The sequence below is a fragment of the Streptomyces sp. NPDC002853 genome (assembly GCF_053591915.1).
On record NZ_JBSFUS010000005.1, the window covers coordinates 535070 to 592740 of the forward strand.

A 57671-nucleotide genomic window follows, 5' to 3' on the forward strand; every position below is an offset into this window, starting at 1 on the left:
CATCAGGTGTCCCGGGGCCGCACCAGCGGCTGTATCGGCGACCATCACGCACCTCCGGTGATTGCGGGGCCGGCCGGACGATGCCCCTCCTGGTCCGGCCCTCTCACCACACTCCGCTGTTCCCGCACCTGCCACCACTCGGGTGGTGACGCAAAGTGACGGGTCGGACCGACCGGGTGTCTCTCTGGCCTCATGGATTCCTCGGCTGCTCGGGGCTCGCTCCCGCGACTGTCGATCTCCCAGGTGCCCTGCGCAGCGGGGCGCACACGTGAGGGCCGCCGGGAGCCGCCGGACAGGGGAGTCGAGTGCCGTCGTGGCGAGGGGGCCGAGATTGCGCCACTGCGACCTGGGTACGCGGCCACCCCAGCCACTCAGCGGAACAGCCGCTGGCACCCGGGCACACAGAAAGGGCGCCATGCCGCTCAATATCTTCGTACTCGGCCTCGATGAGGCCAATCTGCCGATGCTGCGCGCGGTCCCCGACGCGCAGGACTACGTCTTCCACCCCCTCCTGACAGTGGACGAGCTGCAGAGCGGTGAGGTGTCCGTTCCCGCGTTGCTGGACAAGGCGGAGCGGATACTTGACGCGTTCGACGGCCACATCGACGCGATCGTCGGCTACTGGGACTTCCCCGTCAGCACGCTCGTGCCGATTCTCAGCGAGCGCTACGGGACGCGGAGCACCAGTCTGGATTCCGTGGTCAAGTGCGAGCACAAGTACTGGAGCCGCCTGGAACAGCAGCGGGTCACCGACGCGCATCCGCCGTTCGGGCGGGTCGACATGGACAGCGACGACCCCAAGCCCCCCGAGGGCATGGTCTTCCCGATGTGGCTCAAGCCCGCGCTGTCCTACTCCTCGGAGCTGGCCTACGGCGTCGGCGACCAGGCCGAGTTCACCGAGGCGGCCGACCGCATCCGTCAGGGGATGGGGCGCATCGGCCGTCCGTTCGAGGACATACTCGCCCGCGTCGAGCTGCCCCCGGAGATGGCCGACGTGGGCGGCCAGGTATGTCTCGCCGAAGGTGCGCTGAACGGCATCCAGGTCGCGGTCGAGGGCTACGTCCATGAGGGCGAGGTCACCATCTACGGCATCCTCGACTCGATCCAGTACCCCGACTCCTCGTGCTTCCTGCGCCACCAGTACCCCTCCGCTCTTCCCGAGCCCGTCCTCGAACAGCTTCGGGACGTGTCGGAGCGGGTGATGCGGCAGATCGGCATGGAGGCGGCGACCTTCAGCATCGAGTACTTCTACGACCCGCGGACCGACGCGATCAACCTCCTGGAGATCAACCCGCGGCACTCCCAGTCGCACGCGGAGATGTTCGAGTACGTCGATGGCGTGCCCAACCATCACTGCATGCTGAGCCTCGCCCTCGGCAAGGACCCCCAACTGCCGTACCGCAAGGGGAAGTACGCCACGGCCGCCAAGTGGTACTACCGCTGGTTCGCCGACGCCACCGTGCACAACGTCCCCTCCCGCAAGGACATCGAGAGCATCGAGCGCCGCATCCCGGGCGTGCGCGTCGACGTGGTGGTCGAGGAGGGGCAACGGCTGTCCGACGCGTCCGAACAGGACAGCTACAGCTACGAGTTGGCGCACATCTTCACGGGCGGGGAGAGCGAGGAGGACATGCGGGCCAAGTACGACCAGTGCGTGGCGGCCCTCGGCCTGACCTTCGACGAGGCGGAGCCCGGCGGCCGCGACACGAAGAACGACTGAACGGCGAACACCCCCCCGCAACACGAAGGAGTGTCTCGGCTTGCGCTATGTGAGCAACCTTCCGTACGAGACCAAGGAAGAGGAGCACGTCACCATCCCCGTGGCGGACGGAACCCGCCTCGCGGCCCGCATCTGGCGGCCGACGTCCTCCGACCAGGACCCCGTCCCCGCGGTCCTGGAGTACATCCCCTACCGGCAGCGCGATCTGACCGCCGAGCGGGACTCCATCCATCACCCCTACATCGCCGGGCACGGTTATGCCTGCGTCCGCGTGGACCTGCGCGGCACCGGCGACTCCGAAGGGGTGCTCAAGGACGAGTACCTGGAACAGGAACAGGCCGACGCCGAGGACATCCTGGCCTGGCTCGCCGACCAGCCCTGGTGCGACGGCACCACCGGCATGATGGGGATCTCCTGGGGTGCCTTCGCCGCGCTCCAGGTCGCGGCGCGGCAGCCGGAGAGCCTGCGCGCCATCGTCATCGCGTCCTTCACCGACGACCGGTACGCCGACGACATGCACTACATGGGCGGCGCCCTTCTGTCGGACAACCTCGCCGAGGCGGGCACCATGTTCGCCTACGGCACCATGCCCCCGGACCCGGCGACGGTGGGGGACCGGTGGCGCGACATGTGGCACGAGCGGATGGAGGGCACCCGCCCCTGGGTGCTCGAATGGCTCAAGCACCAGCGCCGCGACGACTACTGGCGGCACGCCTCGGTCTGCGAGGACTACCAGGCCGTACGCTGTCCCGTCCTCGCGTCGAGCGGCTGGGCGGACGGCTACTCGAACGCGGTGACGCGTCTGCTCGGCAACCTGGACGTGCCGCGCAAGGGGCTGATCGGCCCCTGGTCCCACAAGTTCCCGCACCTCGGTGAGCCCGGCCCCGCCATCGGCTACCTCCAGGAAGTGGTGCGCTGGTGGGACCACTGGCTGAAGGGCGTCGACAACGGCGTCATGGAAGGGCCGATGCTGCGGACCTGGATGCAGGACAGCGTGCCGCCCTCCACGTCGTACGAGGAACGTCCGGGACGCTGGGTGGGCGAGCCGTCCTGGCCCTCCCCGCACGTCACTCCCGTCGTGCGGCGCCTTACCCGCCACGGTCTCTCCGATCCGGTCTCCGGGACCGCCGCGTCGCGCGATTCGCCCGATGAGGAGCGGCCGGGTGCGGACGAGGGCCTTTCCGTCCAATCACCGCTGTCCGTAGGCCAGTTCGGCGGGAAGTGGGCCTCTTACAACGCGCCCCCCGACCTGCCCTACGACCAGCGTGAGGAGGACGGCGGCTCGCTGGTCTTCGAGACCGACCCGCTGACCGAGCGCACGGAAATCCTCGGCTCGCCCACCGTGGAACTCGACCTCAGCGTCAACCAACCGGTGGCCATGGTCGCGGTCCGGCTGTCCGACGTGGCGCCCGACGGCAGCGCCACCCGTGTCAGCTACGGCCTGCTCAACCTCACCCGCAGCGAGGCCCACGGCGATCCGCGTCCCCTCGAACCCGGGCGCCGATACCGCGCGGCCATTCCGCTCAACGGCGTCGCCCAGGCCTTCCCGCCAGGTCACCGCATTCGTGTGTCGCTGTCCACCTCGTACTGGCCGCTGGCCTGGCCGCCGCCCAGGCCGGTGCTCCTGACCGTGTACGAGACGTCGAGCACCCTGACGCTCCCGGTCCGCCCGGTGTCGGAGCCCGATGCCTTGGCGGAGCAGCCCTTCGGTGAACCGGAAGGCACGCAGCCGAGGTCTCCCGTCCAGTTGGTCGCCCCCGAGGAGCGCTGGCAGGTCAAGCGTGACCTGGTCGACTACTCCGCGGAGCTGGAGATCGTCAAGGACCGGGGGACGATGCGCCTCGAGGACATCGGTCTGGACGTGGGCCGCCGGGCCTACGAGCGCTACACCTCCAAGGCCGAGGACTTTACCTCCGCGGCCGGCGAGTCGGCCTGGACGATGTCCTTCCGGCGCGACGACTGGGACGTACGGGTGGAGACCCGCACGGTCCTCAGCTGCGACGAGGACCATTTCCGGGTGGACGCCACCCTGGACGGTTACGAGGGTGACCGGAGGGTTTTCTCGCGTACCTGGAATGAAACCGTGCCACGCGACTTGCTGTGACACCACGCTGTTGTGGCGCCGCGGCGGAATGAGCTGCGGTGAGACGGCCGGAAGTTTCTGTTTGGCTGCTGAATGGCAGGGCACCCGGTGCGTTGGAGGTTGATCATCTCCTCCCGCTATGTGAATCCCTGCGTTTCAGGGAAAACGAATTGAGGAGTTCTCGATGAGCAACGAAATCTGGAGCTACGCTCCCACCGCCGGGCACGGCCCGGACGCCGATCTGACCGGTTACAAGGTCGAGGCGGCCGACGGCCACATCGGCAAGGTCGACAAGCACTCGAACGAGGTCGCCAACCAGTACATCGTGGTCGACACCGGAGTGTGGATCTTCGGCAAGGAGGTGCTGCTGCCCGCGAGCACCGTCACCGCCATCGACCACGAGGCGCGGAAGATTCTCGTCTCGCGTACCAAGGAGCAGATCAAGGACGCTCCCGAGTTCGACAAGGAAAAGCACCTGGGCGACCCCGCCTACCGCGACCAGCTCGGCGGATATTACGGCGGCCTCGGCCCGGGTCACTGACCCTCGCGGTGGCGTGAACATTCCGCCCCATTGACACCGATGGCGTCCGAGGCAGCACATGCCTCGGACGCCATCAGGCGTTTATACGGGTGTTCGGGGAGGGGCGGGCCCGGCGGAATTCAGGTCCGCGTGTTTTCGCTCATCCGCATGTTTTCGCTCAACGGACGCGGGTGGCGATCGTCCGGGCGCATTCCAGGGATTCGGTGTGCGTCGTGTCTACTTCCATGTCGTAGAGCACGCCGTCGTGGACCAATTCGGCCTGGGACGCGGCCATTCCGGCGACCCGGTCGCCCCGTGCCGTCTCCCGGCCGGCGGCGACCGTGCTGTCGCAGCGGACGCCGACCCACAGCACCTCCACGTCACCGAGGGCTTTTCGCCACCGCTCCTGGGACGCCGGACCGCCGAGGAAAACCTCGTCGACGATGACCCGGGCTCCGGCGCGGGCCATCGACGCGATCCCCTCGATCCAGGCCGCCTCCAGCGTCCGGAACGCGGGGCCGACGTCCACCTTGCCGTCGTCGGCGAACTCGATCCCCTCCGTACCGGTCCGCAGGGACGCGGGCATGGCGTCGACCAGCGTGTCGCAGCCGAAGGCCAGCCACGGATCCGGCAGCACCGCCTGCAGACACCGCGCGATGCCGGACTTGCCGGAGCTGGAACCGCCGTTGAGAACGATCACTCGAGTGTTCACCGCGCCAGGGTAAGAGCCGCACCGCGGCACCGGAAACGGATTTCACCGGCCCCGTCCCGGGTGCCGTCCGCGACCCGTCCGGTCAGCTTGTGCTGTCGTACGGGCTGACGCGTCGGTAGGCGGCCCGCGCGTGAAGCACCCGGCCCGCCGTCGTGCCGACCAGCGCCGCGGCCAGCAGACACGTGATCCACTCGGGGTCCCGGTGGCCGGCCCAGGAGATCTCACCGATGGGATGCGCGGCGAAGAAGTTCAGGAGCAGCCAGCACAACAGGGCCGTCCCCGGCGCCGCGACGAAACGGCCCCGCACCCCGAGGAGCGCGGCCAGCACCGAGAGAGCCGCGAGCGCGATCCCCGTCCGGTCGAGCGCACCGAGCAGATCGAGCACCGTCACCAGCACGAAGGCGCCCGCATAGGCTCCCGTCCAGATGAAGGGCGTGGCCACGGGTTCGGGAACGACCCGCACGCCTTTGGCGATGTACCGCCACTCCACCACCATCGTTTCCTCCCCACCGCCGGCCCGCCGGGGCGCCGCTGCCCCGGGGACGTCCGTGACCGGCGCCTCCCGCTTCGGGACGACGCACCGGAGATCGGGCACGGGCGTGGTCCCGGGCAGATTGTCGCACCACATCCGATGGCCGCCGCCCGGACGGACACCTCCCCGATGGTCTCGCGCTCGTCGTGTCCGCGTCATAATTCCCGGATGAACCTCGCCCCGGCTCCCGAGCCCTCCGCGCCCCGACGGCGTGCCCGCATCGTCGTCGTGGGAGCCGGACCGGCGGGCCTCACCGTCGCCAACATCCTCCGTGCCGCCTCCGTCGACTGCGTGGTCCTGGAGACGGAGAGCAGGGAGTTCATCGAACAGCGGCCGCGCGCGGGCTTCATCGAGGAATGGGCCGTGCGCGCCCTGGAACAGCGGGGTCTTGCCGACCGTCTCCTGTCCCAGGCACAGACGCACGGCGAATGCGAGTTCCGCTGGGCGGGGGAGCGCCACCGGTTCGCGTACGGAGAGCTCTCCGGTCACCGCCACTTCGTCTACCCCCAGCCCCTGTTGGTGACGGACCTGGTGGGCGCCTACGCCGACCGGGCGGGCGGCGACATCCGCTTCGGTGTACGCGACGTCGTTCTGCACGGCATCGACACGGACCGCCCCTCGGTGTCGTACACCGACCCGGAGACGGGCGAACGCACCCGCATCGAGTGCGACGCCATCGCGGGCTGCGACGGCGCGCGCGGCGTGACGCGCACCTACGCCGCGGCGGAGAAGGCCACCGTCGCCCGGCACGACTACGGCATCGGCTGGCTCGCCCTCCTCGCCCAGGCCCCGCCGTCATCGGACTGCGTCGTCTTCGGCCTCCATCCGCGCGGCTTCGCGGCCCACATGGCGCGAAGCCCCCAGGTCACCCGCTACTACCTGGAGTGCCCGCCCGGCGACGCCCCCGAGAACTGGCCGGACGAGCGCGTCTGGTCCGAACTGCACGCCCGCCTCGCGGTGGCGGGCGCGCCGCCGCTCACCGAGGGGCCACTGATCGAGAAGCGCGTCCTCGACATGCACAACTACGTGGTGGAACCCATGTCGTACGGGCGGCTCCACCTGGCGGGCGACGCCGCGCACCTCGCCGCCCCGATCGCGGCGAAGGGCATGAACCTGGCCCTCCACGACGCCCTGTTGCTCGGGGACGCACTCGTCGCCTACTGCGCGGAAGGTGACGAGAGCGGTCTGAGCGCCTACTCGGAGTCCTGCCTGCCCAAGGTGTGGCAGTACCAGGAGTTCTCCCGGTGGCTCTCGGAGCTGCTGCACGGGGCGTCGTCGGGTGACCCGTTCCAGGCGGGCATCGCGACCGCCCGGTTGCGCAGAATCCTCGGTTCTCCGGCGGCCGCGGCCGCGTTCGCCGAGCTCTACATCGGCAAGAGCGCCGACAGCTGAGGCTCGGATATCTGGCCGTGTTCGCTGCCCGGTTAGGGTAGGGAGCCCCCCGCCGTGTCGCAGCCGTCGAGAGCAGCGCTCCCGGCCCCTTTTTTCGCACGCCCAGGGTGATGCCAGGCGCTGCCCGAGCATGACAGGTACCTCTCTTGTCCACGTCCGCACCGTCCCCGGCCGCCCGGCTGCGTGGGCTGCGTCCCGACTGGCTGTCCGACCCGAAGGTGTGGCGCACCGAGGTGCTCGCCGGTCTGGTGGTCGCGCTCGCGCTGATCCCCGAGGCGATCTCGTTCTCCGTGATCGCCGGGGTGGATCCCGCGATCGGTCTCTTCGCCTCCTGCACCATGGCCGTGACCATCTCGATCGTCGGCGGACGCCGCGCGATGATCTCCGCCGCGACCGGTGCGGTGGCCCTGGTCATCGCCCCGCTCAACCGTGAGCACGGTCTCGGTCATCTGGTCGCGGCCGTCATCCTGGCCGGTGTCTTCCAGATCGCCCTCGGCGCGCTCGGTGTCGCCAAGCTGATGCGTTTCGTGCCCCGCAGCGTGATGGTCGGCTTCGTCAACTCCCTCGCCATCCTCATCTTCATGGCGCAGGTCCCCGAGATGCACGACGTGCCCTGGCCCGTCTACCCGCTGATCGCGGGCGGGCTCGCCCTCATGGTGTTCTTCCCGAAGGTCACCAAGGTGATCCCGGCACCACTCGCGTCCATCGTGATCCTCACGGTCATCACGGTCGGCGCCGGCATCGCGGTGCCGACCGTCGGCGACAAGGGCGAGCTGCCGTCCTCCCTGCCGGTGCCGGGCCTGCCCGATGTGCCGTTCACGATGGACACGTTGACGACCGTCGCGCCCTACGCGTTCGCCATGGCGCTGGTGGGCCTGATGGAGTCCTTGATGACCGCCAAGCTCGTCGACGACATCACCGACACGCATTCCTCCAAGACCCGTGAATCCATCGGCCAGGGCATCGCCAACATCGTCACCGGCTTCTTCGGCGGCATGGGCGGCTGCGCCATGATCGGCCAGACGATGATCAACGTGAAGGTGTCCGGGGCCCGCACGCGGCTGTCCACCTTCCTCGCGGGTGCCTTCCTGATGGTCCTGTGCATCGTCTTCGGGCCCGTCGTCTCCGACATTCCCATGGCCGCGCTGGTCGCCGTGATGGTGATGGTCTGCTTCGCGACCTTCGACTGGCACTCCGTCGCCCCCAAGACGCTCAAGCGGATGCCGGCCGGTGAAATCGCGGTCATGGTCGTCACCGTGGTCTGCGTCGTCGCCACGCACAACCTCGCCGTCGGCGTGGTCGCGGGATCGGTCACCGCGATGGTCATCTTCGCCAAGCGCGTCGCCCACCTCGCCGAGGTCACCGCCTCCACCGACCCGGACGGCGGCCGGGTGACCTATGCCGTCACCGGCGAGCTGTTCTTCGCCTCCTCCAACGACATCGTCGGACAGTTCGATTACGCGGGCGATCCCGACAAGGTCGTCATCGACCTGACGGCCGCCCACATCTGGGACGCCTCCTCCGTGGCCGCCCTGGACGCGATCGAGAACAAGTACGCCCAGCGCGGCAAGACCGTGGAGATCATCGGCCTCAACAAGCCGAGCGCCCAGATCCACGAGAAGCTCACCGGCGAACTCACCGGCGGCCACTGACCCTCCGCCGCGGGACATTTGTACCGGGGGACCGGCGACATCCGGATCTGTCCCGCGCCCCGCCCGGCAGGCACGCTGAAGGGAGTACCGCGGGGTGCCCGAACCACCGCGGACGGCAGCAGAGGGAGGCGCCGAAGCCATGGACCTGACGGGCCCGACAGAGCAGAGCGTGCCGAGGAGCGGTACGTACGAGATCGACGCGGCGGCTTCGACGGTGCGCTTCCGGACGCGCACGGTCTTCGGCCTCTTCCCGGTCCGGGGCACCTTCGGCATCAGCCGGGGGCAGATCACCGTGGCCGACCCCGCCGACGCGTCCTCGGTGGACGTCACGGTGGGGGCGGCATCCTTCGACTCCGGCCTGGAGCGCCGCGACCGGCATGTCACGTCCGCCGACTACCTCGACGCGGCCAGGCACCCGGAGATCGAGTTCCGCAGCCGTCAGGTGACGCGGTCCGCGACAGGCACGGCAGTGCTCCAGGGGGAACTGACGGTACGAGGCGTCACGCGGCCCGTGGCCGTCACGGTCGGGGCGGTCGAGCTGAACGGACGACGCCTGACCGTCGAGGGCACGGCCACCGTCGACCGGTACGCGTTCGGCGTGACCACGGCCAAGGGCATGACCGGCCGCCGCCTGAACATCCACCTCGTGGTCGAAGCGGTCGCCGGCTGATCAGCCGGTCCCGGTCAGCCCGCGAGGCAGGCGCGGGGGCGCATCCAGGCGGGGCGTCCGTTGATACGGGTGCGGCGCGTGATGGACTCGGAACATGGCTGCAGAGGCTCTCATCGTCATCGACATGATCAACACGTACGACCACCCCGATGCGGAAATCCTCCGGAAGTCGGTCGAGGAAGTCCTGCCCAACGTCCGCAGACTGATCGAACGGGCACGGCAGGACGACATCGCGGTGATCTACGCCAACGACAACTTCGGTCTGTGGCGCTCGCAGCACGACGAGCTGCTCGACATCGCCCTGAGCGGCCCGCACGCCGATCTGGTCGCTCCGATCCGTCCCGACGGCGACTCGCTCTTCGTGGTGAAGGCCCGGCACTCGATCTTCTACGACACCCCTCTGGAGTACCTGCTCCGCCAGCGCGGCATCGACTCCGTGCTCCTGTGCGGTCAGGTGACCGAGCAGTGCGTCCTCTACTCGGCGCTCGACGCGCACATCAGGCACCTGGACGTCGTCGTCGCCGAGGATGCCTGCGCGAGCATCCACGGTGACCTCGCCACTGCCGCGCTGCAGATGATGGAACGGAACATGCAGGCGCGCCTGGTCCGCTCCACCGACGACGCGCTGTTCGGGTCCGCATGAACCCGCTGGACGAACTGGACGCGCGTGTGGCGGGGTGCTTCGCCTGCCCCCGCCTCGTCGAGTGGCGCGAAGAGGTGGGGCGGGTCAAACGGGCCGCCTTCATGGACTGGACGTACTGGGCCCGGCCGGTGCCCGGGTTCGGGCCGCCCGATGCGTCCATGCTCGTCATCGGGCTCGCACCCGCGGCGCACGGCGGGAACCGGACGGGCCGGATGTTCACGGGCGACCGCTCCGGAGACGTCCTCTACCGGGCGATGTACGAGCTGGGCCTCGCGTCGAGCCCCCATGCGGTGTCCATGGACGACGGCCTGACGCTGCGCGGAGTGCGGGTGACATCTCCGGTGCACTGTGCCCCGCCCGAGAACAAGCCGACCCCCGGCGAGCGCGACACGTGCAGGCCATGGCTCGTACGGGAGATGGAGTTGCTGGGGCCCCGGCTGCGCTCAGCGGTGATCCTGGGGGCGTTCGGCTGGCAGGCCGCCCTGCCGGCGTTCGCGGCGGCGGGCTGGCGCGTGCCGAAGCCCCGGCCGCGCTTCGCGCACGGGGCGCGGGTGACGCTGGAACGTGAGGACGCGGAGGAACCCGGAGGGCGCGCGGCGGCTGTCGCGCCCGGGGAAGCCAGGCCGGGCCCCGTCACCCTGCACGGCTGCTTCCACGTCAGCCAGCGGAACACGTTCACCGGCCGGTTGACCCCGGACATGCTCAAGGACGTCCTGCGCGAGGCGGCGGGCGAGGCGGGCATCGCGCCGTACGCACAAAGGGACGGGCCGGACTGACCGGCGAGGCCGCCGCCCCCGAGGGCCTCAGCCGCCCTCGACCCCGGTCGAGTCATGGGCCGAGCCGACCGGCTTCGACTCCGGTGAGCCGCGTTGACGCAGGTACACCGAGAAGATGGCCATCGACCCGACGGCCAGGAGTTCGGACTGCCAGTTCTGCAGCGTGCGGCTCCAGAAGTCCGCGGCGCCCAAGTACTGCAACCAGCCGATGGGCGCCTGTAGTTCCCGCAGATGCTCCTCGTTGTACGCGGCCACGCCGGTGACGGACTGCGCCAGCCAGGAGAACAGGAACAACGTGCACATGAGGGTGCCCAGGGACCGGGAGTACCAGGCCTGCCGTGCGCCCCCGGCGGCTGCCCAGCGCGGCGAGTCGGCCTTCGCGTACCGCCCGACCTTCTGGTCCTTGTCCGCTTCGGGGCCCGCCTTGCCGAGCTCCTTGGACTCGGGCGAGCCACGCTGGAGCAGCCAGACCGTGCCGAAGATGTAGAGGAAGAACTGCAGATACTCCGACTGCCAGTTCTCCGTCACGTCCACGGCGAAGTCGGAGGTGAGGAGATAGCCGCCGAAGCTGACCGGCCGCAGCTGCTCGGCGACGAGATGGTTGTTGAAGTCGGCGTGCCCCGCGACCGCCTGGCCGGCCAGGGTGAGGACGAATCCGGTGCCGAACACCAGGGTCAGCCCGTTGTCGCGCAGGAAGCGCCCTGCCCGCGTCACCGCTGCATCAGCCCCAGCGTGATGCAGTAGACGAGGCCTCCGGTGACCGTCAGGAGATACAGCGTGAACAACGCCCGCACCCGTCAACCGCCCTTGATCAGACACTGATACGGCATCTCCGGGCGCTCGGTGCAGCCGGCCGCCGTGATCTTCCACCCGCCGGGGAAGGACGACAGGAAGAGCGTGTCGCGGTTCGTCACGACACGGGCCTGACGCCCGTACACATCGACGACGCGCACCTCGTCCGCCGTGCCGGCCTTGGGCAGCCCCGCGTCGGACAGCGCGCGGACGCACGGCAGTTCGGCGTTCTGCTCCAGCTCGTCGCGGGTCCCGGGGGCCAGCGCCGCGCAGCCGCGCGCGGTGTCCGTCATCCGCAGGTGCTCCTGGAAGCGGAGCACCACCGCCGACGCGGAGTCCTCGCGCTCCTGGACGCTGCCGCAGCCGCTCAGGGCGGCGGCGAGCAGCACTGCCACGAGCGCACCCGCTCTCGCTCCCCGCACACCGCGCACCAGATCTGCTCTCCTTCACGGACCGCCGCTTGCGGGCGACGATGCCGCACACCCTCCGGGCGGGCGGACCCCGCGCGCCCGACACGCTGTGGTGAGCGGAACGATTCATCTCGGCGGCCTAGAGACAACGGGGAAGACGCCGGGGAGACGGTCGGGAGACCACCGGGAACGGCAAAAGCCCCCGCACGGGAGTGGGCGGGGGCTTCTGCGGAAGTCTGGTCAGGCGTCGCGGCGCTTCATGGAGTCGCGCGCTTCCTCGGCGCGGTTGCGGGCGTCACCCATGGACTTCTTGGCCTCGCCCTTCGCCTGGTCCATCTTGCCCTCGGCCTGCTTGCCGCGGTCGCCCGTGACCTTGCCGGTCATCTCCTTGGCCTTGCCCTTCATCTTGTCCATGCCGCCCTTGTCAGCCATGACCACTCCTTTGTCGATACAGCGCCCCACCGGTGTCACACACGGTGTGGGCCTCTGCGTTCAACGTAAGCGGGACACGGAGACCTCGCCCGTCAAGCCGTCACACAGCGTGACGGCGGGGCTCAGTCCAGGCAGAACTCGTTGCCCTCGGGGTCGGTCATCACGATGTATCCGGCGCTCATCGGGGGAGCGGGTTCGTCGCGACGCACGCGCTTCGCCCCCAGTGCGACCAGGCGGGCGCACTCGGCCTCGAGTGCCGCCATGCGGTCCTCGCCCTCAAGCCCTGGGGCCGCACGGACGTCGAGGTGCACGCGGTTCTTGGCGGTCTTGCCCTCCGGGACCTGCTGGAAGAACACCCGGGGCCCCTGTCCCTCCGGGTCCTCGATGGCCGACTTCGCGTTGCGCTGATGCTCCGGCACGCCGATCCGCGCCAGGAACTCGTCCCACGCCGCGAGCGCGTCGGCGCCCTCGGGCAGGTCGACCCCGGGCGGGCCGGGGTGGACGTAGCCCAACGCGTCGCGCCAGAAGGAGGACAGCGCCCGGGGGTCGTGGGCGTCGAAGGTGATCTGGATGTGACGGCTCATCGGCTTGCTCCGTTCGTGGCGGGATCCATGAGGGTCACCCTGCCAGGGATGGCGGACAGGATCGGTCCGCCATCCCTGGCAGGGTGACCCTCATGGACGAGGCACTCGACGACGAACTGGGTACGACCGAGCGCGTGCTCACCCTGCTCGGGCTGCTGCAGCAACGCCAGGTATGGACCGGCCCCGAGCTCGCCGGCCGGCTCGGGGTCACGACGCGCACCGTACGGCGTGATGTGGAGCGGCTGCGCACACTCGGCTATCCGGTGTACGCGGGCCAGGGCGTGGGTGGCGGCTACCGGCTCGGCCCGGGGCGGGAACTGCCGCCGCTGCTACTGGACGACCAGGAGGCGATCGCCACCGCGGTCTCCCTGCTCGCGGGGGCGGGCGGCGCGGTCGCCGGGGCCGGTGACGCCGCGCTGCGGGCCATGTCGAAGCTCGACCAGGTGCTGCCCGCGCGGCTGCGGCATGAAGTGCGCGCGCTCTCCGGCGCGGTGGAGTTCTTCGGGGGAGGCCGCGCGCCCGTCGATCCCGGGGTGCTCATGACGCTGGCCAGGGCGTGCCGCGACGAGGTCGAGGCCGGCTTCGACTACCCGTCCAAGGGCGAGGTGCGAGGACGGCGGGTCGAGCCCTACCGCCTGGTCGCCTCCGACCGGCGCTGGTATCTCCTCGCCTACGACCTCGACCGCGACGACTGGCGCAGCTTCCGCGTCGACCGGATGACCGACGCGTCCGCGCGGACCTTCCGTTTCACTCCGCGCGAGGCGCCCGACGCCGCGGCGTACGTACAGGAGGGTGTGGCCAGCCGGGTCTACACGCATCAGGCGCGCTTCGTCGTGCACGCGCCGGCCGACACGGTGCGCGCGCAGATTCCGGCGTCGGCGGCGGTCGTACGGCCGCGGGGGAGCGGGCGCTGCGAGGTGCTCAGTGGCGGCGAGCGCCTCGACGCCGTGCTCATGCACGTCCTTTTGCTGGGGCACGACTTCGAGGTGCTCGATCCACCGGAGCTTGGCGAACGCTGTCGCGTGCTGGCCAAGAGACTCCGCTCGGCGGGAAACACAACTCCCGTTCGATGAACGCAACTCTCGTCGCACGCGTATCTAGGACCGGACATGTCCCCGGCTCCGGCCGGGTGAACGTATTCGGAAACCCCCACAGGAGGCGACGAGTTGAGGCACAAGCGAATACCCAGGCGAAAGGCCGTTCTGGCAGGGGCTGCGGCATTGGGCATGGTCGCGACGGCCGTACTGCTGCAGCAGGCCAACGCCTCGCAGTCCGGGTCGGATACCGCTTCAGGGGCCGCCGCCAAGAGGCTCAGCGCGGCATCGGCGACGAAGCTGGTCGAGCCGTTGGCCTCGCAGCTGGGTGACGCCTACGCCGGGGCGTACTACGACGAGGACAAGCAGCAGCTCGTCGTCAACGTCGTGGGCAACAACAACGCGGTCGACGTGCAGGTGAAGAGAGCTGGAGCGGTGGCGCGCAACGTCGACAACAGCACCGGTGAACTGGACTCGGCCACCAAGACGTTGGCGGGACGGGCCACGATGCCCGGCACCGCGTGGGCCACCGACCCCAGGACCAACCAGATCGTCGTCACGGCCGACCGCACCGTCACCGGCGAACGCTGGGACAAGCTGGAGGCGACCGTCGGTTCACTCGGCTCGGGCATGGCCCGCATCCAGAAGTCCGCGGGGGAGTTCAAGCCCTTCGCCGCGGGCGGCGACGCCATCTTCGGAGGCGGCGCACGCTGCTCGCTCGGCTTCAACGTGACGACCGAGGACGGCAGTCCCGGCTTCCTCACGGCGGGGCACTGCGGGGTGGCCGCCGAAAGCTGGTCGGACGCCCAGGACGGTGCGGCCATCGGAACCGTCCAGGCCGCCACCTTCCCCGGCGACGGCGACTTCGCGCTGGTCACGTACGACGACCCGGCGACGGAGGCCCCGAGCACGGTCAACACCGGCGACGGCCAGACCACGGAGATCGTGCAGGCCGCCGAGGCGGCGGTCGGGCAGGAGGTGTCCCGCATGGGCAGCACCACCGGCCTCCAGTCCGGCGCGGTCACCGGCCTCAACGCCACGGTGAACTATCCGGAAGGCACCGTCAGCGGGCTCATCCAGACCGACGTCTGTGCCGAACCCGGGGACAGCGGAGGCTCGTTGTTCACCGCTGACGGCAGTGCGATCGGCCTCACCTCGGGCGGCAGCGGCGACTGCACCGCGGGTGGCGAGACCTTCTTCCAGCCCGTGACCACCGCGCTGGAGGCGGTCGGTGCCGAGATCGGCGCGGGCGGCAACTGAGCGGTGTGCGGAGACTGACCATCGCGGCGCCGATCGCCCCCGGGTGTGCGGCGCCGCGATGAACGCGGTCGGGGGCCGTGCTCTTCAGTCGACCGGCTTGCCGGGCTGATCGTGGGTGGCGCAGTGGATGCCGCCCCCGCCGGAGGCGATGGTGTCGATCCGGATGGGCACGACGTCACGCTTGGGGAAGTGTTCGCGCAGCATGCCGCGCGCGCGTTGGTCGGCCTTCCGGTCCCCGAACTCGGGCAGGAACACCGCGTCGTTGGCGACGTAGAAATTGGCGTACGTCGAGACGAAGTCGTCGCCCTCACCCCTGATCCTTTCCGGGTCGGGCTGCGGCAGATCGATGACCTCGAAGGACCGGCCCCTGGCGTCCCGCGCCTCGCCGAGCACGGCCTTTGCCTGGTCGGCCGCCCGCGACCAGGAGTCGGCGGGCATGCCCGGGACCGCGCGGTCGAGCAGCACGACACCGGGCGCGGTGAACCGCACGAGGCTGTCCACGTGCGCGTCGGTGATGTCCTCGCCGCGCACGCCGGCCAGCCAGATCACCTTCTCGATGCCCAGCGTCCGCTTGAGCTCGGACTCGATCCGGTCCCGGCTCTTTCCCCGGTTGCGGTTGTCGTTGACGATCGAGCTCTCGGTGACGAGGAGAGTGCCCTCGCCGTCGGTCTCGAGGGAGCCGCCCTCGGTGACCAAGGGAGCCTGCCTGCGCGGGACTTCGTACTCCGACAGGAGGGTGTGGCCCACGCGGGCGTCGTTCGTGTGCTCCTGCTTGTCGCCCCACCCGTTGAAGTTGAGGTCGACGCCGACCACGTCGCCGTCCTGCTCCACGAAGACGGGCACGGTGTCACGGGCCCACAGGTCGTCGACGGCCAGGGGGATGACCTCGACGTCGCGCCCGCAGGCCTGCTGGGCGGCCTTCCGCTGCTCGGGGCGGGCCAGCATCACGACGTACTCGTACTCCGCGACGGCACGGGCGACGCGCGCGATGTCCTCGCGAACGTATGGAAGGTCGTCCTCCCACACCGACGCCAGGGCGGGCCACGCCATGAAGGTGCGGGCGTGACTCTCCCACTCCGCACCCAGGCGCAGCCCCTTGCCCGCCGTGGCTTCGGCGTCCGGCCCGCACGCCGAAGCCCCGAATGCGGCAGTGCCGATTCCGGCGAGCGCCCGGAGGGCTGTGCGGCGAGAGGGGAGGAGGGGGGACACGGTGCGCTCCGGACATTTGAGGGGGGTCACACGGCTGATGGTCCTCGACTCTGGCAGAAACTGAAAATTCAGTCAAACAACGAGGTGTATCCCGGGGCGCCGCGCCGGCGGGGGCCCGATAGGGTTCGGCTCCATGGCGTCTCGCAACACTCAGATCCTCGAAGCGGCCGCACGGCTCATCGCCCGCCGCGGCGTCCGCGGCCTGCGCGTCGAAGAGCTCGCCGCCGAGGCCGGGGTGTCGACCGGGTTGATCTACTACCACTTCAAGGACCGCACCGGGATCCTGCGCCACACGCTGGAGTTCATCAACGATCGCGCCGAGCGTTACACCACCGGCCGCCCGGCGGACGCCCAGCCGCTGTCCCCGCGCGCGGAACTGGACGAGACCCTCCTCCTGGAACTGCAGGACACCCAGGTGGTCAGGGAGAACAGCACCGCGTGGGGCGAGCTGCGGGCGAGCGCCGTCTTCGACGAGGTGCTGCGGGAGGACCTCGCCAGGGCGACCCTGGTGTGGGTGCAGGAGGTGGCGGCCCTCCTCGGCCAGGTTCAGCCGACGGCCCCGGCGCCCGCCCTGGCCGCGGCGGCGGAGCGGCTCACCGCCCTGATCGAGGGACTCAGCATGCGCTGGCTCAGCGGCGGGCTGCGCATCGACCACGCGCGTGGCCTGATGAGCGGCGCCATCGACGCCGAGCTGGCGCTGCTGCAGCAGGAATAGCGGAACCGGGATGAAGTCCTCCGCTGCTGAAAATTAGGTCAGGGAAGCGGCGGCGGACCCGCCTCACGCCATGCTCGTCGCGCCGTCCAGGGACTCGCGGATGATGTCGGCGTGGCCCGAGTGCTGGGCTGTCTCCGTGACGACGTGCATCAGGACCCGCCGGGCCGACCACTGCGCGGTCTCCTGGAACCACGGAGCCTTCGGCAGCGGCCACGAGACGTCCAAGTCGGGCAAGGAGGCGACCACTTCGTCGGTCCGGCGGGCCACGTCCGTGTAGTCGGCCAGCACGCCTGCCAGTGTCTCGCCCGGCAGCAGTCGGAAGCTGTCCTTGTGCGCGGTCCAGTCGGCCTCGGTCATGGCCATGAAGTCCGGCATCGCCGACGGGCCGTCCAGAATGAAGCCCACCCAGGACTCCTCCACCGCGGTGACGTGCTTGATGAGGCCGCCGATACACAGCTCACTGGCGGTGGTCCGCTGCCCGGCCTGCTCGTCGGTGAGGTCACGTGCGGTGAAGCGCAGGAAGTGGCGGTGCTTGGCCAGCGTCTCCAGCCACTCGGCGCGCTCGCCGGTGACAGCCGGGGCCTTCGCCTGGTCGGGGGTGGCGGTCGCTTCGTTCACAGTCATGGTCCTTCGCCTTCCGGTGTTCCTGTCTCGCCGGTCAAGGAACACGTTAGGAGACGTATAGGCCAGATCCTGTCCTATATGGGCTGTCCGAGATGGCGAGCTGTGGCGGTCGTCCTGGGGATATCCCCACCCGAGCCGGGCGGCCAGCAGGATCGTGCCGGGCCGCCGCCTGCGGAAATGCTGGGACCGGCGAATGCCGCTGGTCTTCCCATGAATCCGTAGGAGTTGGCGCGTGCGTGAACAGGTATGGCTCAGGTCCCGTTCTTTCCGGCGGCAGGGAGGTCCGCGCAGGGCACTCCCGGTCGCGGTAGCGGTGGTCGTCGGCGTCATGGCGGCCGGTGCCCTGGCGCCACCCGCCGTGTCCGACGCCAGGCCGCCTGCCGTCGACACCGTCCAGCAGGGCCTCGACAGCCTGGTGCGCTCCGACGGATTGCCCGCCGCGCTGGCCGGTGTGCAAAGCCGCGAGCACCGCACCCGCGACTACACCGCAGGAGTCGGCGACGTGGCCACCGGCTCGAAGGTCCCGAGAGACGGCCGGGTGCGGATCGGCAGCAACACCAAGGCCTTCACCGCCGTGGTCGTGCTGCAACTGGTCGGCGAGGGGAAGATCGGCCTCGACACCTCGGTGGACACCTATCTGCCGGGCGTCGTCCGAGGGGAGGGCATCGACGGCAGCCGCATCACCGTCCGCCATCTCCTGCAGCAGACCAGCGGTCTCCCCAACTACAGCAACTACCTCGGGGAGGAGGTCCGTTACTTCGCGCCGCGTGAACTCCTAGACATCGCTCTGAGGCACAAGGCCGACTTCGACCCCGGGAAGAAGTGGGCGTACAGCAACACGAACTACGTGCTGGCAGGGCTGCTCGTCGAGAAGGTCACCGGACGCCCCCTCGCCGCTGAGATGGACCGCCGCATCATCAAGCGCATAGGGCTGCGCCACACCTACTTCCCCGCCCCCGGTGACGCGAGCATCCGAGGCCCCCACCCCCACGGCTACTACCGGGACTCGCCCGGTGCGCCGCTGCAGGACATCACGGAGATCGACCCCTCCTGGGGATGGGCCGCCGGGCAGCTGATCTCCACCAACTCCGACCTCAACCGCTTCTACTCCGCGCTCCTGGGCGGCCACCTCCTGCCCCCGGCCCAGCTCGCCCAGATGCGCGGCTCCACCCGTCCCGCCGAAGAGACCTTCGGCCCCGGCGCCCGCTACGGCCTGGGACTCGTGAGCAAGCCGCTGCCGTGCGGCGACGGCCTCTACTGGGGCCACGGCGGCAGCTTCCCCGGCTACGAGACCCGGGGCGGAGCCACCGAGGACGGCCGTGCGGTCAACGTCGCGGTGACCATGCAACTGGACGACGCGGCGGGCAGAGAACGCGTCGACAAGGTCGTGGACGCGGCCCTGTGCCGATGAACCAGTTCAGCGGGCGCCCCTGACATCCCCGGGCGGTCCTGCCCCCGCCCCCCTCGGTGCTCGGCATCGAGGCGGGGGTTTTATGGTGGCCGCCGCCCGCACCCGTACGGATCAACGCTGCCCGCCCCGTCTGGAGGAGCCTTCCTGAGCGGCGCGCTTCCCCTCACGGGCGCCCTGTTGAGTGCCCGACCTGCCCGTTCCTGTCACCGCCGTCGTCTACGCCGTCGGTCCATGCCCCGGATCTTCGCGCTGCACTCCCCAGTAAGTCGGGTTAGTTTGTGCACGTTTTTCCGACTTATGCCTTTCGGCCCACACTCTGTGGGCCGAAAGGGGAGCCCTGCCGCGTGTAGGGGGAAGGCAGGCGATGGTCAAGACCTTGAGTGCCCCGCTCGTCGGAGTGCAGAGCCGCGGCCCGACGCAGGTTGTCCGTACGCCGCGTCGCACCGCCGGTCAGGGGTGGTTGGCTGCCGTGGCGGTGGTCTTCGTGCTGGCCCAACTGGCCCTCGTACGGCCCGGCATGGGACTCGGCTGGGACGAGGCGGTATACGTCAGTCAGGTCAGCGGTCACGCACCGGCGGCGTTCTTCAGCGCGCCACGCTCGCGCGGCGTCTCCCTGCTGGCCGCGCCCATCGCCTCCTGGTCGTCGTCCACCTCACTCCTGCGGGTCTACATGGCCCTGCTGTCCGGCCTCGGTCTCTTTCTGGCGCTGCGCGTCTGGCGCGGGCTCTTCCCGCAACGCGTGGTGGTCCTGGCCGGCATCCTGTTCGCGACGCTCTGGGTGACCGTCTTCTACGGCCCCGAGGTCATGCCCAACTACTGGGTCGCGATTGGCGCCCTGGTGGTGGTCGGCTGCTTCCTGCGGGCCCAGGCCGACCGCCGGGACCGGGCCGCGCTGTGGGGAGCCGGCGTGGGCGCGGCGCTGCTGGCCTGGATGCGGCCCACCGACGCCGTCTGGGTGGTCCTCCCGCTGTTCGTGCTGCTGGTGTGCGTACGCCGGTGGCGGCGGCCGCGGCTGCTCGCGGCACTCGTCGTGGGGCTGGGGTCGGGGGCCGTCGGCTGGGTGGCCGAGGCGTACGCCAGCTTCGGCGGCCTCGACGCGCGCCTGGCCGACGCCTCTCGAATTCAGGGTGGCCTCGGGTGGAACATCGCCGTCCTGGACCAGCTGCGCGGTCTGGGCGGCCAGACCCTGTGCCGCCCGTGCGACAGCCCGCTTCCGGCCCCGGAGTTGATCGCGTGGTGGTTCGCTCTGCCGATGCTCGCCGCGCTGGGCCTCGCCGTCGCGGTCAGGGGACGGCGCACCGCGCGCACGCTGTTGCCGCTGGTCTGCGCCACGACGGCGGGCATCCCGTACCTCTTCATGATCGGATACGCCGCGCCGCGCTTCCTGCTGCCGTTCTACGCCCTGCTCGCCATCCCGGTCGCCGACGCCCTCATTCACCTGGTCACCACCTCGCGCCGGACTTGGCGTCCGGTGGCGGTGACGCTGGCGGCGCTGGCCTTCGCCGGGCATCTGGCCATGCAGTACGTGGTCCTTGAGGACACCGTGGCCCGCTCGACAGCCGGTCGCCAGGAGTGGGCCCGCACGGCGGCCGAGCTGAACCGGCTCGGCGTACGGCCGCCCTGCGTGGTGAACGGCCACGAGGCTCTCCCGATCGGTTTCTACGCGGGGTGCTCCTCCGCCCAGACCCAGGGGCACAACGCGAGCACGACGCAGGCCGACCTCCTGCGGACGGCGCAGCGGACGCCGACGGCCACTCTTGTCCCGGAGGGGGACGGGCCGCCGGGCTACGCGCGCGACTGGCCGTCCCATCGGTCCGGTGACCTGCGCATTCACCTGGGTCCCGCGGTGCGGGCGGACAGCCGGGGATGACGGGGTGATGCGGGCAGGGAGCCCGCCTCGCGACGTGGGCATATGCACGCTATTTGGCATATGAACTGTTTGCGTCTCGCGGTGACGGGTACCCCGGGATGGGGCCGGAACGCGACGTTCCGCCCCATGCCCTCACCCGTCGCTCTGGAGAGTTCATGTCGGATCAGCGCAAAAGTCCGTTCGCGACCGTGAGCCCGTACACGGGGGAGACCCTCGTGGAGTTCCCGGTCATCGAGGGCGAAGAAGTCGATTCCACGCTGGAGACCGCGGGTCACGCGTTCGACGCGTGGCGCGAGCGCCCGATCGCGGAGCGCGCGGCCGTCGTCGCACGCGCGGCCGGCCTGATGAAGGAACGCAAGGAAGAGCTGGCCCAGCTCATCACCCTGGAGATGGGCAAGCTCATCTCCGAGGCGCGCGGAGAGGTCGACCTCGCCGCGTCCATCCTGGAGTACTACGCGCGGCACGGGCCGGACTTCGCCGCCGCGGAGCCGCTCGACTTCGAGGGCGAGGGAGAGGCCTACCTCGTCAGCGAGCCCCTCGGCGTGCTCCTCGGCGTCATGCCCTGGAACTTCCCGCTCTACCAGGTGGTCCGTTTCGCGGGCCCGAACCTGGTGCTCGGCAACACCGTCCTGGTCAAGCACGCCGGCATCTGCCCGCAGTCCGCACTCGCCCTGGAGACGCTCTTCCGTGACGCGCGGGCCCCGGAAGGTGTCTACACGAACCTCTTCGTGAGCCACGAGGAGATCTCCCGCATCATCGACAGCCCGGTGGTCCGCGGAGCCTCCCTGACCGGCAGCGAGGGAGCGGGCGCCAAGGTCGCCGAACGGGCCGGGCGGAACATGAAGCCCAGCCTCCTCGAGCTCGGCGGCAGCGACGTCTTCATCGTCCTCGACGGCGAGAACCTCGACCGCACGATCGGCGCGGCGGTGGCGGGCCGCATGGCGAACACCGGCCAGAGCTGCGTCGCCTCGAAGCGGTTCATCGTCCTTGCGGACGTGTACGACGACTTCGTCGAGGGGATGCGCCGCAAGTTCGAGGAGCTGCGGCCGGGTGACCCCGCGGACGAGTCGACCACTCTGGGCCCGCTCTCCTCCGAGCAGGCGGCCTCGGACCTGGCCGACCAGATCCGCGAAACGGTGGAGCAAGGCGCGGAACTGGTCACCGGCGGCCACCGGATCGACCGTCCGGGCGCCTTCGTCGAGCCGACGGTCATCACCGGCGTCAAGCCGGGCATGCGCGCCTACGCCGAGGAGCTCTTCGGGCCCGCCGCGGTCATCTACCGCGTCGCCGACGAGGACGAGGCGATCGCCCTCGCCAACGACAGCCAGTACGGCCTCGGCGGATCCGTGTTCTGCGCGGACGTGGAGCGGGGCCGCCGGGTGGCGGAGCGCGTGGAGACCGGCATGGTCTGGGTGAACCACCCGACCTCGACCCAGCCCGACCTGCCGTTCGGCGGCATCAAGCGCTCCGGCTACGGGCGGGAGCTCTCGAAGCTCGGCATGCTCGAATTCGTGAACCGCAAGCTCGTCCGGATCCTGCCGCCCGACGCGAAGCTGCACGGCATCGCCGGCTGAGCGAGCCGGCCCGCCCGTACTACCTGCATCGCCCGTACCGCCCGCACATCCGGGGCGGGGCAAAAGCTGACCATACGTGTGTTTTGCGGCCGAGTGAACGGCAAGCCGTTCTGACAGACAGCCCATGGCGTCCTCCACCCGCGAAACCAGCCAAGCAAGGAGCAACCGTGACCGCAGTACCCGCCATCACCCTCAACAACGCCGTGGAGATCCCCCAGCTCGGCTTCGGCACCTTCCAGATCGAGCCGGAGGAGACCCGGGAGACGACGCTGGCCGCGCTGGAGGCCGGCTACCGCCACATCGACACGGCACAGATGTACGGCAACGAGAAGGAGGTCGGCCAGGCGGTCCGCGACTCCGGCATCGACCGTGCCGACATCTTCGTGACCAGCAAGCTCAACAACGGCGCTCACGCGCACGACGACGCACTCAAGGCGTTCGACCGCACGATGGACGAGCTGGGCCTCGACTACCTGGACCTCTTCCTCATCCACTGGCCGCTGCCCGGCGAGGGCGACTTCGTGGAGACCTGGAAGGCCCTGGAGGAGATCTACCGCTCGGGACGGTCCAAGGCCATCGGGGTCTCCAACTTCCAGCCCCACCACCTGCGTCGGCTGCTGGAAGGCAGCGACGTGGTCCCCGCGGTCAACCAGATCGAGGTGCACCCCTACCTCACCCAGGACGACGTCAGGGCCTTCGGCGCCGAGCACGACATCGCCACCGAGGCCTGGTCGCCCATCGCGCAGGGCAAGGTCCTCGACGACCCGACGATCAACCGCATCGCGCAGCGCGTGGGTAAGACGCCCGCCCAGGTGACCCTGCGCTGGCACATCCAGCGCGGAGACATCGTCTTCCCCAAGTCGGTGACCCAAAAGCGCATCGAGGAGAACTTCGACCTCTTCGACTTCGAGCTGAGCCAGGGCGACATCGGTGAGATCTCCGCCCTGAACCGCGACGAGCGGACCGGCCCCGACCCGGACCGCTTCAACGGCTGAGGGTGAGCGCCGGACTCACACCGTCGTGGGGAAGGCCTGTTCCGTCCAGATGGTCTTGCCGGAGCGGGTGTAGCGCGTCCCCCACCTCTGGACGAGCTGCGCGACGATGAACAGGCCGCGCCCGCCTTCGTCCTCCTCGCCGCTGTGGCGCAGGTGGGGCGAGGTGTGGCCCCGGTCAGCGACCTCGCACAGAAGGGTGCGGTCACGGATGAGCCGCACCTGGATCGGGCCTTCGGCGTACCTGACCGCGTTGGTGACCAGCTCGCTGACGACGAGCTCGGTCGCGAACGCCAGTTCCTCAAGGCCCCATTGATGCAGTTGCTGGGTCGCGAGGTCCCGGGCCTGTCCCGCGGCGACGGGCTCGGGCGGCAGCTCCCATTCGGTGACCTGCGCGGTGTCGAGTTCGCGGGTACGGACGAGCAGCAGGGCGGTGTCGTCGGCCGTCGAGCCGCTCGGCAGGAGCTCCGCGACGGCCCGGTCGCACAGTTCCTCGAGTGACGCGTGCCGGTCGCTGAGCACCTGGCTCAAGGTGTCGAGTCCGTGGTCGATGTCGCGGTCGCGCGCCTCGACCAGGCCGTCGGTGAAGAGAGCGAGGAGGCTGCCCACGGGCAGCTCGATCTCCGCCGACTCGAACGGCAGACCGCCGAGGCCCAGTGGCGGTCCTGCCGGCAGGTCGGGGAAGGTCGGCGGGCCGTCCGGCGTGACCACGGCCGGTGGCAGGTGCCCGGCCCTGGCCATGACGCAGCGCCGCGACACCGGGTCGTACACGGCGTACAGACAGGTCGCCCCGGTGGTCACGTCGGCGTACGTCCCGTCGGGCGTGCCCAGCTCGCTGCGCTGCTCCTCCGCGGACTGCGCGACCAGATCGTCGAGCCGCGACAACAGCTCGACGGGGTCCATGTCCATCTGGGCGAAGGCGCGCACGGTCGTCCGGAGCCGGCCCATGGTGGCGGCTGCCTGCAGGCCGTGACCCACCACGTCACCGACCACGAGCCCGACGCGGGTGCCGGACAGCGGGATGACGTCGAACCAGTCGCCGCCGACGCCGGTCACGTCGTCCGTGGGCAGGTAGCGGTGCGCGACCTCGACCGCCGACTGATCCGGAACGTGCCGTGGCAGCAGCTGGCGCTGCAGGGCCAAGGACGCGGTGCGCTCACGGGTGAACCGGCGGGCGTTGTCGATGGACACCGCCGTACGGGCGACCAGCTCGTCGGCCAGGGCCACTTCGCCGCTGTCGAAGGTGGCCGATCCGGTGTCGCGGACGAAGGTGACGAGCCCCAGGGTGCTGTTCCCGGCCCGCAGCGGCACGACAAGGGCCGTGTCGTCGAGCACGAGCCCGCCCGAGGAGAGGCTGCGATGCTGCGGCGAACCGGGCGGGTACGCCACCGGCGGGTGGTTCTCGGGGGGAGCGGCGCGCCCGCGATCAGCGGGACCGCGGTCACTGGGCCTGCAGTGGGAAGGGTGGCCTCCCGGTTCCAGCCGTTCGGCTTCCGCGGCCGAGCAGCGGGCGACCCGCACCAGGGACACGGCCGCCGCGCCGCTGGTGGCGGGCACCTCGCCCTCGAGCACCGCCCGGGCGAGGTCGACCGTCACCGTGGTGGCGAATTCCGGCACGGCCACCTCGGTGATCTTCTCGGCGGTGACCCGCACATCGAGGGCGGTCCCGATCCCGCGGCCCGCCTCGACGAGCAGCGCCAGACGCCGCTGGGCCTTGTAGCGGTCGGAGATGTCGAAGGCGTCCTCGCACACCCCGATGACACGGCCGTCGGCGTCCTGCAGCCGGTAGTAGGCACACGACCAGAGGTGGTCCGTCTCCGGGTCGCTGGGCGGCCTGCCCTTGAAGTGCAGGTCCAGAAAGGGCTCTCCGGTGTCCAGGACGTGACGCATGACCGCTTCGAGCGTGGGCGGGTGCCCCTTGCTCACGAATTTTCCGCTGGAGTACAGCTGATCGGCCCGAAGGCCCCGGAATTCGGCGAACGGCCGCCCTATCTCTCGCTCGTACGCCGCGTTGCACCAGGTCAGGCGCAAGTCGGTGTCGTAGATGCCCAGACCGACGGGTGACTGGGTGGCGAGGCCCTGGAGCAGGGCGAGGCGGGATTCCCACTGCCGCAGATCCTGCAGCTCCGTCGCCACGAGGACGCGCGCGGCCGGGCCCGCACCGGGCAGGGGGCACATCGCGGTGGCGACGATCAGGTCCCGCCCGTCCTGATGCCGGGCGACGTGGAGCTCGTTTCCCCGGACCTCGGGAGGGAGGGGGAGGAAAGAGGGCGTCGGGCCGGGCGACAGGAACGTGGTCAGGGGCCTGCCGACGATCTCCTGCGGCGGGTAGCCGAGGAGCCGCTGCGCCGCCGGACTCCAGCCGATGACCGTGTCCTGGGCGTCGAGGACCGCCGTGGCCGCCCTGGTGACGTCGAGGGGACCACGGAATTCAGCACCCTGCTCCTCGTTCCTTGCCTTCATGGCGCCACATCAGCCCCGTTCATCCCCTACAGAATCCGCTGTCCCCGGGACGGGCACAACTGCGGTGCACCCGCTCGGCGAATCCGTGGGGTCAGCGCACCCGCAGGTTTGTCCTGTGGTTCGTACAGGACAGGGGGATCTTGTCCCGTCGGCAGCCGGGTGATTACCTGCTGCACGTCCCCCGCCCGGACGCCCCCGAACGCGGAAGGTGCCCACTCCCCATGCCCACCCCACTGCCGATCGGCCTGGTGCAGGCGGCCGCCCTCCATCACGCCGACGACAGCCTCGACACCTTCGCGGAACAACTGCGCCGCCTCGCCCGCACCTATCCCGCAGTGCGGCTTTTCGCGTTCCCGGAGCTGCACGTGAGCGGCCACCGGCCGGACGAGGACCCCGAGCGGGTCATGACCGCCGCCGCACAGGACATCGACGGCCCCAGGGGCAGGGTGCTGGCCGGGCTGGCCCGCGAACTCGGACTGTGGCTCATCCCCGGGAGCGTGTACGAGCGCGCTGCTGACGGCCGGATCTACAACACGGCACCGGTGTACTCACCCGAGGGGCGGCGTGTCGCCGCCTACCGCAAGGTCTTCCCCTGGCTTCCCTACGAGACGACGGCGGCGGGCGGCAGCTTCGTCGTCTTCGACCTGGAGGACCACGGACGGGTCGGCCTGTCGATCTGCTACGACGCGTGGTTCCCGGAGGTCACGCGCCATCTTGCGTGGCAGGGCGCCGATCTCGTGGTGAACCTGGTGCGCACAGCGACCGTCGACCGCGCCCAGGAACTCGTCCTCGCCCGCGCCAACGCGATCGTCAACCAGGTGTTCCTGGCCAGCGTGAACGCCGCGCCCCCGGACGGCATCGGCCGCAGCGTCGTCGTGGACCCCGAGGGCCGGGTCCGCGCCGAGTCGGGTACCGAACCGGAAATCGTCGTGACGGACGTCGTCGACCTCGCCGAGTCCCGCCGGGTCCGCTCGCACGGCACGGCGGGCCTCACCCGGGTCTGGGACCCGTTCGCCCACGACCGCCCGCCCCTCGAACTCCCGCTGTACGATGGCCGGATCGACCCGCCGCGCTGGCGCGACGGGCCGCGGGCGACCTGACCGGGCGGGCCCTGACGTCCCGAAACGTCAGGGCCTGCGCAGGACCGTCGCCTCCGCGCCCCAGCCGAGGGCGATGGTCCGGTCGACGCGCCAGCCTGATCCCCGGTGGGCCCCATCGCGTTCCTCGCCCTCGCGGCCCCGCAGATCGCCCGCCGCCTCACCGGGCACGGGGCCTCCGTCGACCTCGCCGGTTCGGCGCTCGTCGGCGCGGTTCTGCTGCTCGGTGCCGACATCGCGGCGCAGCACGCGATTCCGGGCGTACTGCTGCCGACCGGCGCGGTCACCGTGTGCGTGGGCGGGGTGTATCTGCTGGTGCTGCTGGTGCGGGAGAGCCGCCGGGGGTCCTAGGTCCGGGGCGAAGGCCAGGCCCCTCCCGGTCCGGGGCATGGTACTCCGCCGCCCGATGGCCGAATTGACCCCCTGTAAGGACACGGCACCTAAGCGACATGTTTGCATGTGTCCATGATCATTAACGCACAGCAAACATCCGGGCCGCAGACGTACGTGGACCGCATCCTGGACCAGTGGCACACGGACGAGAACGCCGAGGCGCTCGTCCAGGGCACTCAGCGGCTGACCCGGGCGGAGGCTCGGCGGCGGCTCTTCCGGCTGGGGCACGCGCTGCGCCGGCAGGGGCTCGCGCCCGGCGACGGAGTGGGGCTGTTCCTGGCCAACCGTGTGGACTCCGTCCTCGTCCAGCTCGCGGTCCATCTCATCGGCTGCCGCGTGGTGTTCCTGCCGCCCGAACCCGGGCCCGGGGAGCTCGCCGCGCTGGTCGAGCAGTCCCGGGCGCGCGCCGTGGTCACCGACCCGCTCTTCGCCCCGCGGGCCGCCGACGCGGCGGACCGCAGCGTCCACGCCCCCGTGCTGCTCAGCCTCGGACCCTGCGAACAGGACTGCGCGGACCTGCTGGCCGTGGCGGCCGAATGCCCCGCGGAGCGTCCCGGCGGGGTGCCCGCCCCGGGTCCCGACGAAGCCGTCACCGTCCTCTACACCGGCGGCACCCTGGGCCGCCCCAAGCTCGCCGCGCACAGCCACCGGCTGTACGACGCACTGGTGGACCTGGCGGAGGGCCGCAAGGACTCGGGCCCCGCGGTCTTCCCGACCGCGAACCCGGGCACCGACCGGGTGCTCGCCTCCACGCTGCTCACCCACGGCAGCGGCCACCTCACCTCGGTGCAGGCCCTGGTGACAGGTGCCGCCCTCGTCGTGCTGCCCGAGTTCGAGGCGAGCGCTGCCCTGACGGTGCTGCGCGAGGAGCGGATCACCGCCACCATGTTCGTGCCGCCGATGCTGTACGCGCTGCTCGATCACCCGGAGTGCGTGCCGGGCGTCCTCCCCGCGCTGCGGCGGATCGTCGTGGGCGGCGCGGCCTCGTCGCCCAGCCGTCTGCAGCAGGCGGTCGAGGTCTTCGGACCGATCCTCAGTCAGGGCTACGGGCAGTCGGAGGCGCTCGGCATCGCCGCGTTCGGCGCGGACGACCTCGCCGCGCAGGGGGCTCACCGGCCCGAGCTCTGGCGCAGCTGCGGTCGCGCGATATCCGACACCGAGATCGAGATCCGCGGTGAGGACAGCGCGGCCGCACTGCCCGCCAGGCAGGTCGGGGAGGTGTGCGTCCGCGGCGAGACGGTGATGCTCGGCTACTACGAGGACCCCGAGCGCACCGCGCAGGCGCTGCACGAAGGCTGGCTGCGCACAGGGGACTTGGGCTATCTCGACGCCGACGGCTACCTCTACCTCGTCGACCGGGCCAAGGACATCATCGTCACCGGCAGCACCAGCGACAACGTCTACTCCAGGGTCCTCGAGGACTTCCTGCTCACCCTGCCCGGGGTGCGCAACGCGGCGGCCCTCGGCGTGCCGGACGAGGAGTTCGGGGAGGCCGTACAGATCTTCCTGGCCACGGCCGAGGGCGCCCACGTCGACCCGGCCACCGTCGGCGCGGCGGTGACCGCCGAGTTGGGGGAGCTCTACACGCCCCGCAGGACCGTCCTCCTGGACCGGTTGCCGACGACCAAGGTCGGCAAGGTGGACAAGAAGGCGCTGCGCGCCGCGTGGACGGAGGCGGCTCTGACCACGACGTAGGCGCGCGAACGCCGATGTCGCAAATCGCCCGACCCGCGAACGCCGACGCCGCGGATCGCGCGACAGCCCGACTGCCCGACAGCACACCGCCCGCGGGAGACATGCGCCCCCGCGGGCGGTGTGCTGCGCCGGCCCGGTTTCAGGGGCGGGCGGTGTGGTGTGGTCCAGTACGCCGGGCGACCGCGCCAGGCGACGGCAACCCCTTGACCTCGGTGGCTCCGGCCAACTACTTTTCGGTGGCCATCGACCTGTCACGACCGAAAGGGGGCGACCCGGCGGATGAACACCAGCTCTGATCTTGGTCGCCTCGCCCAGCGCACTGTCTGGGTCCCGGGTCGGATCGCGCACGGCGCCTGAGTACGCCCTTGTGACGCGCCCGTCCGTGGCGCGTCGTGCCTGCCGTCCGCAGCGCATCAGCGCCGGCCGTTTCCGGCACCTTTCGCGTACTCCCTCACCGCCTCAGCACCTCACCGCCTCTCCGCCTTCCGGCACGTCACTGCCGCGTGCTGTCGTGCGCCCCTCTTGCGTGGCGCGTCCGAACACAGAAAGCTGCCTGAAATTGGCGAACATGATGAATCAACCGATCGCGCATCGAAGCGAAGGCCTGTCATGACAGCGGCGCGGATCACCGTCAACGGAAAAGAAACACTGATCTCCCCGGCCGCGTCCCACACCTCGGCGCTGGATTTCCTGCGCGAGCGTGGTCTCACCGGCGCCAAGGAGGGATGCGCCGAGGGTGAGTGCGGTGCCTGTTCGGTCTTGGTGGCGCGTCCCGGGGTGGACAAGCCGACCGACTGGGTGGCGATCAACGCCTGCCTGGTCCCGGCCGCGGCCCTGGACGGGCAGGAGCTCGTGACCTCCGAGGGCCTCGCCACCGCCGGCGAACCCGGCACGCCGAGCACGCTGCACCCGGTGCAGGAGGAGATGGCGGTCCGCGGCGGCTCCCAATGCGGGTACTGCACACCGGGGTTCATCTGCAGCATGGCGGCCGAGTACTACCGTCCCGACCGGTGCGCGCACGCGGGTCCCGCGGGCTCGGCCCAGAGCGACGGCGCGATCGGAGACACCGACGCCGAGCACGGTCCGAACGGGTTCGACCTTCATGCGCTGAGCGGGAACCTGTGCCGCTGCACCGGCTATCGCCCGATCCGCGACGCCGCGTTCGCCGTGGGCACGCCCACCGACGAGGATCTCCTTGCCCGGCGTCGTGAGCAGTCCCCGCCCCCGCCGGCCGCCACCGCGTACACCCGTGACGGTGCGGAGTTCCTGCGGCCGGGCACCCTGGCAGACGTATTGCGGTTGCTGCGTGAGCGGTCCGACGCGGTGGTGGTCGCCGGCTCCACCGACTGGGGTGTGGAGGTCAACATCCGCTCCCGCAGGGCGGATTGCGTGGTCGCCGTCGATCGATTGCGCGAACTGCGGGAGCTGCGCGTCGAATCCGACCACGTCGAGATCGGGGCGGCGCTGACGCTCACCGAGATCGAACGCCGCCTCGACGGCCGCGTCCCGCTGCTGGCAGAGCTGTTCCCGCAGTTCGCCTCCCGGCTCATCCGCAACAGCGCGACCCTCGGCGGCAACCTGGGCACCGGGTCTCCCATCGGAGACAGTCCGCCGGCGCTGCTCGCCCTTGACGCATCGGTGATCCTCGCCGACGCCGACGGCGAGCGCGAGGTCCCGCTGGCCGACTACTTCACCGGATACCGGCAGAGCGTGCGCCGTCCCGGCGAGCTGATCCGCGCGGTGCGTTTTCCCCTGCCGCTGTCGCCGGTCGTGGGCTTCCACAAGATCGCCAAGCGGCGCTTCGACGACATCTCCAGCGTCGCGGTCGCTTTCGCGCTCGACATCGAGGGCGGGCTCGTACGCAAGGCGCGCATCGGCCTGGGCGGCGTGGCGGCCACGCCCATCCGCTCCCTCGCCACCGAGGCGGCCCTGGAGGGCAAGCCCTGGGTGACGGAGACCGTCGAGGCCGCTGCCCGGGTGCTGCGGGCGGAGGGCACGCCGATGAACGACCACCGCGCCAGCGCCCTTTACCGTTCCGCGATGCTCGGCCAGAGTCTGCTGAAGCTGTACGCACAAACCACCGAGGGTGTGACGTCATGAGCCATCTGTCCGAGCGCCCCGAAAAGCCCGTCGTCGGCGTGTCCGTGCCGCACGAGAGCGCCGTCCTGCACGTCACCGGCAGCGCGCTCTACACCGACGACCTGATCCATCGCACCAAGGACGTACTGCACGCCCACCCGGTCCAGGCCACGAAGGCCCACGGCAGGATCACCGCGCTGCGCACCGAGGCCGCACTCGACGTGCCGGGCGTGGTCCGCGTGCTGACCGCGGCCGACGTACCCGGCGTCAACGACGCCGGAATGAAGCACGACGAGCCGCTCTTCCCCGACGTGGTCATGTTCCACGGGCACGCGGTCGCCTGGGTGCTCGCCGAGACACTGGAGGCGGCCCGGCTCGGAGCGGCGGCCGTCGAGGTGGAACTCGACGAACAGCCCTCCCTGATCACCCTTCAGGACGCGATCGCCGCCGACAGTTTTCACGGCGCCCGGCCCATGATGCTCGCGGGCGACGTCGAAGCCGGGTTCGCCGACTCCGCGCACGTGTTCACCGGCGAGTTCCAGTTCTCCGACCAGGAACACTTCTACCTGGAGACGCACGCGGCGCTGGCCCACATCGACGAGGCCGGGCAGGTCTTCGTCCAGAGCAGCACCCAGCACCCCTCGGAGACCCAGGAGATCGTCGCGCACGTGCTCGGCCTGCACAGCCACGAGGTGACCGTGCAGTGTCTGCGGATGGGGGGCGGCTTCGGCGGCAAGGAGATGCAGCCGCACGGGTTCGCGGCCATCGCCGCACTCGGCGCCAAGCTCACCGGCCGTCCGGTACGGCTGCGGCTCACCCGGACGCAGGACCTGACCATGTCCGGCAAGCGCCACGGGTTCCACGCCCAGTGGAAGATCGGCTTCGACGCCGAGGGCCGCATCCAGGCCCTCGACGCCGAGTTGACCGCCGACGGCGGCTGGAGCCTGGACCTGTCCGAGCCGGTGGTGGCTCGTGCGCTGTGCCACATCGACAACACCTACTGGATTCCCAACGCGCGCGTCGCCGGTCGCATCGCCAAGACCAACAAGGCGTCCAACACCGCCTTCCGAGGCTTCGGCGGACCGCAGGGAATGCTGGTCATCGAGGACATCATGGGCCGGTGCGCGCCGCTGCTCGGCCTGGATCCGACGGAGTTGCGCGAGCGCAACTTCTACCGGCCTGGCCAGTCCACGCCGTACGGACAGCCCGTCGCCCAGCCCGAGCGGATCTCCGCCGTCTGGGAGCAGGTCAAGAACACCGGTGATCTCGCCGATCGCAGGCGCGAGGTCGCCGCCTTCAACGCCGCGCACCCCCACACCAAGCGGGCGCTCGCGATCACCGGCGTGAAGTTCGGGATCTCGTTCAACCTCACCGCCTTCAACCAGGGCGGCGCGCTGGTGCTGATCTACAAGGACGGCTCGGTCCTGATCAACCACGGTGGCACCGAGATGGGTCAGGGCCTGCACACCAAGATGCTGCAGGTGGCGGCCACCACACTGGGTATCCCGCTGCACAAGGTGCGGCTGGCGCCCACGCGCACCGACAAGGTGCCCAACACCTCGGCCACAGCGGCGAGTTCTGGAGCGGATCTCAACGGCGCGGCGGTGAAGAACGCCTGCCACCAACTGCGCGACCGACTGGTGCAGGTGGCCGCCACCCAGTTGGGATCGAGTGCCGCGGATGTACGCATCGACGACGGCGTCGCCCGCACCCTCGGCAGCGACAAGGAGCTGGCCTGGGACGACCTGGTACGCACCGCGTACTTCCAGCGGGTTCAGCTGTCTGCCGCCGGTTTCTATCGCACCGAGGGGCTGCACTGGGACGCGAAGTCGTTCAGCGGCTCCCCGTTCAAGTACTTCGCCATCGGCGCCGCCGCGGCCGAGGTGGAAGTGGACGGCTTCACCGGTGCGTACCGCATCCGGCGCGTGGACATCGTGCACGATGTCGGCGACAGCCTGTCCCCGATGATCGACATCGGTCAGGTCGAGGGTGGTTTCGTGCAGGGCGCGGGGTGGCTGACGCTCGAGGACCTGCGCTGGGACACCGGTGACGGGCCGGGCCGCGGCCGACTGCTGACCCAGGCCGCCAGCACCTACAAGCTGCCGAGCTTCTCGGAGATGCCCGAGGAGTTCAACGTGGCGCTCCTGGAGAACGCCACCGAAGAGGGCGCGGTCTACGGCTCCAAGGCGGTCGGCGAGCCCCCGCTGATGCTGGCGTTCTGCGTACGGGAAGCCCTGCGGCAGGCTGCCGCCGCGTTCGGGCCGAGCGGGATCAGCGTCGAGCTGGCCTCGCCCGCGACTCCGGAGGCGGTGTACTGGGCGATCGAGGGGGCGCGCCAGGCCCGCGAGACGCACCAGGACGACGTACGCCGCGCGGGGCCCGCCCTCGACGGCGCGGTCCGAGCCGACGCAAAAACGTTGAGCGGTGCCTGACATGACGTGGATCGCCGCGGTCGCGCGGTTGCGGGCACGCCGGGAGCCCGGCGTGCTGGTGACCGTCGCGTCCGTGCGCGGACACGCCCCGCGCGACGCCGGTGCGAAGCTCGTGGTGGGGGAGAGCGAGTCGTGGGGCTCGATCGGCGGCGGCAATGTCGAGGCCGTCGCGATCGACCGGGCCCGGGAGATGATCGCCGCGGCCAAGCCGGAGCCGGAGCTGATCGATTTCGCCCTGAACGACAAGGTGACCAACCAGCACGGCGTGCAGTGCTGCGGAGGCACGGTCTCGGTGCTGCTCGAACCGCTTGCGGTGGTACGGGCCGTGGCGATCTTCGGCGTAGGACACGTCGGCCTGGAACTGGCACGCGTCCTGGCGCGTCAGGATCTGGACCTGCATCTGATCGACACCCGTTCCGACATCCTCACCGAGGAGCGGCTCGGTGTACTGGCGGACGCGGTGGGGCAGGTGCATGTGCACCACACTCCGCTGTTGCCCGAGGAGGTTCTGGAGGAGTTGCCGCGCGGCACCCACGTCCTGATCATGACCCATGATCATGCCGAGGACGCCGCACTGTGCGACGCCGCCTTGCGCACCACCCATCTCGGCTCCATCGGCCTGATCGGGTCGGCGGCCAAGTGGGTGCGCTTCCGCAACCGCCTCACCACCGAGGGCGGTCACGACGAGTCCGCCATCGGCCGGATCAAGACCCCGATCGGCCTCGCGGACATCACCGGCAAGGAACCCGCGACCATCGCGGTGAGCGTCGCCGCGGATCTGCTGCGCACGTTTGAGACCGAGGGAATCTGACGCTCCGAGTGCGGGGCCCGGTGGACTTTCGTCGACCCCGCCGGGTCCTACGACGACGGGGGCCGCTCCGGGGAGCGGAGCACGAGCAGGGTGATCTCGCTGGGGGCGAAGACCCGGAAGGGCGGCCCCCAGAATCCGGTGCCACGGCTCGTGTAGAGGAGGGTGCGGGTGCCGTGGCGGCTGAGGCCCGCGAGGGCGGGCTGGTCGATGCGGACCAGGTGGTGGAAGGGCCAGATCTGGCCGCCGTGGGTGTGGCCGGAGAGCTGGAGGTCGATGCCTTCGGCCGCCGCCCGGTCGACGAATTTGGGCTGGTGGGCCAGGAGCAGGACGGGCAGGTCGGGGTCGGCGCCGTCCAGTGCTCCGGCGAGGTGGGCGCGGTGGCCGGCCAGACCGGAGGACTCGGCGGTGACGTCGTCGACGCCGGCGACCACGAGCGTGTCACCGCCGCGTTCGAGCAGCAGATGGCGGTTGCGCAGCGGCTCCCACCCCAGCTCGTCCATCAGGTCGACCCAGCCTTGGGCCTCGCTGTAGTACTCGTGGTTGCCGGTGACGTAGACCTTGGCCCGGGTGGCCCGCACGGTGGCGAGCGGGGCGGCCTGGGCGCGACGGCGGTCGGCCGTGCCGTCCGCGATGTCGCCGGTGTGGCAGACCAGATCTGCCTCCAGGGTGTTCACCGTCGCGCAGACCTTCGCCGACCAGCGTTCGCGGTCGAGCGGGCCGTAGTGGGTGTCGGTGATGAGGACGACGCGGGTTCCGTCCAACCCGGCCCCCAGCCGCGGGAGTTCCACGTCGAGACGGCGCACCCGAGGCACCCGGCGTGCCTCGGCGTACCCCCAGGCTAGGAGCACGGCGGCGACACCGAGGACCGCCCACGTGACGATCCGGGCCCGGTCCTGACTCTCGCCGACGCCGGCCGCGGTCAGGGCGAGGCGCAGCAGGACGCCGAGCACGACGGACCAGGTGAACAGGACCCAGCCGGCGCCCAGCAGGGTGTCCCCGACGATCGCCGCCCGGTCCTGCTGACGCCGGCCGTGGCCGCGCGTCATCGCGATCGGCATACCGACCAGACCGAGGGCGAACAGGGCGGTGCCGCCCAGAGCGACGGGCAGCGGCCAGTGCTGGCCGGTGTGCAACAGCACCCAGCAGGGCACGACCCACAGCAGGACGGGTGCGATCAAGGGGATGTAGCGCATCAGGCGGCGCAGTGGACTGCGCTCAGCCGTGTGCGCCGCACTGTCGGCGGGTTGAGTTTCGCTGGTGTCGGTCACGCGTGCCCTTCTCACCCTTCTCAAGCAACCAGGCAGGCTGCCGTCGCGCGCACTGTATCCGGTCGGGTTCGGGCCGGTCGGAGGGGCCTGGTCCGGGCGGTCGTAGCGGGCACGGAGACCTGGCGACCGCCCGAGCCGCGGCCCGCACCGGTGTGCCCATGGTGGCCTCGACCCTCTCGGCCGACCCCCTGGAGGCGGTCGCGGCCGAGCTCGGCAGCACCCCCGGCTTCTTCCAGCTCTACACGCCCACCGACAGGGAACTGGCGGAAAGCCTCGTCCGCCGGGCCGAAGCAGCGGGCTACGCGGGCATCGTGGTCACGCTCGACACCTGGGTCGCCGACTGGCGGCCGCGTGACCTGGCCTCCTCCAACTTCCTGACCGACGGTGAGCGAGTGCGTGATGACGGTGCTCGGGTGCCACCTGCCGCAACGGCGAAGACCAGGAGAGCCGGGGCAGGCCGGACGTTCAACTCTGCGTGGACCGGGTGGCCAGTCGGCCGACCAGCGACTCGGCGAGGGAGGCCACGGTGGGGAACTCCCAGAGGGCGTTGGGGTCGATCTCGAAGCCCACGTGGTCCTCGACCGCGGTGAGAAGGGTGATGGCCTTGATCGAATCCAGTCCGTAGGCGGACATGGGCTCGGTCGGGTCGACTGCCCCGTGCGGCAGCCCCAGCTCCTCGGCCACGTGGGCGCAGAGCCAGTCCTGCAGTTCGGTGTAGAGCTGATCCGTTTTGGCGGCGTCTTGCATGTGAGTCCTTCGGGTGAGTGAGCCAGTACGTCGTGGCCCTAGCGAGGGTCCTGGTACAGGGGAGTCAGCAGGCCCTGGTGGAAGAGGTCCCGCATGGCCGCGCGGCGAACCTTGCCGCTCGTGGTGCGCAGGACACTGCCGGGCTTGAGCAGAGCCACGCTGTCAACGCTGATGCCGAACTCGCGCCCCACCGTGTGCCGGATGCCGGCCGCGAGAGCGGGCAACTCGTCGTGCTGCACGCGGCGCACCTCGTGCGTGACGACGACCATGGATTCCTCGTCGCCATCGGCGTAGCCAGGACCGCCGAACACGACGCCGACGCTGCCCAACTCCGGATGCTGGGCGCGCAGTTCCTGCTCCACGTCCTGGGGGTAGACGTTGCGCCCGTGCACGATGATCACGTCCTTGAGCCGTCCGTGCACGTAGAGCTCACCTTCGTGCAGCACGCCGATGTCGCCGGTGCGGAGGTAACCGCGGTCGCCGTTCGCGGTGACGGCGTCGAAGGTCTCCGCGTTGTCGTCCCGCTGCCAGTAGCCGGGGGAGACGCTGCGGCCGCGCAGCCAGATCTCTCCCAGTGAGCCTTCCGGGAGCACCTCCCGGGACGTCGGGTCGACCACGCGGATCTCCGCCGCGGGGGTGGGGATACCGCAACTGACGATCTCGCGTGTCAGGGCCGCTCCGGTGGCAGGGGTGAACGTGCCCCGCGCCAGCGCATCGAGGTCCACTGTGCGGGTCACCGGTGGCCGACCCGGGTGCCCGGAGACGAACACGGTCGCCTCCGCGAGGCCGTAGACGGGAACCAGGGTCTCCGGGCGGAACCCGGAGGCCGCGAACTTGGCCGTGAAGGCGGTGAGGATGTCCGGGGAGATGGGCTCCGAGGCGCAGCCGGCCAGCTTCCAGCGGGACAGGTCAAGCGCGGCCGCTTGCTCCTCGCTGACCTTGCGTATGCACAGCTCGAAGGCGAAGTTGGGAGCGAACGACCCGGTCATGCTCTCGCTCTCGATCAGCTGCAGCCAGCGCAGGGGCCGGCGGATGAACTCCAGCGGTTCCATCAGCACGCTTCTGTCGCCGCGCAGGAGCGGCCACAGAAAAAGGTTGAGCCCCATGTCGTGGTAGAGCGGCAGCCATCCACCCCAAGGCCCGCGGTTCTGCAGCGCACGCATCCCCTCGTCGCAGTTGAACAGGAGTTGGTCGTGCTGGATCACCGTGCCTTTGGGAGTGCCTGTCGATCCTGACGTGTACTGCAGCAGGGCGGTGGTCGACCGGTCAAGGCGTGAGGGCGCCCAGCCCCGAGGATCGCCGAACCCGGGCTCGTCACCGGCGGCGGTGCGGATCGTGGTGATGTCCATGTCCTTCATCCACGTGTGCACCTCGTCCAGACTGGGGGACGTGGTCAGCACGGCGGCGGCGCCGGAGTCGGCGGCGAGGGCCGCAAGGCGCTTGCGATGGTGCGCATAGCGGCCGGGAAGCGGAGCAGGGACAGCGATCATTCCGGCGTAGAGGCAGCCGAGGAAGGCCGCGGCGAACTCAAGACCGTTCGGGTGGAGCAGGAGCACGCGGGAGCCCGGGGGGAAGTTCTCCTGCAGCCACGCGGCCCGGCTGCGCGCCTCCTCGTCGAGTTGGGCGTACGACCAGCGCACCATGCTGCCGGTGAGGTCGTCGGGGTCGGCGAGGAACGCGACCGCCTCGGCGGTCGGCCGGGCCGCCACCCGCTCACGGAACAGCGCCACCAGGTCGGGTGCGTCGGCCAGGGACTGAGACATGGGATCGTCCTCCGGGACTGGCTTTGGATCGGGACGGTGACGAACTCCTCAACCGGTGCGGACGCCGTCGAAGTCGACCAGGAGGCGCGACGGCCCGCGCAGGTTCAGGTTGCGTTTGTAGGTGACGCCGCCGGGCCGAAGCCGCGGCCGCACCAGGAACGTGCTGAAGAGCTCAAGGGCGATGGCGACTTCCAGGCGTGCCAGGCCGGCGCCGAGGCAGAAGTGCGGGCCTGCCGAGAACGCCAGATGGGCGGCGGCAGGGGCACGGCCGATGTCGAACCGGTCCGGATCGGGATACACCCCGGGGTCCCGGTTGGCGGCCCCCAGCAGGAACAGCACTGTGTCGCCCGGCCGGACCTCGGCGTCGCCGATCGTGCCGTGCTCACGGGCCACCCGGGTGGTCATCTGCACGGGTGCGTCATGGCGCAGCACCTCTTCGACGACCGCCGGTGCCAGTGTGGGGTCGGCCCGCAGCCGGTCGAACTGCCCGGGATGACGCAGCAGGGCGAGAACCGCGTTGCCGATCAGGTTCACGGTCGTCTCGTGACCCGCGTTGAGCAGGAGCACGCAGGTCGCAAGGACGTCGTCCTCGTCGAGACGCTGCCCGTCCTCCTCGACCTGCAGGAGGTGCGAGATGAGGTCCTGCCGGGGAGTGCTCCGGCGCTCCTCGATCAGAAGCCTGAAGTAGTGCACGAAACCGGCGCGGGCCCGCGCCGCCTTTCTCGTCATCTGACCGCTGGTGCCCAGCGGCGGATCCAGTGCCGTCGCGAGCTCGGACGACCAGTCCTGCAGGAGCTGGCGATCCTCGTACGGGACGCCCAGCAGCTCGCAGATGACCCGCAGCGGCAGCGGATAGGCGAGGTCGTCGATGACTTCGAGCGTGCCGGTCCCGGCGGCGGCCCGGAACAGGTCCGTCGCGATCTCGCGGATCCACGGCGCCATGCCGTCGACCTTCCGCCGCGTGAACGCGCCGGTCACCAACCGGCGGTAGCGGGTGTGTTCCGGCGGGTCGAGATGGAGGAAGTTCCGCGTCCGCGGCCCTCGCGGAGTCGGGGAGAGCGGGGCCCGGTCCCGGGCCGCGCTCATCGTCGGATCACGGAGCAGGGCCGAGCACTGGTCGTGCCGCCCCACCACGAGGAGACCGTCGAAAGGCGCGTACGGCGAGCGCCGGCGCAGTTTCTCCAGGGAGGGGTAGGGGTTCTCCCGGTTGCCCGGGTCGGTCAGGTCGGCGATCTCCGTCGGCAGCGGAGGACGGCCCGACCGTATCGATTCGTCATTCTCACCGGCGGTTCCGACCATCACCGAATCCATTCTCATAGAGGCCGACGATCGCCGACAGTACCCGTGCACCGGAAACCCGGGAATGTCGTGCGCCTGCTGTTCAACCGCTGAAATGCCGCAGTTGAACAGCCGGGCCCGCAACTGAACGGCGTGGGCTGTCATTTGACGTCCGTTCGGCGACTGGTGAGGATGGCTGACTGAAATGATCCGGAACACCGCTGCGGCCGAGGCTCATTCATCCTCCGAAAGGGAACGGACTATGTCCATTTCACTGGTCGGTTCCGACGGAGAATCCGATGGAGGCGCCGTGCTGGAAGAGTTGACATCGGCTCAGCTCGGTATCTGGTATTCCCAGCAGATTGCGCCGGAGGATACCCCGTACAACATTGCCGAATGTCTTGAGATCGACGGCGGCGTGGATCTGGACGTGTTCGTGCGGGCCGTGCGGCAGGTGCTTGCCGGTGTCGATGCGTACCGTCTTCGTTTCCGCGTGGTGGACGGGCAGCCGCGGCAGTACGTCGACGTCACGGCCGATGTTCCCGTTCACGTCATCGACGTCAGCGCCGAGTCCGACCCGAGGGCCACCGCCGAACGATGGATGCAGGCCGAGCTGCGGCAGCCGGTCGACCTGACGGGCCACGGCCCGTTGTTCGCGTGCGCCGTGCTCTCCCTGGGGGAGGGCCACCTGCTCTGGTACCACCGCGCCCACCACCTGATCATGGACGCGCACAGCGGCGCGCTGGTCGCCACCCACGTGGCCGCCGCGTACTCCTCGCTGTCGGCGGGTGAAGAGCCCGGCGGGGGCGACGCGTTCGAGCCGTTCTCGGTGTTGGTGGAGGCGGACCGGGCGTACCGGACGTCTGCGGACCTCGGCTCGGACCAGGCGTTCTGGCTTGCTGCCCTGGACGGTCTGCCGGACCGGGCCGCCCCGGCCGGACGGGACGGCCAGGGGGGATCAGGGACGCCATCGCGCGCCAGTGCCGAGCTCGACCTGGATCGCGGAGCCGAACTCAGGGACGCCGCCCGCCGGTTGAGGACGAACCTCGCCGTCCTTGTCATCGCGGCGGCGGCCGTCCACGAGCACCGGACCACCGGGGCTCGGGACATCGTCCTCGGGGTGTCCGTACCCGGCCGCGCCGGGCGGCGCGAACGGCAGGCGCCGGGCATGACCGCGAACGTCATGCCGGTGCGGCTGGACGTCACGCCCGAGACGCCCCTCGCGGAGATCATCCGCCGCGCAGGACGGGCGACCGCCCGAGGACTGCGGCACCACCGGTACCGCTACGCGGACATGATCCGGGACCTGCAGGTCGGCGACGGAGCCTGGCCGTGCGAACTGATCGTCGATGTCATGAGCTTTGGGTACCCCACGCGGTTCGGCGACGCGGAGGCCACCGTCCGGAATCTCACCCAAGGACCGACCATGGACCGGCGGTTGGCGCTCTACGACCGGTCGGCTCGGTCGCCGGTCCAGATCGACGCGGACGCCGACCCCGGCCGGAACGGGCCGACCGCCGCCGGTGATCTGTTGCGCCGCTTCCGCCGGATCCTGGACTGGATGGTGGCGGCGGCACCGCAGACCCCGGTCGCCGACGCGGAAATCCTCGATGAGGACGAGTGGTTCCAGGTCGTGCGCGGCTGGAACGACACCACGGCCGACCTGCCGCGGGCGACCGTACCGCAGCTGTTCGACGCGCAGGTGGCGCGTACACCGGACGGCACCGCGATCGTCTCGGCCGACGGTGCGACGGCGTACGTGGAGCTGGACGCCCGCGCCGAACGGCTCGCGCGGCACCTGGCCGGGGCGGGGGTGGGGCCGGAGTCAGTGATCGGGCTCTGTCTGCCGCCGGGCCCGGAGATGATCGCGGCGATTCTGGGTGTCTGGCGGGCAGGCGCCGCCTACCTGCCCATCGATCCGCGGCAGCCGGTCGAGCGGACCGCGTTCCAGCTCGCCGACGCCCGTGCCGCCCTGCTCGTGGCCACCGACGAGCTCCTTGAAGACCTGCCCGCCGGACGCGTACGCACCGTCTCGGTGGACGACCTGACCAAGCCTGGTGCACCCTTCACCGCGACCGCGACCGCGACCGCGACCGCGACCGCGCCGGAACCGGACGGTCTTGCGTATGTCATCTACACCTCGGGCTCGACCGGCAGGCCCAAGGGCGTCGCCGTGACACACCGCTCCCTGGCGAACTACGTGGCATCGGTGCGGGAGCGGCTCGACCTCGGCGGCGAAAGCGCGCGGTACGCGGTGCTCCAGCCACAGGTGACCGACCTGGGATACACGATGGTCTTCTGCTCGCTGGCCACCGGCGGGGAACTGCACGTCCTCGACCCCGACACCGTGCTCGACCCGGCCGCGGTCTCCGGCTACCTCGCCGACCACCGGATCGACTACCTCAAGGCCGTTCCGTCGCATCTGGCAGTGCTCTCGGCGCAGGCGGGCCCCGAGGGCGTGCTGCCGGCTCGCTCGCTGGTGCTCGGCGGCGAGGCGGCGCCGCCGGACTGGGTCCGCGCCCTGCTGGACGCGGCAGGGGAGCAGGGGGTGTACAACCACTACGGCCCCACCGAGACCACCATCGGGGTCACCACCACACGGCTGTCCATCGACGACATCGCGGACGGCGACGTCCCGATCGGCGCGCCCATCGACGGCGCACGGGTCTACGTCCTCGACGGCACGCTGCGCCCGGCACCGGTGGGAGTGACCGGTGAGCTGTATGTGGCGGGCGACGCACTGGCACGGGGCTACGTGAACCGGCCCGGCCTCACCGGCGAGCGGTTCGTGGCCTGCCCGTTCGAAAGCGGGACGCGGATGTACCGGACGGGAGACCGGGTCCGCTGGCGCCGCGACGGGCGGCTGGTGTTCGCGGGCCGCGCGGACGACCAGGTCAAGATCCGGGGCTTTCGGGTCGAACTCGGCGAGATCGAGAGCGCCATCGCCGCCCATCCCGAGGTGGCCGGGGCCGCCGTCGTCGTCCGGCAGAACACGCCCGGCGGCGGGCAGGGTGTGCGCGGGTCGGCGGATTTGGTCGCGTACGTCGTCCCCGACGACCCGACGGCCGAGGGCGGGCTCGCCGACCGGGTACGGGAACACCTGGCGGGCCGGCTGCCCGACCACATGGTTCCCGCCGCGGTCGTCGTGCTCGGCGAACTGCCGCTGACCGGGAACGGGAAGCTGGACCGCAAGGCGCTGCCGGCGACGGACCGCGTGCCGGGCGTGGGCCGCGCACCGGCGAGTGCGCGGGAGGAGTTCCTCTGCGCGGCGTTCGCCCGCGTGCTCGGCCGGGACGTGGTCGGACCGGAAGAGGACTTCTTCGCCCTCGGCGGCAACTCGCTCGTGGCCGTGGCCCTGGTGGAGGACCTGCGCACGCGCGGGGTCTCCCTCTCGGTACGCACCCTGTTCCTCACCCCGACTCCGGCGAGGCTGGCCGAGGTCTCCGGCCCGGAGCAGGTGGCGGTGCCGGCGAACCGGATACCCGAGGGCGCCACCGAGATCACTCCCGGCATGCTGCCGCTCATCGATCTCGACGAGACGGACCTCGCGCGTGTGCTCGCCCATGTCGACGGCGGAGCGGCCAACGTCGCGGATGTGTACCCCCTGGCCCCGTTGCAGGAAGGGATCCTCTTCCACCATCTGGCGCGGGCCGAGGGTGACCCCGACGTCTACCTGCGCTCGGCGGTGCTCGAGTTCGACTCACTGGAGCGACGCGACGGGTTCTTCGACGCGTTGCTGCAGGTGATGGACCGACACGACATCTACCGCACCGCGTTCGTGGCGGACGGTCTGCGGGAACCGGTGCAGGTGGTCTCGCGCCGGGTCGGGCTTCCGGTCGAGAAGGTCGTGCGAGATCCGGGCCAGGACCCGGTGGAGCAGTTGCTGGCCGCGGCCGGATCGTGGATGGAGCTGGACCGGGCCCCGCTGCTCAGGGCGCATGTCCTCACCGAGCCGAGCGACGGGTGCTGGCTGGCCGTACTGCGCATCCATCACCTGGTGCAGGACCTCACGACGCTGCGGGTGCTCATCGAGGAGATCCGCGAGTTCCTGGCCGGGCGGGGCGACCGGCTGCCGGCTCCGCTGCCGTACCGGAACTTCGTGGCCCAGGCGCGACTGGGCACGCCTGCGGCGGAACACGCGCGCTACTTCGCCGGTCTGCTCGGTGACGTCACGGAGCCGACCGCTCCCTTCGGCCTCCTTGACGTGCACGGTGACGGTGCCGCGGTGGTACGTGCGGGCGGGCCGGTCGACGAACGGCTCGGCGCGCGAATACGGGACTTGGCGTCGAGGTCCGCGGTGAGCCCGGCGACGATCTTCCACCTGGCCTGGGCCCGCGTGCTCGCGGCGATGTCGGGGAGCGACGACGTCGTGTTCGGCACGGTGCTGGCCGGCCGGATGAACGCGGGGGCCGGCGCCGACCGGGTACCCGGCCTGTTCCTCAACACCCTGCCCCTGCGGGTGGGTGTCGACGGGCGTGGTGCGGCCGACGCGCTGGCCGGGCTGCGGCGTCAGCTGGCCGAGCTGCTCGAACATGAGCAGGCGCCGCTGGCGCTCGCCCAGAAGGCGAGCGCCGTGCCCCCCGGGACGCCGCTGTTCACCTCCATCGTCAACTACCGGCGCGATCTGTCCGCCGACGAGTCCGACATCGGTCTCGAAGGAGTCAGACTGCGCTCCGCCAGGGAACGCACCAACTACCCCGTGACGGTGATCGTCCGCGACACCGGGTCCGCGTTCGACGTCACCGTCGACGCGCTCGCGCCTGCCGACGCGACCCGGATCTGCGCACTGCTGCACACCTGCCTGGACAACCTGGTCACGGCACTGGCCGATGTGCCGGGAACCCCGTTCGCCGCGGTGGACGTCCTCGACCCGGCCGAGCGCCGGCAACTCCTCGACGAGCTGAACCGGACCGCGGCGCCGGTTGTGGACCGGACGGCCTCGGGCCGGACGGTGCCGGGGCTGTTCGCCGCACAGGTGGCGCGTACCCCGGAGGACATCGCCCTGGTCTGCTCGGGCGTCGAGGTCGGTTACCGGGAGCTGCAGGCGCGATCTTCTCGGCTGGCACGCCAGCTGCGCGACATCGGTGTCGGAGCCGAGTCGGTGGTGGCCCTGTGCCTGCCGCGCGGCATCGAGATGGTGACGGCGATCCTCGCGGTGTGGCAGGCCGGGGCGGCCTACCTGCCGCTGGATCCGGCCCATCCTGCGGCCAGAATCGCCTACATGCTGGCCGACAGCCGTGCATCGGTGGTGGTCGGCACCACCGAGGTGCTCGACGACATGCCGGCGACGGGGAGGATCCGCACCCTCGACCTGGATGACCCGGCGGTGGTGTCGGCACTGGCGGCGCAGCCCGCGACGGCCCTCGAGACGGGCGTGCAGCCCGGCCAGCTGGCGTACGTGATCTATACCTCCGGATCCACCGGGCGGCCGAAGGGCGTCGCCGTCACCCACGGGAACCTGGCCAACTATGTGATCCACGTGCCGCGTCGGGTGGGGTTCGGAGCCGCCGGCGGACGGTACGCACTGCTGCAGCCGGCCGTGACGGACCTGGGGAACACGGTGATGTTCGCCAGCCTGACAACCGGCGGTGAGCTGCACGTACTGGACGCCGGGGCGGCGACGGACCCGGTCGCCGTCGCCGGGTATCTGGCCAGGCACGGCATCGACTTCGTGAAGGTGGTGCCCTCACATCTGGCCGCGCTCGGCGCCACCGGCGACCTGAGCTGGCTGCTGCCGCGGAGCGCGCTGGTGCTTGGCGGCGAGGCGGCCGCCACCGACTGGGTCGAGCAACTGCTCAAGGCGGCAGGGGACTTGCCGGTGTTCAACCACTACGGCCCCACGGAGACCACGATCGGGGTCGTGACCGCACGGCTCGACCGTGCGCCCGTGCTCGCCGGCACGGTACCGATCGGGACACCGGTGGCCAACACGGCGGTGCATGTGCTCGACGACGCGCTGCGGCCGGTGCCCGCGGGGGTGGCAGGGGAGCTGTACGTGGCAGGGGCGCAGGTGGCGCGTGGCTACATGGGCCGCCCCGGTCAGACCTCGGAGCGCTTCGTGGCCAGCCCGTTCGGAGACGGGACGCGGATGTACCGGACGGGGGACCGCGCCCGCTGGTCCGAGGGCGGATTCCTGGAGTACCTGGGGCGGGCGGACGAGCAGGTCAAGATTCGCGGGTTCCGGGTGGAGCCCGGCGAGGTCCAGTCGGTGCTTGCGAGACACCCGGCGGTGACGCAGGCCGCGGTGATCGCCCGCGAGGACACACCGGGTGACAAGCGGCTGGCCGCGTACGTCGTGCCGGCGGACCCGAGTGCCGGCGGTGCCGGTGCGCTGACCGAGGCGGTGCGGCGGTTCGCCCAGGAGAACCTGCCGCGGCACATGGTGCCCGACGTGGTGGTACCACTCGACGCACTGCCGCTGACCGGTAACGGGAAGCTCGACCGCGGTGCGCTGCCGGAGCCGGACCGGGCGGCGGCCGCGGGGGCCGGCCCGCTGCCGGCCAACGAGCGGGAGCGGGTGCTGTGCGAAGCGTTCGCGGAGATCCTGAACCTGCCCGCGGTCGGCGTGCGGGACGACTTCTTCGTCCTCGGCGGGCACTCGCTGCTTGCGACCCAACTGGTCAGCCGGGTGCGGGTGGCGCTGGGCGAGGAACTTCCGATCCACGAGCTGTTCGACAAGCCCACCCCGGTCGCCCTCGCCACCTGGCTGGCGACCCGGGCCGACGGCGAGAAGCAGACCAGGCCGCGGCTGCGACCGATGCGGGCGCGATAGCGCAGGCAGTCGGTCGGGCCGCGGCCCGGTCAGGTCAGGTCAGTTCAGGTCAGGGGATTTTGGTCAGGTGCCGGACATCGCCACCAGGACGCGCCGGGTTCCTTCGAACGGGCGCCGGCCGTGGGCGAGCAGGACGTTGTCGATGAGCAGCACGTCGCCACTGCGCCAGTCGACATCGACGGCGCTCTCCAGCCCACGGCTGATGATCTGCTCGACGTAGGCGTCGGGGATCGGGGTGCCGTCGGCGAACGTCACGTACTGCGGGAACTCGTCGGGCGTGAGGATGTCGTACAACTCGGCCGAGGCCTCGTCCCCCAGGCCGGCCGGATGCCACTGATCGGCCTGGTTGAACCAGACCTCGGTACCGGTGACCGGGTGCTTGGTGGTCGCGGGCCGGAGCTGGATGACGCGCAGGCCGTCCGGGCCCCACTCCCACTCGGCCCGCGACTGCCGGAGAAACTCCTCGACCGCCGTGCGGTCGTCGGTTTCGAACGTGTCCTGCCAGCTCTTCCCGAAGCCGAGCCCGTCATGCAGGTTCTGGACGTAGCGGATGCCGCCGGCGAAAGCCTGGCGGACCTCGGCGTCGAGCGAGTCGAGCCAGAGTTGACCGTCGAGCACCGGTGTGGCGCCGCCGGTCTCGGCCGCCTTCTCGCAGTAGAAGGCGAGCCGGGTCGGCCAACTATGGGCGTAGCTGAGCTCGTTGTGCATGGAAATGGTGTACTTCTGCGGGTACTCGGTCGAGGTGTAGAGGTTGCCGCCCACCTTGGTGCGCGGCGAGTTGCCGTGCACGTACGGCAGGCGGTCGGGTACCAGCCGGGCGAGTACCGGCTCGATGGCCTCGGGCGACACGCCGAAGCCCCTGAAGACGAGCGCTTTGCGCTCGGTGAGCAGGTCGGCCAGCCCTTGCGGGCCCAGTTCGTCGAGCCGGTCGACGAGGGCGGGCGCACCGGCCCCGTCGCCGGCTATCTCGTGCGGCCGCCAGGCCCCACTGCCTGACTCAACGGTGTCCAACACGTCCTCCGATCCGGGCTGCGGGCAGGTCAGCCGCTCGCCTCTTTGGTGACATTCACGTGCGTGCCGTTGGTGTTCTGGACGGCGAATTGCGTGCGGTAGAGCTCGCTGTAGAGGCCGCCGGCGGCGAGCAGGTCCAGGTGGGTACCGCGTTCGCGGATCCGGCCGCCGTCGAGTACGAGGATCTGGTCGGCTTCCAGGATGGTCGAGAGACGGTGGGCGATGACCAGGGACGTACGGCCCGCCAGCGTGATCTTCAGCGCGCGCTGGATCGCCGCCTCGGATTCCGAGTCCAGGTGCGCGGTGGCCTCGTCGAGGATGACGACCGGCGGCGACTTGAGCAGGAGCCGGGCGAGGCTGATGCGTTGCTTCTCGCCACCGGAGAGGCGGTGGCCGCGGTCGCCGACCACCGTGTCGAGGCCGTCGGGGAGCGACGAGATCAACTCCCAGATCCGGGCCGCATCGCATGCCTCGACCAGTTCCTTCTCACTGGCGCCCGGCCGGGCGTACAGCAGGTTGGTCCGAATCGTGTCGTGGAACAGGTGCGCGTCCTGGGTGACGACGCCGACCGTGTCGTGCAGGGAACGTATCGTCAGATCACGTACGTCGTGGTCGCCGATGTGCACAGCCCCGGAGGTGGTGTCGTAAAGCCGGGGGACCAGGTTGGTGACCGTGGTCTTGCCGGCGCCCGAAGGGCCCACCAGCGCGGTGAGCTTCCCGGCCGGAGCACGGAAACTCACCTCATCCAGGACCATGACGTCGGCACCCTTGGCAGGCGCGCGCCGCGCGATCGATTCGAGGGAGGCCAGGGACACCTCCTCGGCGGCCGGATACCGGAAGGAGACCCGGTCGAACTCGATTTCCGGGGAGGTGCCGTTGACGGAGGGGAGCGGTCGGGCGGCAGGTCGTTCGGAGATGAGCGGTTCGAGGTCGAGCACCTCGAAGACGCGGTCGAAGCTGACGAGCGCGATCATGACGTTGACCTGCATGTTGGACAGCTGGTTGATCGGCCCGTACAGCCGCAGCAGCAGCGCGACCATGGCGACGAGGGTGCCGATCTGCAGGGTGCCGTTGATGGTCAGCACGCCGCCCAGGCCGTAGACCAGCGCGGTGGTCACTCCGGCGATCAGCGTGGCGATGAGGATGAGCACGCGCCCCCAGACCCCTGTCCTGATCGCCACGTCCCGGACCTCGGCCGCCTTGTGCGCGAACCCCTCGGACTCCTCCTCCGGCCGACCGTAGAGCTTGGCCAGCATCGCGCCGGACACGTTGAACCGCTCGTTCATCATCGAGCCCATGTCGGCGTTGAGGCCCATGCCCTCGCGGGTGAGCCGCTGCAGCCTGCGGCCGACGAAGATGGCGGGGGCCAGGAAGAACGGGATCATCACCAGCGCCGCCAGAGTGATCTGCCACGACAGGAAGATCATCGTGGCGAGCACGAGCACCAGGGTCAGGAGGGTCGACACCGTCTGCGACAGCAGCGTCGTGATGGCTCGCTGGGCGCCGATCACGTCGGTGTTGAGCCTGCTGACCAGGGCTCCGGTCTGCGTACGGGCGAAGAATGCCAGTGGCTGCCGCTGAACATGCTCGAACACCTGGCAGCGCAGGTCGTAGACGATGCCCTGGCCGACCCGCCCGGAGAACCAGGTCTGGGTGAACGCGGCCACCACTTCAACCAGCGCCAGGGCGGCCACGAGCAGGGCAAGGCCCACCACGGTGCCTTTCTCGCGCGGCACGATTCCGTCGTCGATGATCATCTTGAGCAGCAGCGGGCTCGCCGCCGTGATGGCCGCACCCGCGACCGTCGTCAGCAAGACCACCGTCAGTGACCAGCGATATCGCAGGGCATAGGGAAGGATGCGCCGTAACGTGCCCGGCTTGATCTTCTGTTTGGTGATCGACCTGTCTGTGAGCAGCGACATCGGACCCATGCGCGGGCCGCCCATCATGGCCACGAATTCCTCCTCTTGTCGCCGTCCCGAGTTGCCGCAGTCCCAGGCCTCTCGGGCGTCCGGGGAAGTCCAGCGCGGGTGAACGCGCCGCTGGACAGGGGCCGATGCGTCAGCGACCGTACCCGCGAAGACGAAGTGTGTGAAAGGCAGTGCGGCTGCCGGCCGGCGCCGCGGCCGTCGGCGCCGTTCAACCTCGGCCTTGCCGCGGTTGAACGGCAGGGCACAGCGGCGGTTTCGCGTCGTCCTGCTGTGAGGACCGCGGCAAGTGATGAGCTAACCGCCGGGAAACCTGCCGCACAGCACTCTGATGGTCATGCAGACGAAGTCACCTTTCACCGCCACGAGGGCAGTGGTCCGCTGCGTCGGTCCGCTCTGCGGCGAGACCGAGCGGACCACGCGGAGGATGAGCCATGTTGGAATCTGAGGCCACCCGGGAGGGCGTGCCCGAGCAGGAGAGCTGGACAGAGCCGGAAAGCAGTCACGCCGACGAGAGCAACGAGGCGTCGTCGACGCCGCGTCGGCGCCGACGCGGAGTTTGGGTGACGCTCGGCGTCGTCGTGCTGGTGGTCGGCGCGTCCGGCGCGGTGTACCTGGTGCAGGACGAAGACAGCAAGCCGGCGAAGTCGGCCGCGAAACTGCCGACCGCGAAGGTGGTCCGCACTGATCTGATCAACACCACCGAGGTGGACGGCACGCTGGGCTTTTCGGGCGGCCGCAAGGTGCTCGCCGAGGGGCCCGGGCGGGTCACATGGCTCCCGGGCGTCGGCGACGTCATCAAGCAGGGCGAGCGGGTCTACGCCATGGACGGCCACTCGGTACCGCTGTTCTACGGCTCGACGCCGTTCTGGCGGGATCTGAAGAAGGGGATGTCCAACGGGTACGACGTCCTGGAGCTGGAGCGCAACCTGCTCGCACTCGGCTACGGCGGCTACCTGAGCGTGGACAAGGAGTTCACCTCGGGCACCGCCGAAGCCGTCAAGGACTGGCAGGAGGACCTGGGCGTGAAGGAGTCCGGCGAGGTCTCGCCGGGCGACGTGGTGATGCAAGCGGGGCAGTTCCGGGTGAGCAAGGTCGACGCCGAGCTGGGCGCACCGGCCCGGGGAACGGTACTGACCGCAGGCAGCACACGGCAGCGGATCACCGTGAATCTGCCGGTGAGCGACCTGGAGTTGGCGAAGGTGGGCGCAAAGGTGACGGTGAAACTGCCGGGTGGCGAGAGCAGCACCGGTCGGGTCTCCTCGCTCGGCAAGGTGGCGGCCGCCGGGGACACCAACTCCCAGTCACAGACCGGGGAAGGCACCCAGAACGCCACCGTCCCCGTCTACGTCGTGCTGGATGAGAAGAGCGGCAAAGGGAACCTGGACGGTTCCCCCGCGACCGTCGGCTTCGCCAGCGCCGAGCACAAGAACGCACTGGCGGTGCCGGTGAACGCGCTGCTGGCATCGGCGAACGGCACCTACCAGGTGAAGGTCGTGAACGCGGCCGGGAAGGTACGGACCGTGCCGGTCAAGCTCGGCATCTTCGAAGCCGACATGGTCGAGGTGAAGGGTGACCTCTCGGCGGGCATGAAAGTGCAGGTGCCCCGCTCATGAGCAAGGGCATCGGCACCGCAGAAGGGCTGACTCCGACGGAGTCGACCGCCGACCGGTCGGCCGCGGTCATCGAGGTGGACAACTGCACCAAGGAGTACCCCGGTGGCGTGCGCGCACTGCGCCGGGTCTCGCTCGCCGTCCATGACGGTGAGCTGATGGCGATCCTGGGACCGTCCGGATCCGGAAAGTCGACCCTGCTGAACCTGATGGGGACCCTGGACAAGCCGAGCACCGGCCGGGTCCTCATCCAGGGACACGACGTCGCCAAGCTCCCCGACCGGCGGCTCGCCGCGGTTCGCGCCCACTGGATCGGCTTCGTCTTCCAGCAGTTCTTCCTCACCCCGCACCTCTCCGCCGTGGACAACGTGGCAACCGGGCTGCTGTATCACGGCACCCCGGCTCGGGAACGGCGCAGGCTGGCGAAGGTCGCGCTGGAGCGTGTCGGGCTCGGCCACCGCCTTGACCACCGTCCGAACCAGTTGTCGGGTGGCGAGAAGCAGCGCGTCGCCATAGCCCGGGCGGTCGTCGGCAATCCGCCGCTCGTGCTCGCGGACGAGCCGACCGGCAACCTGGACACGAAGTCCGGTGACGGAGTGCTGGAACTGCTCGCGGAACTGAACCGCGACGGCACCGCCGTCGTGGTGATCACCCACGACATGGAGGTCGCGGCTTCGCTGCCGCGGCGCCTGGAGATCCGCGACGGGCGGATCTACGCCGATACGGGGGCTGCGGCATGAAGGCCCTACCCAGCGCAGCCCGGCTGCGTACCGGTGACCTGGCTGTGGTCGGCGTCGACGGACTGCGCGGCCGGCCGCTGCGCGCCGTGCTCTCCGCGCTCGGCATCGCCATCGGTGTCGCCGCCATGATCGCCCTGGTGGGCATCAGCACCAGCAGCCGAGCCGCGCTGATGGCCGACATCGAGAAACTCGGCACCAACCTGCTGACCGTCAAGCCCGGCACGACGCTCGCCGGCAAGAACTCGAAACTGCCCAAGAGCGCGGAAGGCATGGTCTCCCGCATCCCAGGGGTGACCAGCGTGTCCGCGACGGGAAAGGTCAAGGACGCAACCGCCCGCCGCACCGACAAGATCGACTCGGATACCACCAACGGCATCGCGGTACAGGCCAGCCGACCCGACCTGCTCAAGACGCTCGGCGGCACGCTGCGCTCCGGCACCTTCCTCAACGCCGCCACCAGCAACTACCCGGTAGTTGTGCTGGGGACCGACGCCGCCGGGCGGCTCGGCATCGACAGCGCCGGCGCCCACGTGTTCATCGACGGACAGTGGTTCATGGTCGTGGGGGTCCTCGACGAGGTCGACCTCGCGCCCGAGGTCGACCGCTCCGCTCTCGTCGGCTGGGCGTACGCGAAACAGCTGGGATTCGACGGGAACGTCACCACCCTCTACGAGAAGTCCACGGACACGACAGTGGACCAGGTGCGCAGCGTGCTGGGGGGCACCGTGAATCCCGAGCACCCGGAGGAGGTGGCGGTCAGCCGCCCCTCGGACGCGCTCACAGCCCAGGCCGCCGCGGAACGCACCTTCAACGCACTGTTCTTCGGACTCGGCGCCATCGCCCTGCTGGCAGGCGGCGTCGGCATCGCGAACATCATGGTCATCTCGGTCCTCGAGCGACGGCAGGAGATCGGGCTGCGCCGCTCGCTGGGCGCGACCCGTGGGCAGATCCGGCTGCAGTTCCTCACCGAATCGGTGACCCTGTCAGCACTGGGTGGGGCCGCCGGAGTACTCATCGGGCTCGGCACCTGCGTCGGATTCGCCGCCTACCGTGACTGGCCCACCGCCCTGCCCGGCGATGCCATCGTCGGCGGCGCGCTGGCCGCCGTCCTCATCGGCGCGCTGGCCGGCGTCTATCCGGCCCGTCGCGCGGCCAATCTCACGCCCACCGAAGCCCTCGCCACGAACTGACCGGTCATCCCCCGGCCGGTCACAGGGGTGCCTCCGCGTCAACCGGCGCGGAGGCACCCCGTCTCCATGTCCGCCGCCGCTCTCCCGTTCCCCGATGAGACTGCCCGTACGACGGTCACCGCGGGGAAACCTGTCGACGGCCACGCTGGTAGGCATGAAGACACATATTTTCGCCGCGGTGGCTCTCGCGGCCGCCGCCACGTTCGGGCTGACTGCTTGCGGCGACGACTCCGCCTCCAACGGGACCACGTCGGCAGAGGAGGGCCCCAAGCAGCAGAAGTTCGAGAAGTGCATGGAGGAGCACGGCATGGACGTCCCCGACCCCGGAGAGGTGAAGGAGGGCGAGCTGGACGTCCAAGGCCCTGGGGAATCCTCCGCCGAGCAGGAGGCCGCGCGCGTGGCCTGCGCGAAGTTCGCGCCCGTCCAGGACGCCCCCGAGGACGTCACGAAAGACGACCAGGACCGTGCGCTGAAGAAGGCCGAGTGCTTGCGCAAAGAGGGGATCGCCGCCGAGGATCCCAAGCCGGGAACGGTCGACATCACCATCGAGGAAGGCTCCGAAAGCTCCCAGGAGAAGCTTGTCGATGCATTCGCTATGTGCAACAAGAAATATGGAGGACAGAGCGGCGGTTAGAGGCGCCGAGATCCTTCGGTCACCGCCGCATTACCTTTCTCCGCGTCGGCATCGGCCGCCGCCCCGCCCGTTCACACCGGGTGGGTCGGCGGCCGAACTGCGTGCCCTGGAGCACCGGCAAATCCTCACCCGAAGTGGCATGGCTCGCAGGGGTGTTCAACTGCGCACGGGCAACGGTTGAACAAGCGATCTCGTAGTATCTTCAGGCACCTTGCCGAGCCGTTCGCCGATGCGCTGGAATGATCCGGCCGACTGGGGAAGTGCGTTGGCGGTGGGCGGAATTGTGCTGAGGCGTTCGATGCGCTAAGGAGATGCATTGATGATCCCGTTGTCGTTCGCTCAGCGTCGGTTATGGTTCCTGTCAAGGTTGGAGAATTCCAGCCTCTCCTACAACAACGTCATGGCTTTGGCGTTGCGGGGAGCCGTGAACGTGACGGCACTTGACGCCGCCTTGCGGGATTTGTTAATACGCCACGAATCTTTGCGCACGGTATTCCCCGACATGGATGGCGAGCCTTATCAGCGAATCCTTGATCCGGAGGAGCTCGACTGGGGGCTGACAGTCCGTCACGTTGCGCGCGAGGACGTGGACGAGGCCAGGATGGAGGCGGCCCGCTCCACCTTCGAACTGTCCTCGGACGTGCCCATCCGTGCGGTGCTGCTCACGACCGCGCCGGACGAGCACGTGCTGATCCTGATCGTGCATCACATCGCCACCGACGCGTCGTCCCACCGTCCGCTGGCACGTGACCTGTCGACGGCATACGAAGCGCGGCTGCGCGGTGACGAGCCCGGCTGGGAGCCGCTGCCGGTGCAGTACGCGGACTACACCCTCTGGCAGCGGGAACTTCTGGGGGAGGAGTCCGACCCGGACAGCCGGATCTCGGTCCAGTTGGACCACTGGCGGCGGGTGCTGGCCGGGGCGCCGGAGGAACTGACGCTGCCGGCGGACCGACCGCGTCCCGCCATGGCGGGCGACCGTGGACATCGGGTGCCGCTGACTGTGCCGGCATCGGTGCATCAGCGGCTGGTGGAGGTGGCCAGGGCCGAGGGCGTGACGACCTTCATGGTCCTGCAGACCACGTTGGCGGTGCTGCTGTCGCGGCTCGGGGCCGGCACGGACATTCCGATCGGGTCGCCGATCGCGGGTCGTACCGACGAGGCGCTGGACGACCTGATCGGGTTCTTCGTCAACACCCTGGTCATCCGCACCGACCTGTCGGATGACCCGGAGTTCCGCCAGGCGCTCGCCCGCGTCCGCCGGGCGAGCCTGGAGGCGTTCGCGCACCAGGATGTGCCGTTCGAGCGGCTGGTGGAGGAGCTGGCGCCGGAGCGGTCACTGGCCCGCCACCCGCTCTTCCAGGTCCTGCTCACCCTCCAGAACACGGCGCAGGTGTTCCTGGAGCTGACGGGCGTCACCGCCCGGCCGATCGCACCGAACCTGCCCGTGTCGAAGTTCGACATCGATGTGCACCTGTCGGAGCTCTTCGACGACCAGGGCCGCCCGGCGGGTCTGGACGGGGTCGTCACCGGCGCCGCGGACCTCTTCGACACGCCCACTGTGACTGTGATCGCCGAGCGGTTCGTGCGGGTGTTGGAGGCGGTGACCGCGGACCCGGACGTACGCCTGCACGCGGTGGACGTGTTCGCCCCGCAGGAGCGGGACCGGGTGCTCACCGACTGGAACGACACCGCGGTGGAGCCGGTGGGGTCGTCGTCGGTGGTGGAGTTGTTTGAGCGGCAGGCTTTGCTGGATCCGGTTGCGGTGGCGGTGGTTGCCGATGGCCGGCAGCTGACCTTCGGGGAGTTGGGTGCGGCGGCGAATCGGCTGGCGAACTGGCTTCGGGGCCAGGGTGTGGGTCGCGAGTCGGTGGTGGGGCTTGGGTTGCCTCGGGGTGCGGAGATGATCGTCGGGATCTTGGGGGTGTGGAAGGCGGGGGCGGCGTATCTGCCGATCGATTCTGAGCTGCCGGTGGAGCGAGTGGAGTTCATGCTCGCTGATGCCGGGGTGGATGTGGTGGTCGGTGCACAGGAGTTGGCGTGGTCGGTGGACGCTTCGGATGCGTTGCCTGGGGTGGCGGTGGAGTCGGCGGGGTTGGCGTATGTGATCTACACGTCGGGTTCGACGGGCGTACCCAAGGGTGTGGCGGTGACGCATGGGTCGCTGGCCAACTATGTGTCGTCGGTGTCGTCGCGGTTGGGTTGGGTGGTTCCGGGGGCGAGGTATGCGCTGTTGCAGGCGCAGGTGACGGATCTGGGTAACACGGTGGTGTTCTCCAGTTTGGCCACGGGTGGTCAACTCCACGTGCTGGATGAGGAGTCGGTGACCGATCCGGATGCGGTGGCTGGCTATCTGACTGAGCAGGGTATTGATGCGTTGAAGGTGGTGCCTTCGCATCTGCAGGCGTTGACGTCGGTGGCGGGTGTCGAGGCGCTGTTGCCTGGGCGGTCGGTGGTGCTGGGTGGCGAGGGGGCTTCGGCTGACTGGGTGCGGGAGTTGGTGGAGGCGGCTGCTGCCGGGGGTCGGCGGGTGTTCAACCACTACGGTCCGACGGAGACGACGGTCGGTGTCGCTACCGCCGAGCTGACCGGGGAGTTGGTGGCTGGTGGGGTGGTGCCGGTCGGTACCCCGATCGCCAACACCCGCCTGTACGTCCTGGACGATGCGCTTGCTCCCGCCCCCACGGGTGTCGTCGGTGAGTTGTATGTCGCCGGTGCGGGGCTGGCTCGCGGGTATGTGGGGCGGCCGTCGCTGACGGGTGAGCGGTTCGTGGCCTGCCCCTTCGGCCCTGGTTCCGGTGAGCGGATGTATCGGACCGGGGACCTGGCCAGGTGGACGTCGGATGGGCAGGTGGTGTTCGCGGGGCGTGTGGATGAGCAGGTGAAGGTCCGTGGGTTCCGTGTCGAGCCCGGTGAGATCGAGGCTGTCCTGCGGTCCCATTCGGGCGTCGTCCAGGCGGCGGTCGTCGCCCGTGAGGACACTCCGGGTGACAAGCGCTTGGTGGCTTACGTCGTGGCGGCGGATGGTGGCGAGCCCGAGGGCCTGCGGGAGTTCGTGGCGGCGCGGCTGCCCGATCACATGGTTCCGGCGGCCGTCATCGCGCTGCCGGAGTTGCCGCTGACCGCCAACGGCAAGCTCGATCGCAAGGCTCTGCCCGCCCCCGAGTACGCGAGCGGGAGGGGGCGCGGCCCGGCGACCGTGCAGGAGGAGCTCCTGTGCGGGGCGTTCGCGCACGTGCTGGGTCTGGAAGTGGTCGGGCTGGACGACAACTTCTTCCAGCTGGGCGGACATTCGTTGCTCGCCACCCGGTTGGTGTCGCGGATCCGCGTCGCTCTGGGTGTGGAGCTGCCGCTGCGGACCATATTCGAGAGGCCGACGGCGGCCGGCCTGGCCGCATGGCTGGCGCGCGCGGGATCGGACTCCGTGCGGGCGGCCCCGATGGCCGGAGACCGACCGGAGCGGCTGCCGCTGTCGTTCGCCCAACGCCGGCTGTGGTTCATCGACCAGTTGCAGGGACCGAACCCGACCTACAACAACCCGGCGGCTGTCCGGGTCACCGGCCAGTTGGACGTCCCGGCGCTGGCGACGGCGCTGCGAGATGTGATCGAACGCCATGAGCCCCTGCGCACCCTCTATGGGTCTGTCGACGGCGAGCCGTACCAGCGGATCCAGGCCATGCGGGACGTCGAGTGGGACCTAAAGGTGCGGCAGGTCGGCCCCACCGATGTGGCCGAGGCCGTGTCGCAGGCGCGCGAGTACACGTTCGACCTGGCCGAGGAACTGCCGATCCGAGCAGCGCTGTTCGAGACGGCTGCCGACGAGTACGTGCTGGTACTGGTCATGCACCACATCGCCTCTGACGGCTGGTCGATGAGACCGCTGGGCCGCGACCTGTCGACGGCCTATGCGGCGCGGCTGCGCGGTGAGGCCCCGGTGTGGGAACCGCTGCCGGTGCATTACGCGGACTACGCGTTGTGGCAGCGGGAATTGCTGGGCGAGGAGTCGGACGCGGAGAGCCTGCTGGCCACCCAGATCGAGTACTGGCGGCAGATGCTGGCCGGTGCGCCGGAGGAGCTGGCGCTGCCGACCGACCGTCCACGCCCCGCGGTGGCCGGCCACCGCGGGCATCGGGTGCCGTTCGAGGTGTCC

41 protein-coding genes and 2 pseudogenes (1 of these 43 cut by a window edge) are annotated in these 57671 nt (G+C 70.2%); 28 read left to right on the forward strand and 15 right to left on the reverse strand.

Annotated elements, in window-relative coordinates; all coding sequences use genetic code 11:
- The first annotated feature begins 415 nt into the window (after window positions 1-415).
- From ACWD02_RS17060 to ACWD02_RS17070, 3 genes are all read left to right on the forward strand, one after another.
- Window positions 416-1720, forward strand: coding sequence for an ATP-grasp domain-containing protein (locus ACWD02_RS17060; protein ID WP_451210656.1), 1305 nt, complete (start codon window positions 416-418; stop codon window positions 1718-1720).
- 40 nt (window positions 1721-1760) lie between these two features.
- Entirely contained in the window at window positions 1761-3824 is a 2064-nt protein-coding gene (locus tag ACWD02_RS17065) for a CocE/NonD family hydrolase (protein WP_451210659.1), read from the forward strand.
- Between the two features lie 163 nt (window positions 3825-3987).
- The gene (locus tag ACWD02_RS17070) at window positions 3988-4344 is read left to right on the forward strand and encodes a PRC-barrel domain-containing protein (RefSeq protein WP_363206036.1); all 357 of its coding nucleotides are present in this window, start codon (window positions 3988-3990) and stop codon (window positions 4342-4344) included.
- A gap of 157 nt (window positions 4345-4501) precedes the next feature.
- Here ACWD02_RS17070 and cpt read toward each other — a convergent pair whose 3' ends face one another.
- Window positions 4502-5035 (reverse strand): chloramphenicol phosphotransferase CPT, encoded by a 534-nt coding sequence (gene cpt / locus ACWD02_RS17075; protein WP_451210662.1) that lies wholly within the window; start codon window positions 5033-5035, stop codon window positions 4502-4504.
- An 82-nt stretch (window positions 5036-5117) separates the two neighbouring features.
- Entirely contained in the window at window positions 5118-5630 is a 513-nt protein-coding gene (locus tag ACWD02_RS17080) for a hypothetical protein (RefSeq protein ID WP_451210665.1), read from the reverse strand.
- A 105-nt stretch (window positions 5631-5735) separates the two neighbouring features.
- Here ACWD02_RS17080 and ACWD02_RS17085 point away from each other — a divergent pair, with 105 nt between their 5' ends.
- The 5 genes from ACWD02_RS17085 (at window position 5736) to ACWD02_RS17105 (ending at window position 10700) form a co-directional block, all read left to right on the forward strand.
- Window positions 5736-6959, forward strand: a complete 1224-nt coding sequence (locus ACWD02_RS17085) for a 4-hydroxybenzoate 3-monooxygenase (protein WP_451210668.1) — start codon at window positions 5736-5738, stop codon at window positions 6957-6959.
- A gap of 146 nt (window positions 6960-7105) precedes the next feature.
- Window positions 7106-8611 (forward strand): SulP family inorganic anion transporter, encoded by a 1506-nt coding sequence (locus ACWD02_RS17090; protein WP_451210671.1) that lies wholly within the window; start codon window positions 7106-7108, stop codon window positions 8609-8611.
- A 139-nt stretch (window positions 8612-8750) separates the two neighbouring features.
- Complete coding sequence (locus tag ACWD02_RS17095) at window positions 8751-9281, forward strand: YceI family protein (protein WP_451210673.1); 531 nt, start codon at window positions 8751-8753, stop codon at window positions 9279-9281.
- A 94-nt stretch (window positions 9282-9375) separates the two neighbouring features.
- A complete protein-coding gene (locus ACWD02_RS17100; protein ID WP_451210676.1) occupies window positions 9376-9924 on the forward strand; it encodes an isochorismatase family cysteine hydrolase in 549 nt (182 codons plus the stop codon).
- Window positions 9921-10700: a uracil-DNA glycosylase gene (locus ACWD02_RS17105; protein WP_451210678.1), complete on the forward strand. Its 780-nt coding sequence runs from the start codon at window positions 9921-9923 to the stop codon at window positions 10698-10700. Before ACWD02_RS17100 ends, ACWD02_RS17105 begins: the two co-directional genes overlap by 4 nt.
- 27 nt (window positions 10701-10727) lie before the next feature.
- Here the strand turns inward: ACWD02_RS17105 and ACWD02_RS17110 are convergent, their stop codons facing one another.
- From ACWD02_RS17110 to ACWD02_RS17125, 4 genes are all read right to left on the reverse strand, one after another.
- Window positions 10728-11414, reverse strand: coding sequence for a DUF6766 family protein (locus ACWD02_RS17110; protein WP_451210681.1), 687 nt, complete (start codon window positions 11412-11414; stop codon window positions 10728-10730).
- A gap of 83 nt (window positions 11415-11497) precedes the next feature.
- Window positions 11498-11923, reverse strand: a complete 426-nt coding sequence (locus ACWD02_RS17115) for a hypothetical protein (protein WP_451210684.1) — start codon at window positions 11921-11923, stop codon at window positions 11498-11500.
- Between the two features lie 219 nt (window positions 11924-12142).
- The gene (locus ACWD02_RS17120; RefSeq protein ID WP_451210687.1) at window positions 12143-12334 is read right to left on the reverse strand and encodes a CsbD family protein; all 192 of its coding nucleotides are present in this window, start codon (window positions 12332-12334) and stop codon (window positions 12143-12145) included.
- A gap of 122 nt (window positions 12335-12456) precedes the next feature.
- On the reverse strand, window positions 12457-12918 hold the full coding sequence (locus tag ACWD02_RS17125) for a VOC family protein (protein WP_451210690.1): 462 nt from the start codon (window positions 12916-12918) through the stop codon (window positions 12457-12459).
- Window positions 12919-13010: 92 nt separating this feature from the next.
- Between ACWD02_RS17125 and ACWD02_RS17130 the strand changes: the two genes are divergently transcribed.
- Together ACWD02_RS17130 and ACWD02_RS17135 are read left to right on the forward strand one after the other, a co-directional pair.
- Window positions 13011-13991: a helix-turn-helix transcriptional regulator gene (locus ACWD02_RS17130; RefSeq protein ID WP_451210693.1), complete on the forward strand. Its 981-nt coding sequence runs from the start codon at window positions 13011-13013 to the stop codon at window positions 13989-13991.
- Between the two features lie 153 nt (window positions 13992-14144).
- Complete coding sequence (locus ACWD02_RS17135; protein WP_451210696.1) at window positions 14145-15212, forward strand: S1 family peptidase; 1068 nt, start codon at window positions 14145-14147, stop codon at window positions 15210-15212.
- Window positions 15213-15296: 84 nt separating this feature from the next.
- On the opposite strand, the gene ACWD02_RS17140 is transcribed toward ACWD02_RS17135, so the two are convergent.
- The gene (locus ACWD02_RS17140) at window positions 15297-16421 is read right to left on the reverse strand and encodes an agmatine deiminase family protein (protein WP_451210699.1); all 1125 of its coding nucleotides are present in this window, start codon (window positions 16419-16421) and stop codon (window positions 15297-15299) included.
- A gap of 133 nt (window positions 16422-16554) precedes the next feature.
- On the opposite strand from ACWD02_RS17140, the gene ACWD02_RS17145 reads away from it, so the two are divergent.
- Window positions 16555-17136 carry a TetR/AcrR family transcriptional regulator gene (locus tag ACWD02_RS17145; RefSeq protein ID WP_451210702.1) on the forward strand — a complete coding sequence of 194 codons (582 nt, stop codon included), beginning with the start codon at window positions 16555-16557 and terminating at the stop codon, window positions 17134-17136.
- 63 nt (window positions 17137-17199) lie between these two features.
- On the opposite strand, the gene ACWD02_RS17150 is transcribed toward ACWD02_RS17145, so the two are convergent.
- Window positions 17200-17760: a DinB family protein gene (locus tag ACWD02_RS17150; RefSeq protein ID WP_451210705.1), complete on the reverse strand. Its 561-nt coding sequence runs from the start codon at window positions 17758-17760 to the stop codon at window positions 17200-17202.
- Between the two features lie 328 nt (window positions 17761-18088).
- On the opposite strand from ACWD02_RS17150, the gene ACWD02_RS17155 reads away from it, so the two are divergent.
- The 4 genes from ACWD02_RS17155 (at window position 18089) to ACWD02_RS17170 (ending at window position 23610) form a co-directional block, all read left to right on the forward strand.
- Complete coding sequence (locus tag ACWD02_RS17155) at window positions 18089-19171, forward strand: serine hydrolase domain-containing protein (protein ID WP_451210828.1); 1083 nt, start codon at window positions 18089-18091, stop codon at window positions 19169-19171.
- Between the two features lie 364 nt (window positions 19172-19535).
- Window positions 19536-21041, forward strand: a complete 1506-nt coding sequence (locus ACWD02_RS17160; RefSeq protein ID WP_451210707.1) for a hypothetical protein — start codon at window positions 19536-19538, stop codon at window positions 21039-21041.
- Window positions 21042-21196: 155 nt separating this feature from the next.
- A complete protein-coding gene (locus tag ACWD02_RS17165; protein WP_451210710.1) occupies window positions 21197-22615 on the forward strand; it encodes an NAD-dependent succinate-semialdehyde dehydrogenase in 1419 nt (472 codons plus the stop codon).
- 167 nt (window positions 22616-22782) lie between these two features.
- Entirely contained in the window at window positions 22783-23610 is an 828-nt protein-coding gene (locus ACWD02_RS17170; protein WP_451210714.1) for an aldo/keto reductase, read from the forward strand.
- A 15-nt stretch (window positions 23611-23625) separates the two neighbouring features.
- On the opposite strand, the gene ACWD02_RS17175 is transcribed toward ACWD02_RS17170, so the two are convergent.
- Window positions 23626-26070, reverse strand: coding sequence for a SpoIIE family protein phosphatase (locus ACWD02_RS17175; RefSeq protein WP_451210717.1), 2445 nt, complete (start codon window positions 26068-26070; stop codon window positions 23626-23628).
- A gap of 221 nt (window positions 26071-26291) precedes the next feature.
- Here ACWD02_RS17175 and ACWD02_RS17180 point away from each other — a divergent pair, with 221 nt between their 5' ends.
- The 6 genes and pseudogenes from ACWD02_RS17180 (at window position 26292) to xdhC (ending at window position 34577) form a co-directional block, all read left to right on the forward strand.
- On the forward strand, window positions 26292-27170 hold the full coding sequence (locus ACWD02_RS17180) for a carbon-nitrogen hydrolase family protein (RefSeq protein ID WP_451210720.1): 879 nt from the start codon (window positions 26292-26294) through the stop codon (window positions 27168-27170).
- Between the two features lie 108 nt (window positions 27171-27278).
- A pseudogene (locus tag ACWD02_RS17185) lies at window positions 27279-27518 on the forward strand (iron chelate uptake ABC transporter family permease subunit); the annotation flags it as partial.
- A gap of 114 nt (window positions 27519-27632) precedes the next feature.
- Window positions 27633-29255, forward strand: coding sequence for a class I adenylate-forming enzyme family protein (locus tag ACWD02_RS17190; RefSeq protein ID WP_451210722.1), 1623 nt, complete (start codon window positions 27633-27635; stop codon window positions 29253-29255).
- Between the two features lie 609 nt (window positions 29256-29864).
- Complete coding sequence (locus ACWD02_RS17195) at window positions 29865-31355, forward strand: xanthine dehydrogenase small subunit (protein ID WP_451210725.1); 1491 nt, start codon at window positions 29865-29867, stop codon at window positions 31353-31355.
- Window positions 31352-33766, forward strand: coding sequence for a xanthine dehydrogenase molybdopterin binding subunit (gene xdhB / locus ACWD02_RS17200; RefSeq protein ID WP_451210727.1), 2415 nt, complete (start codon window positions 31352-31354; stop codon window positions 33764-33766). Before ACWD02_RS17195 ends, xdhB begins: the two co-directional genes overlap by 4 nt.
- Before the next feature lies 1 nt (window position 33767).
- Complete coding sequence (gene xdhC / locus ACWD02_RS17205) at window positions 33768-34577, forward strand: xanthine dehydrogenase accessory protein XdhC (RefSeq protein ID WP_451210831.1); 810 nt, start codon at window positions 33768-33770, stop codon at window positions 34575-34577.
- Between the two features lie 47 nt (window positions 34578-34624).
- On the opposite strand, the gene ACWD02_RS17210 is transcribed toward xdhC, so the two are convergent.
- Window positions 34625-35845, reverse strand: a complete 1221-nt coding sequence (locus tag ACWD02_RS17210; protein WP_451210729.1) for a metallophosphoesterase — start codon at window positions 35843-35845, stop codon at window positions 34625-34627.
- Window positions 35846-35946: 101 nt separating this feature from the next.
- On the opposite strand from ACWD02_RS17210, the pseudogene ACWD02_RS17215 reads away from it, so the two are divergent.
- Window positions 35947-36219: pseudogene (locus tag ACWD02_RS17215) on the forward strand (alpha-hydroxy-acid oxidizing protein); the annotation flags it as partial.
- 91 nt (window positions 36220-36310) lie between these two features.
- Here ACWD02_RS17215 and ACWD02_RS17220 read toward each other — a convergent pair.
- From ACWD02_RS17220 to ACWD02_RS17230, 3 genes are read right to left on the reverse strand one after another with little or no spacing between them, the layout of a single operon-like run.
- Complete coding sequence (locus ACWD02_RS17220; protein WP_451210732.1) at window positions 36311-36592, reverse strand: acyl carrier protein; 282 nt, start codon at window positions 36590-36592, stop codon at window positions 36311-36313.
- Between the two features lie 38 nt (window positions 36593-36630).
- Window positions 36631-38355 carry a fatty acyl-AMP ligase gene (locus tag ACWD02_RS17225; RefSeq protein WP_451210735.1) on the reverse strand — a complete coding sequence of 575 codons (1725 nt, stop codon included), beginning with the start codon at window positions 38353-38355 and terminating at the stop codon, window positions 36631-36633.
- Between the two features lie 48 nt (window positions 38356-38403).
- Window positions 38404-39654 (reverse strand): cytochrome P450, encoded by a 1251-nt coding sequence (locus ACWD02_RS17230; RefSeq protein ID WP_451210834.1) that lies wholly within the window; start codon window positions 39652-39654, stop codon window positions 38404-38406.
- A 241-nt stretch (window positions 39655-39895) separates the two neighbouring features.
- Here ACWD02_RS17230 and ACWD02_RS17235 point away from each other — a divergent pair, with 241 nt between their 5' ends.
- Window positions 39896-46405, forward strand: coding sequence for an amino acid adenylation domain-containing protein (locus ACWD02_RS17235; protein ID WP_451210739.1), 6510 nt, complete (start codon window positions 39896-39898; stop codon window positions 46403-46405).
- A 63-nt stretch (window positions 46406-46468) separates the two neighbouring features.
- On the opposite strand, the gene ACWD02_RS17240 is transcribed toward ACWD02_RS17235, so the two are convergent.
- Together ACWD02_RS17240 and ACWD02_RS17245 are read right to left on the reverse strand one after the other, a co-directional pair.
- Window positions 46469-47416, reverse strand: coding sequence for a TauD/TfdA family dioxygenase (locus tag ACWD02_RS17240; RefSeq protein WP_451210837.1), 948 nt, complete (start codon window positions 47414-47416; stop codon window positions 46469-46471).
- 29 nt (window positions 47417-47445) lie between these two features.
- Entirely contained in the window at window positions 47446-49365 is a 1920-nt protein-coding gene (locus ACWD02_RS17245) for an ABC transporter ATP-binding protein (RefSeq protein ID WP_451210839.1), read from the reverse strand.
- 413 nt (window positions 49366-49778) lie between these two features.
- Here ACWD02_RS17245 and ACWD02_RS17250 point away from each other — a divergent pair, with 413 nt between their 5' ends.
- The 5 genes from ACWD02_RS17250 to ACWD02_RS17270 all read left to right on the forward strand — a co-directional run.
- Window positions 49779-50960, forward strand: coding sequence for a peptidoglycan-binding protein (locus ACWD02_RS17250; protein ID WP_451210742.1), 1182 nt, complete (start codon window positions 49779-49781; stop codon window positions 50958-50960).
- Window positions 50957-51697, forward strand: coding sequence for an ABC transporter ATP-binding protein (locus ACWD02_RS17255; RefSeq protein ID WP_451210745.1), 741 nt, complete (start codon window positions 50957-50959; stop codon window positions 51695-51697). The genes ACWD02_RS17250 and ACWD02_RS17255 overlap by 4 nt, the downstream gene beginning before the upstream one ends.
- The gene (locus ACWD02_RS17260) at window positions 51694-52887 is read left to right on the forward strand and encodes an ABC transporter permease (protein ID WP_451210748.1); all 1194 of its coding nucleotides are present in this window, start codon (window positions 51694-51696) and stop codon (window positions 52885-52887) included. Before ACWD02_RS17255 ends, ACWD02_RS17260 begins: the two co-directional genes overlap by 4 nt.
- Window positions 52888-53041: 154 nt before the next feature.
- On the forward strand, window positions 53042-53521 hold the full coding sequence (locus tag ACWD02_RS17265; RefSeq protein ID WP_451210751.1) for a hypothetical protein: 480 nt from the start codon (window positions 53042-53044) through the stop codon (window positions 53519-53521).
- 319 nt (window positions 53522-53840) lie between these two features.
- Window positions 53841-57671 carry part of the coding region annotated (locus ACWD02_RS17270) for an amino acid adenylation domain-containing protein (RefSeq protein WP_451210754.1) on the forward strand (this coding region is incomplete at its 3' end). Its footprint extends 14302 nt past the window's final position, so 3831 of the 18133 annotated nt are shown.

Coding starts and splice junctions, on each gene's coding strand:
- ACWD02_RS17060 (WP_451210656.1), top strand. CDS start 416: ATGCCGCTCAATATCTTCGTACTCGGCCTCGATGAGGCCAATCTGCCG.
- ACWD02_RS17070 (WP_363206036.1), top strand. CDS start 3,988: ATGAGCAACGAAATCTGGAGCTACGCTCCCACCGCCGGGCACGGCCCG.
- ACWD02_RS17085 (WP_451210668.1), top strand. CDS start 5,736: ATGAACCTCGCCCCGGCTCCCGAGCCCTCCGCGCCCCGACGGCGTGCC.
- ACWD02_RS17095 (WP_451210673.1), top strand. CDS start 8,751: ATGGACCTGACGGGCCCGACAGAGCAGAGCGTGCCGAGGAGCGGTACG.
- ACWD02_RS17100 (WP_451210676.1), top strand. CDS start 9,376: ATGGCTGCAGAGGCTCTCATCGTCATCGACATGATCAACACGTACGAC.
- ACWD02_RS17105 (WP_451210678.1), top strand. CDS start 9,921: ATGAACCCGCTGGACGAACTGGACGCGCGTGTGGCGGGGTGCTTCGCC.
- ACWD02_RS17120 (WP_451210687.1), bottom strand. CDS start 12,334: ATGGCTGACAAGGGCGGCATGGACAAGATGAAGGGCAAGGCCAAGGAG.
- ACWD02_RS17125 (WP_451210690.1), bottom strand. CDS start 12,918: ATGAGCCGTCACATCCAGATCACCTTCGACGCCCACGACCCCCGGGCG.
- ACWD02_RS17130 (WP_451210693.1), top strand. CDS start 13,011: ATGGACGAGGCACTCGACGACGAACTGGGTACGACCGAGCGCGTGCTC.
- ACWD02_RS17135 (WP_451210696.1), top strand. CDS start 14,145: ATGGTCGCGACGGCCGTACTGCTGCAGCAGGCCAACGCCTCGCAGTCC.
- ACWD02_RS17145 (WP_451210702.1), top strand. CDS start 16,555: ATGGCGTCTCGCAACACTCAGATCCTCGAAGCGGCCGCACGGCTCATC.
- ACWD02_RS17150 (WP_451210705.1), bottom strand. CDS start 17,760: ATGACTGTGAACGAAGCGACCGCCACCCCCGACCAGGCGAAGGCCCCG.
- ACWD02_RS17155 (WP_451210828.1), top strand. CDS start 18,089: ATGGCGGCCGGTGCCCTGGCGCCACCCGCCGTGTCCGACGCCAGGCCG.
- ACWD02_RS17160 (WP_451210707.1), top strand. CDS start 19,536: ATGGTCAAGACCTTGAGTGCCCCGCTCGTCGGAGTGCAGAGCCGCGGC.
- ACWD02_RS17165 (WP_451210710.1), top strand. CDS start 21,197: ATGTCGGATCAGCGCAAAAGTCCGTTCGCGACCGTGAGCCCGTACACG.
- ACWD02_RS17175 (WP_451210717.1), bottom strand. CDS start 26,070: ATGAAGGCAAGGAACGAGGAGCAGGGTGCTGAATTCCGTGGTCCCCTC.
- ACWD02_RS17180 (WP_451210720.1), top strand. CDS start 26,292: ATGCCCACCCCACTGCCGATCGGCCTGGTGCAGGCGGCCGCCCTCCAT.
- ACWD02_RS17190 (WP_451210722.1), top strand. CDS start 27,633: ATGATCATTAACGCACAGCAAACATCCGGGCCGCAGACGTACGTGGAC.
- ACWD02_RS17195 (WP_451210725.1), top strand. CDS start 29,865: ATGACAGCGGCGCGGATCACCGTCAACGGAAAAGAAACACTGATCTCC.
- xdhB (WP_451210727.1), top strand. CDS start 31,352: ATGAGCCATCTGTCCGAGCGCCCCGAAAAGCCCGTCGTCGGCGTGTCC.
- xdhC (WP_451210831.1), top strand. CDS start 33,768: ATGACGTGGATCGCCGCGGTCGCGCGGTTGCGGGCACGCCGGGAGCCC.
- ACWD02_RS17220 (WP_451210732.1), bottom strand. CDS start 36,592: ATGCAAGACGCCGCCAAAACGGATCAGCTCTACACCGAACTGCAGGAC.
- ACWD02_RS17225 (WP_451210735.1), bottom strand. CDS start 38,355: ATGTCTCAGTCCCTGGCCGACGCACCCGACCTGGTGGCGCTGTTCCGT.
- ACWD02_RS17230 (WP_451210834.1), bottom strand. CDS start 39,654: ATGGTCGGAACCGCCGGTGAGAATGACGAATCGATACGGTCGGGCCGT.
- ACWD02_RS17235 (WP_451210739.1), top strand. CDS start 39,896: ATGTCCATTTCACTGGTCGGTTCCGACGGAGAATCCGATGGAGGCGCC.
- ACWD02_RS17245 (WP_451210839.1), bottom strand. CDS start 49,365: ATGATGGGCGGCCCGCGCATGGGTCCGATGTCGCTGCTCACAGACAGG.
- ACWD02_RS17250 (WP_451210742.1), top strand. CDS start 49,779: ATGTTGGAATCTGAGGCCACCCGGGAGGGCGTGCCCGAGCAGGAGAGC.
- ACWD02_RS17255 (WP_451210745.1), top strand. CDS start 50,957: ATGAGCAAGGGCATCGGCACCGCAGAAGGGCTGACTCCGACGGAGTCG.
- ACWD02_RS17260 (WP_451210748.1), top strand. CDS start 51,694: ATGAAGGCCCTACCCAGCGCAGCCCGGCTGCGTACCGGTGACCTGGCT.
- ACWD02_RS17265 (WP_451210751.1), top strand. CDS start 53,042: ATGAAGACACATATTTTCGCCGCGGTGGCTCTCGCGGCCGCCGCCACG.